The organism is Leuconostoc citreum (assembly GCF_007954785.1).
Taxonomy (GTDB): Bacteria; Bacillota; Bacilli; order Lactobacillales; family Lactobacillaceae; genus Leuconostoc; species Leuconostoc citreum.
On the sequence record NZ_CP042410.1, the window covers coordinates 57672 to 115342 of the forward strand.

The following is a 57671-nucleotide window of genomic DNA, read 5'->3' on the forward strand; positions in this document are numbered from 1 at the left end:
GCCCGTGGTACAGCAAACCTATTCTATGATAAATATAATGTGACGGTTATTTTCGGTAAGAATGCTAACTCTTATTTGCCTAGTGAATTTTATGGTTTAAAAGAAACCATTTCAACGTCAAATATAGCCGAACTAGAGCATGTCACTTATTATGATGGTGAGGGTCAGACTGAAAATATCGGGGAAACACCTGATGATAATCCTATGATTCGTGAGGCACAAGACTTTGCCAATGTCATCAATGATCCAGTAGGTAATCACGTGATATATAATCAGTGGTTCCAACTTGCAAAACAAGTCAACCAAACATTGTTTGATTTGCGTTCGTCTGCGGGGATTGAATTCCCAGCAGACCAGAAAGAATAATAAATTAATGGCTATTAGACCAGAGTTACAGGAAAAATTTAATCAAGTATTTGACAAACCGACACCAATCCAAGATGCAGTTTGGGAACGTTTAACAGATGGCGAAAGTGTTTTTGGATTGGCACCAACGGGTACTGGGAAAACATTGGCTTTTCTATTACCAATTTTGTCGCGTATAGATACAAACGCAAAACGCACACAAGTGTTGATTTTAGCACCCAGCCAAGAATTAGCTATGCAGACAACGTCTGTTGCGCGAGAGTGGGGCGCTACGATTGGGGTAACTGTTACGAGCCTGATTGGTGGTGCCAATGGCCGTCGACAGGCAGATAAATTGAAAAAAGATAAGCCACATGTTGTTATCGGTACGCTCGGTCGTGTATTGACGATGGCTGCGGGTGGTACGCTAAAATTGGGGATGGTTCAGACTGTTATCTTTGATGAAGCAGATGCCATGCTAAATGACGAACGGCATGATAGTTTGCAAGAATTAGCAACTCAATTGCCAGAAAAAGTACAACTAGGCCTCTTTTCGGCGACTTCTGGTGTTGATTTGAAATATGTTTCAGACACTTTTAATCAGATGGTCAAACCTATTTCAGTTGGTACAGATGCGCCAGCAGCAATAAGCCATGAGTTTCAATATGTTGATCAAAAGGCCAAAGCAAATATACTCATTCAATTAGCGCGACACAACCAACAGGCTCTGGTATTTTTTAATACAATTAGTGGTCTGGTGAATATGCAGGCAACACTGCGTCACGCACATGCCAGTGTGATGAGCATCGGTAGTAATGACAAACGACAGGTACAACGTGCAGATGCATTGCGTCTCTTTAAGAAAGGTGACGTTAAGTTATTACTCGTGACCGATGTTGCGGCCAGAGGTTTAGATATTGATGATTTACCACTGGTAGTTAATGCGCAACTACCACAACGAAAAAAGACTTATATCCACCGTGCTGGTCGGACTGGTAGAATGGGTAAGCCAGGGCGAGTACTGAATCTCGGCAATGATCATGATATTCGTAATCTCAAACACGAATTAGGAGACGATTTTGCCTTAGTGAAGGCAGTGAATGATTTTCCTGACAAGACGACAGAAAAGACATCGGTACAAGTTGGTAATGCAGCATCGCCATCTCGTGCAAAGTTAACCGCTAGAGATTCGAATGTCAAAAAGTCGGCATACGTTAAAGCACCTCAATCCGACATAAACCATGTTATTTCTGAAAAGCCAAAAAAGAAAAAGCGTGCTAAAGCATCAAAAGATAAAGGTAAGCCGAAATGGGCAGGGCCAAAAAAGTAAAAACGCAGATTGCGTTTTTTTATTGACATTTGCATCTTAAAATTATAAAATATCTCATATTAATAACATTTTTCTAATTGCATAGGGGACAGCAACATGGCAATGAAATATATTAAGCAATTGAAAAAGCAACTCAACCTACTCATTTCCTAATGAGTAGGCATTTTGAGCACTGTCTACGGTATCTGGTAAGTACGTAGACAGTTAGTTGATGGGAAAAGCATTCTAACTGATCAGCAGTTAGAATGCTTTTTTGTTAGGAGAAAAGATGATTGTAGATATTGATAAATTTATAAATACACGTAAACAGCTAAAAATATCACAAGTGGCCTTATCGGCAGGCATTTGTACCCAAGCAACCTTGTCGAAATTTGAGCATCAACAGCAGACACCTTCTCTAGAAATAACAAGTGCACTTTGTTCACGACTTAATCTGACCTTAGATGATATTTTTATTATTGAGAATTCGAACAAGCGCCAAGAAGAATATCTTTTACAACAAATTTTTAGAGCATTAAGTAGCCAAAATGATATGTTATTTGAAACAGTTGTTAGAACTTGTGATGTGAGACAGTTTTCTTTGGCGGGATATCAGTTACTTCAATTGTGTCGTTACTTTAAAGTGGTATTAGTGACAAAAAACACAAAACAGGCGAAAAAATTATTGAAAACAATCGTAGTTAGTAAGTTAACGACGGCGCAATGTTATTTTTTTTATGCGATTACGGCGTATTATTATCAATTAATTGGGCGCACAAAGGAAGCAGGACAAATAGTGTCCGACTTGTTAGAACGAAAAGATAGTATAATGTCTGGTGAGTATAGCATTGTGAAAATCATGACAATTTACACCATTGCTATGTCACAACGAGATATGCAACATACTCAAGCATCAGTCACTACGGCGGCAAAGGGTATTGCTTTATCAAATCAATATGATCAAACAGCATTTTTAGAAAATTTTTTTTGGTTAATAATAGATGCTAGTCCGACGTGGTCTAGTCAGCATTTCGTTGTAACCGAACTAACTAAAAATGCGTGTTGCTTGGCTAAAATGCATGGCAACCAGTGGATATTAGACAAAATAAATCAACAAAGTGGGGGAAAACAATGACAACATTACAAATTAAGAATTTACATGTGGCAGTCAGTGGCAAAGAAATACTAAAAGGCGTGAATTTAACAGTTCATACTGGCGAAATGCATGCCATTATGGGGCCAAACGGTACCGGAAAATCAACATTGTCTCAAGCTATCATGGGACATCCAGCTTACCAGGTAACATCGGGAAGCATTACTTTAGATGGACAAGATTTATCAGAAATGGCTGTTGATGAACGCGCACGGGCGGGTTTATTTCTGGCTATGCAATATCCATCAGAAATTCAGGGTGTCACTAATGCGGAATTCATGCGTGCAGCCATCAATGCGCGACGACCTGAATCCGATCAGATGAGTATTATGACATTTTTAAAGACCTTAGATCGTCAACGTGAGTTTTTATCGATGACATCGGAAATGGCAGAACGCTATCTCAATGAAGGTTTTTCAGGTGGTGAAAAGAAGCGAAATGAAATTTTACAAATGATGATGATTCAACCTAAAATTGCTATTTTAGATGAGATTGATTCAGGACTAGATATTGATGCCTTGAAAGTTGTGTCACGAGGTGTCAACCATATGCGCTCAGATAACTTTGGCACATTAATGATTACACATTATCAACGGTTATTAGATTACATTGTCCCAGATTTTGTCCATGTTATGATGGGTGGCAAAATTGTTAAAACGGGTACTGCAGATTTGGCAAAAAAGTTAGAGCTGGAGGGCTATGCTGGTTTACGTGATGAACTTGGACTGGATATTGTGTTAACTGACGAAGACGCTGATCGTCTTGTGGCGGTGAAGCATGAATGAAGAAAGTCTACCCTTGCCTGAATTTACCAAGGTGAAGTATCGTACTTGGCAGTTAGATCAAATGAACCCTTCTCAGGCACAGAGCGCAACGTCCCATTTTTTAACAGACGAATTAGGCATTGAAGTAAGTGGAACAGCAACGAGCTATTATTATTTACCAAAATATCTTGTTGCGCAAGGCGTGTTGCTGACCAACATCAATACTGCTCAATCACGTTATCCGCAACAATTGGATAAGCTGTTAGGACAAGTCATTGCCAATAACACTGATCGACTAACAGCGCAAAATGCCCAGAAATTTAACACAGGCATCCTACTTTATGTGCCTGACCATACAGTGATTAAAGACGTGATCCATCTTAATTTGAACCAATTATCGGTTGGCGGAAATGATTATATTGCGCGGGTATTAGTTTATGTTGGTCGTCAGTCATCAGTCACTATTTTACAATCAGCCCACACAATAGGCTCTGACACAACAAAAGCATCGCTTGTCGTTGAAGTGATTGCTGACGTTGGCGCTTCGGTTCACTATGCTAATCTAGACGCGTTCTCTGGCAAAACAACAGCTTACATTCATCGTGAAGCTGATATTCGTGACCATGCTACCTTAGATTGGTCAAATGTGGCTTTTAATGATGGCCAAGTGGTGACCAAATTAGTGAGTCACTTGAATGGTGAGGGGGCTGTTTCACATGCGAATATTATGGCGATGACCCACCATAAACAGACGCAGGGTTTTATGACGAACATGGTTAATCGTGGCCGTCATTCACTTGGTCATATTTATCAACGTGGTGTCATTTTGAATCATTCAACCTTGGTTTTTAACGGTATCGGACAAATCATTAAGGGTGCCAAGGGTTCTGATGCACAACAAGAATCACGTGTATTGATGCTATCACGTCGGGCACGTGGCGATGCAAACCCTTTGCTCCTCATTGATGAAAATGATGTCACTGCTGGGCATGCAGCATCAGTTGGTCGCGTTGATGAAAATCAAATGTATTACTTAATGAGTCGTGGTTTGAGTGAAAAATTGGCACGAGAACTAGTTATTCGCGGTTTTATGGGTAATGTTTTAGCAGAAATACCGACAAACAGAGCACAGCAAGCTGTTATTAATGCGATTGCGGAGAAACTAAAAAATGAAAATTAAACCATCAGATTTTCCTATTTTGGCACAACAGGTCAACCAACATCGACTAGTGTATTTGGATAGTGCAGCAACATCTCAGAAACCAGCAAGCGTACTGGCAGCTTTGAACCAATACTATACCCATGACAATGCAAATGTTCATCGTGGTATTTATGATTTATCACAACGAGCCACCACTGCTTACGAATTAGCACGAGATAAAGTACAACATTTTATCCATGCTAAGAGACGTGAAGAAATTCTTTTTACGCGTGGTACAACCGAAGCGATTAATTGGGTTGCGCAAACTTACGGTATGACGCATATCAATCCCGGTGATGAAATTGTTATTTCTTATATGGAGCACCATGCCAATATTGTGCCGTGGCAACAACTTGCTAAACAACGTGGTGCAACCCTAAAATATATTAGGTTAGCTGCCAATGGCACATTAGATATGCACGATGCAGACAAACAAATTACGGCACGTACTAAAATTGTTTCTATCACACAGGCGTCAAATGTGTTGGGTGTTGTTAACCCAATTAAACAAATCGCAGCTTTGGCTCATGCTCAACACGCAGTATTGTTGGTTGATGGTGCGCAATCTGTACCCCACATGCCAATTGATGTGCAACAATTAGATGCTGATTTTTTTGTTTTTTCAGGTCATAAAATGATGGGTCCAACAGGAATTGGCGTCTTATATGGCAAACGTGACCTTTTGGCACACATACCACCTGCGCAATTTGGTGGTGAAATGGTAACAACTGTTTCACAAAATGACGCTCATTTTCAACCATTGCCTTGGCGATTTGAGGCTGGGACACCTAATATTGCTGGAGCCATTGGTTTGGGTGCTGCAATTGATTATCTACTGACATTAGATATGGTGGAAGTTGCCAAATATGAGCAACAACTAATACAATACGCATTAGAGTCATTACATAAAATTGATGCTATTACGGTTTATGGTGCTGATGATGTCCACCAAACAGGGATTATTACTTTTAACATGGCAGGCGTACATGCACATGATTTAGCCACGGCATTAGATCAATTGGGTATTGCAGTACGTGCTGGGCATCACTGTGCGCAGCCACTAATGCGTTATTTAGGCGTAGCTGCAACGGTGCGCATGAGTTTCTATGTGTATAATACGCTTGACGATATTGATGACACTGTTGCTGCAATAAAGGAAATAAAGGATTACTTTAAAAAATGACTTTGCATAATTTAGATCAAATTTATCGACAAGCTGTACTTGATTATGCCCAACATCCCCACCACAAAGCACCAGTGACAAAAGCGGATAGTTGTCAAATTGAACAGTATAATCCAACTTGTGGGGATATTATTCGGTTAGCGCTGACAGTTGAACATCAAACAATAGTTGCTTGCCATTTCGATGGTGAGGGATGTGCTATTTCGACGGCTTCAGCATCAATAATGATGGACCTTATTATTGCGCAATCGTTAGTCACCACTAAAGAACAAATCAAATTATTTTCGCGTATGGTGACAGGAGATGATGGTGACTATAAAATGTTGGGGGATGCACAAATGTTAGCTGGCGTCACACAGTTTCCAGCACGTGTGAAGTGTGCCACGTTGCCATGGCACGCATTGTCGCTGTTAATACAACAAATTGAGGAGGAATAGTGTCATGGAAATTGACCGCCAAGAAGCATTGGAACACACAAAAATAGCAATTCAAACCAAAAAAATAGACGAATTAGGCCGTCAAGATGATTATCAGGCTGTTTTTTCAACTGGACGTGGGCTTAACGAATCAGTTATTCGCGCGATTTCTGCTGAGAAAAAAGAACCAGAGTGGATGCTTAACTATCGGTTACGTGCTTATCAATCTTATTTAGATATGCCGATGCAAACTTGGGGACCAGATTTAAGTGACATCGACTTTGATGCTATCTATTATTATAATAAACCAACACATGAAAAATATCGTGATTGGCAGGACGTACCAGATACTTTGAAACAAACCTTTGAAAGGTTGGGTGTGCCAGAAGCTGAGAGGCGTTGGCTAGCAGGCTCTTCAGCACAATACGAATCGGAAGTTGTTTACCATCGGATGAAAGCTGAATTTGAAAAAACAGGTATCGTATTCACGGATACAGATACAGCAGTACAAGAATATCCAGAGTTAGTGAAAACTTATTTTGGTTCGTTAGTAAAACCGACCAATAATAAATTAGCGGCCTTGAATGCGGCAGTATGGTCAGGTGGCACTTTTATCTATGTGCCAAAAGGTGTCCATGTCACTACGCCCATTCAATCTTATTTCAGAATTAATACAGCGAATGAAGGACAGTTTGAGCGCACACTAATTATTGTTGATGAGGGGGCACATGTTGACTATGTTGAAGGGTGTTCGGCACCAATGTATTCTGGTGATGCATTGCATGCGGCCGTAGTGGAAGTGATTGTTAAAAAAGACGGCTATTGCCGATATACAACCATTCAAAACTGGTCAAATAACGTTTATTCTTTAGAAACTAAGCGTGCTGCTGCACATGAAAATGCCACAATGGAGTGGGTGGATGGCAATTTTGGCTCAAAAACAACCATGAAGTATCCATCAGTTTATTTGGAAGGTGAAGGCGCGCGAGGAACCATGCTGTCCATTGCTGTTGCTGGACAAGGGGTGACACTAGATTCTGGTGCGCAAATGATTCATCATGCTAAAAACACCTCTTCGTCGATAGTGTCTAAATCAATAGCTCATGATGGCGGTGCAACGGATTATCGTGGCACGATTAAATTTGGCCGTGAATCTGATGGGTCTTTTGCCCATGTTGAATGTGATACGATTTTGATGGATGACCAGTCATCTGCTGATACGATTCCCTATAATACCATTTTGAATGGCAATGTATCGATGGAACATGAAGCTAAAGTATCACGTGTGTCTGAAGAACAGCTTTATTATCTTATGAGTCGTGGTATTTCTCCCGAAAAAGCCACAGAAATGATTGTTATGGGATTTGTGGAGCCCTTCACAAAAGAATTGCCAATGGAGTATGCTGTAGAATTAAATCGTCTCATGAAATTTGAAATGATTGGATCGGTGGGTTAAATGGCTACAATTGAAGAAGCTATTATGGCACAGTTGCGTATGGTTGTTGATCCTGAATTACAGATTGATATTGTCAATCTTGGTTTAATCAATCAGGTTACCTATGAAGAAGATGGACATGTCATCATTAATATGACGTTAACGACAATGGGATGTCCGTTAACATCAGTATTAGAAACGATGATTGACGATGCGCTTAAAATTTTACCAGAAGTTAATACGACAGAAATTGTATTGCAGTGGGAACCAGCATGGACCATAGATCGCATGTCACGTTACGCTAAAATGGCATTAGGCTTAAAATAATGCGTGATATTATATCCATTTGGCATATTTTGATATAATTGCTTGCCGTTGAGACATAAAATGATTATGATGAGTTTATTAAATGAAAAGGAAAAAAATCACATGATGAGTAGCATGACAACACAAATAAATAATAGTGCAGTGCGCCTTCTCAACTTGCTTAGAAACTCCTAACAAGTTGGGCTTTTAAGGCTGGTTTGTTGGGTTAAGTTAAACTCTAACGGCTGGCTGACGAGGACATGTGATAATCCCAAACAAGCCGTTTAACGGCAGGTTTGGGATTTTTTTATGACTAAGGGGGTCAAAATGACAAATCAAATCACTTTTTATGACACAACCATGCGTGATGGAGAACAAACCATAGGGGTAAATTTTACGATTGATGAAAAAATAAAATTAGCGCAAGCACTAGAAAAATATGGGGTGTCTGCTATTGAGGCTGGTTTTCCAGCAGCATCCGAGAAAGACTTTGATGCTGTGGTAGAAATTTCAAAGGTAGTACACACAGCTAAGGTTGTTGGTCTTGCGCGCCTTGTGCGTCAAGACATTGATGCCGTGGTTGCAGCCACACAGCAGGCAAAGCACCCCATGATCCATGTTTTTATTGCCACATCACCAGTGCATCGTACCTATAAGCTACATATGTCGCCTTCAGAAATTATTGAAAAAGTAATATCAGATATTCACTACACAAAAACAATGATGTCAGAAATAATTTTTTCACCAGAAGATGCCACGCGAACTGAACCAGAATTTTTAGCGCGCGTGATTCAAGCAGCCATTGAATCCGGCGCAACGATGATTAATATACCGGATACCGTAGGCTACGCCACACCATATGAATATGGTGAACTGTTTGAGTATTTACGCGAACATGTACGAGATTTTGATCAAGTGACTTGGGCCACACATACACACAATGATTTGGGAATGGCTAACGCCAATGCATTGGCAGGTATTATGCACGGGGCTACAGAAATTCAAGGCACAATTAACGGTATAGGTGAGCGTGCGGGGAATGTCGATATTATTGAGGCTGCTGCAGCTATTTATGTTCGACGACAAACTTTTGCGAAACAAACAGCAATTATTTTAGAGCAATCAAAGCACATTTCGGATATTGTTGCTCAGGCCACTCACATGCCGGTAGCTAAAAATAAACCCATCATGGGGCGTAACGCGTTTGCACATGAGTCAGGCATTCATCAAGATGGGTATCTTAAGAATCCTGAAACTTATGAAATCTTGAGACCGGAAATGGTCGGGACGCAAGCCTCATTACCACTAGGAAAACTATCCGGTTCGCATGCTGTCATGAATCAGTTGCTCTCTCTGGGATATCATATTTCTCGTCAAGATATGGTGACCATTCTACCTATTTTTAAGCGTATTGCTGAAAAAACATCAACGGTTTCCGATCAACAAATGCAAGATATGATGACCATGATTCAAACCAACAAGATGATGGGGGCCATTCATGAGTGACATCAAAAAAATAGCGATATTAAAAGGCGATTACATTGGACCGGAAATTATGGCTGCAGGGCTGGCAGTTTTAGAAGCTGCGACGGCGGGTTCTACTTTTAAATATGAGTTAATCGACCTGCCTTTTGGTGGGGATGGCATAGACCGTGTGGGCGATCCGCTACCTGAAAAAACGATTCAAGTAGCGAAACAATCGGATGCCGTCTTATTGAGCGCGATTGGTGGTCCTAAATGGGATGACGCAACGAAACGACCCGAAGAGGGATTACTTGGTATGCGATCGGCTTTAGGATTGTTCGCAAATATCCGACCAACGCATATCACAGCAGCACAAATTGCGCGTTCACCACTAAAACAATCGTACGTTGCAGACACCGACTTTGTGATTGTACGTGAATTAACGTCAGGCGCTTACTTTGGTGAACCCCGTGTGTTAGCAGCAGACTTTGCAAAAGATACTATGTATTACAGTACTTCTGAAATCACTCGAATCATGCAGACAGGCTTTCAACTTGCCGAAAAACGACGACAACATGTCACGATTGTGGATAAATCAAATGTGCTGGCAACGTCTAAATTGTGGCGTCAAATTGCAACAGAAGTGGCAAAATCCTACCCGGATATTTATGTTGATTATTATTATGTCGATGCTATGTCGATGGCTATTATTGCTAAACCTACAGCCTTTGATGTGATTATCACGCCGAATCTATTTGGTGATATTCTCAGTGATGAGGCAGCACAAATTACTGGGTCTATCGGACAAATACCTTCAATGTCAGTTGGTCAAGGCGGGCCGAATTTATATGAGCCAATTCACGGATCGGCGCCAGATATCGCCGGAAAAGGTATTGCGAATCCAATGTCAATGATTCATGCTGTAGCGATGATGCTTTCCGAAAGTTTTGGGGAAGTGAACTTGGCCAGGCAAATTACTGATGCTGTATCGGCTGCCATTAATGCTCAGGTTATGACGCCTGATATGGGTGGTCATGATACAACGCTCACAGTAACTAACTACGTGATTCAATCTATTCAACATGTGAGAGAGGGTAAGCAATGAAGCAAACACTATTTGATAAAATTTGGAATACGCATGTAGTGGCTGGTGAGCCGGGTGAGGCACAACTGATTTACGTCGATTTACATTTAATTCATGAGGTGACTTCACCACAACCGTTTGATGGTTTGCGTAGTACAAAGCGGCAATTACGACGACCAGATTTAACCTTTGCCACAATGGATCATAATGTACCAACAAAAGACATTTTTAATATTGAGGACCAAATGTCTCGTTTACAAATGGATACTTTGGTAAAAAATGCGCAAGAGTTTGGGGTGCCATTGGCTTCAATTGGTGATGATAAGCAAGGCATTGTCCATGTTGTTGGTCCAGAGCGCGGGCTAACACAACCGGGAAAAGTCATTGTTTGTGGGGATTCACATACAGCTACACACGGTGCATTTGGCGCCATTGCGTTTGGTATTGGTACATCTGAAGTTGAACATGTGATGGCTACGCAAACGATTTGGCAAGTTAAACCAAAAACGATGGGCATTAAAGTAACAGGTGAAATGCCAAAAAATACTTATGCTAAAGATATTATTATGGCTATTATTGCAGAACATGATGTCTCTTTTGGTACCGGTTATGCGATTGAATTTTATGGTGAAACGATTGAGGCGCTGTCTATGGCTGCACGGATGACACTATGTAATATGTCAATTGAAGCAGGATCAAAAACTGGGATGGTGAAGCCAGACCAGACCACATTTGATTATATAGCCGGTCGAGAGTTTGCACCAAAAAAATTTGACTCGGCTAAGGCTTATTGGTCGCAATTTTATACAGACGATGAAACGGCCTTCGATGAGATTATCACTTTTGATGTCAGTCACCTTAAGCCGATGGTAACATGGGGAACAAATCCGGGGATGGCAACTGCAGTAAATCAAATATTACCGGAAATAAGAGATGATAATGATCGCGCAGCATACGATTATATTGGTTTAGAGCCAGGAATACCAGTGACCGATATTCCACTAGACTATATTTTTATTGGCTCTTGCACAAATAGTCGCTACGAAGACTTGGCAATCGCTGCTGCCATGATGAAAGGGCAGCATTTGGCACCCAATATCACAGCATGGATTGTGCCAGGGAGTCGCGCCATTCGTAATCGTGCGATTGCAACCGGTATTGCTAAAATTTTTGAAGCGGCGGGTTGCGAATGGCGAGAACCTGGGTGTTCAGCATGTTTGGCGATGAATCCAGATAAAATACCAGCCGGCAAGCATGTGGCTTCCACGTCTAACCGTAATTTCATTGGGCGACAAGGGGCTGGCTCTCGTACACATTTGGCTTCACCAGCAATGGTTGCTGCTGCGGGTATTGCCGGACACTTTGTTGATATTACAGAAATCTGATTTAAGGGGGGCGTCTATGGAAGCATTTATTAAAGCAACAGGTCGTGCGGTGGTGATCCCAAACGACAGTATTAATACCGACATCATTTTACCAAAGCAGTTTTTGAAAAATATATTGAAAACGGGGTTTGGGCCACATTTATTTTATGATTGGCGCTATCTTGCAGATGGCAAAATAAACCCGAAATTTGAGCTCAATAAGCCAGAACATGCTGGTGCTACTGTACTGATTACTGGGGTTGATTTTGGTTCTGGTTCGTCGCGCGAACATGCGGTATGGGCACTTACTGATTATGGCTTTCGTGCGGTGATAGGTGGCAGCTTTTCAGATATTTTTTATATGAATGCCACTAAAAATGGGTTACTACCTATTGTGTTACCAGAAGCAGAACGACAAATTTTACGTGATATAAAACCTGATGAAACAATAACGATTGATTTGCCAAATCAAATAGTCACTTATAACAATAATCAATTTCACTTTGATATTAATCCGCAGTGGCAAGCAAAGTTTATTAATGGTGAAGATGATATCGATGTCACAATGAAATTTGAAGCAGCCATTACAGCGTTTGAAAAAAAACAACCAAACTTTGATTAGGAGGAAACCAGATGAATCGTGCAACTGTCTTGCAACAGAGCATGGACGCAACACTTGTCGCCATCTGGGGACCAGAAACGAAAAAATCTACAATGAACTAAAAGGAGTATTGAAAATGTCAGAAACAACTACAACTACAAAAACAATAACATGGAACGGTGGTGTTCAAGAAGAGGCCATCACGATTTTGAAAGCAGCAGGGGGCATGATTGTTAGTCCAACAAAGGTTGGTTACATTATTATGACTTCTGATAAGCAAGGATTAGAACGCAAATTTTCTGCAAAAAATCGTCGACGAAATAAACCTGGGGTTGTTTTATGTGGCTCAATGGCACAAGTCAAAGCATTGGCAGAAATGACGCCCGAAATTGAGCAAATGTACCAAAAACATTGGGATGACGATATTTTGCTTGGATGCATTTTGCCATGGAAAGCGGCCGGTAAGGCCATGATTCCAGCAGATGGCAGTCAAGAATTGATGATGGATCAACGTGAGACGAGTTGTTTTGTGATTAAGTTTGGTAAACCAAGCGAAAAAATTGCCAAGACAATGTGGGAAACTTACCATAAGTTTTCGTTTGCGAGTTCAGCAAACCCATCAGGCAAAGGGAACCGCGGACTTGTCACAGGTATTGGGGAACAGATTGAGCGGGCAGCAGACTTAATTATTGAAGCTAATGACTATGTTGCTAGCATTCAACCTGATAAAACAGTTGATACACGCTACGAACAAGGTGTTATGGTTTCAATGGTTGATGACAAAGGGCACCTTATTCCAGAACAGCATGGTCGTGTGGGCGTGCAACCAGCACCTATTGTTATTCGTAAGGGATTAGATGTTGATAAAATTATGAAACACATGAGTGATATTTTCACTACCTGGGATTACCGACATGGTTTCTATTATTAAGTGGGCAACAGAACAATTAGGAGAATAGTATGATAGAAAAACAGCACCGCACCACATTACAAACCGATATTCTACGGTATAGTAGCTTTATTTTACTCATTTTAGTAGCTGGTATTTTGCTACTAATGTCAGGTGTTGCAAAATATCCTGAAATCATAGGAATGGCTTATTTATCCTTTACATTTGGGTTGCGTCATGCCTTTGATGTTGATCACATTGCAGCGATTGATAATATGACACGTAAAATGCTGAACGATGGCAAAAATACACGTGGTGTGGGCTTTAGTTTTTCATTTGGACATTCAATGGTGGTTGTTTTAATGGCATTGTTGACGGTTTTATTTGTGGCGTGGGCGAAGCAATCCATGCCGATTTTTGAGCAAATTGGCGGTGTTTTTGGGACAATGATAGCTGCTGTTATGCTGTTATTATTGACGATTGTTAATACGTTTATTATGCGTGGTATTTGGCGAGAGTTTAGGCATATTGGGCGTGGTGGACAGCAACACACGACTGATGAACGATATCAGCAATCAGCAATCTATCGCTTTTTTTTAAAGTTGCTAAAATTAATTAAACACAACTGGCAAGTTGCAATTGTTGGCTTTTTGTTTGGTTTGGGTTTTGACACAGCGACGCAAATTGCCGTATTAGCGACATCAGCGACGGCTGCAAATGCAGGCATTGCCTGGTATACCACGCTTGCTTTCCCGCTGTTATTTACAGCTGGTATGTGTTTGATGGACACAGTGGATGGTTTTTTCATGAGTACCACCTATACTTGGATTGTGTCGTCATCGTATCGTAAGGTTTACTATAACTTGATTTTGACAGGTATTTCGATTATGGCTGCAGGCTTTATTAGTTTTGTTGATTTCATTCAGTCAATCAGTGTGATGCTTAATTGGCATAATAGTTTGACCGATTGGGCACAAGCTTTAGATTTCAATAAATTAGGGATTATTTTAGTGGCAATATTTGCCGTAACATGGATTATTGCCTTAACGTTGTGGCGTGTACTAAAGCTCTCTGAGAAAGATGTGTTATCTCACTAAACTGCAAAAGAATGTCTGTTACTAAGCAAGATTCTTTTCGTATAATAAATGCGTTAACCATTACAACGGTTGAATATGCTACTATTAATGGTAGGATATAAATTTATTGTGTCAGTTGTTTTTAATCTTCTATTAATCAGAAACAAGTACAATAAAAACAACATAACGCTACAATGGAGATGCAAAATGTCAAAGGCAATTAAAATTTTATTAATCGAAGATGATGCTAATCTCGCAGATAATATTGTGGGCTTTTTGCAAGATTTTGCGGATGTTAATGTTGTAACCAATGGATTAGATGGGGAATACGAGGGACAAGAATCCCCTTATGACTTAATTATTTGTGATTTAATGTTACCTGGCGAAAATGGGCTAGAGGTGATTAAGCACTTGAGAGACAATGATATTGAGACGCCTGTCTTAATTTTAACGGCTAAAAGTTCTTTGGATGATAAGATTGAAGGTTTCAATGTTGGTGCTGATGATTACTTGACAAAGCCTTTCTATCGTGAAGAGTTACTAGTACGTGTTAAGGCATTATTGCGCCGAGCAGGTGTCTATTCTGAAGATAACATGATAACTGTTGGTGATGTACTCATTAATTTGGAGAATCGCGGGGTACAAGTTCATGGTCAACCGGTTAAATTAGTGGGTAAGGAATTTGATATTTTAACTTATTTAGCTCAAAACAAGAACATTATTGTGACACGAGATCAAATTTTTGACCGTGTGTGGGGAATTGATTCAGATACGACGATTAATGTTGTCAATATTTATTTGAACAATCTTAGACGTAAATTAGAAGCTGTCGGGCAAAATGATTTGATAAAAACATTACGTAACATCGGTTTTATTTTAGAGGTTGATGATGCCTAATGTCATTAATAAACAACAACAAATTCGCGGATTTTTACTTTTGATTGCGAGTTTTTTTGTTATTTTCTCAGTTCTTGGTGGGGTGATTTATTGGTCGTACACACGGACAATTTTTCAGAATTCTGATTCTGCCATTACCCAACAAATCAAACAGTTTAATTTAGCAGGGGCATTAAGGGATTCGGAAGATACTAACCGTAAATCACCAATGCTGCTACAATCTAATACATTGGCGGATGTTTGGGTTTATGATAAAGACAAACATCTCTTGTTAGATGACCGTATACCAGAATCATTACAAGAGATCTACCGCAAGCAGTTCAAATATCGTGGTAATTTTATCTCGTCAAGACCCAAGACAGTACAAATAGAAGGTAATTACTATCGTGTCGCTAGCGTAGAATTTATTGACAATACCCGTAATAATAGTGGGCAACTTGTTAAGTATGGGATTATCACTGTCAATGTGAATGATACAATTTTTAACCTGAACCACTTCAAAAAAGTTATTTTGTGGTCGTTTGGTACTTTTGGTCTACTCGCATTGATGGTCTCATATTGGATTAGCCTTAAAAATATGAAACCAATCATTAAATCTTGGCAACAGCAACAAGATTTTGTTAATAACGCGGCACATGAATTACGAACACCGATGGCAGTCATTCAAGGTAAACTAGAAAATATGTTGACGCACCCAGAATCAACAGTCCGCGAGCAGTCGAATGCCATTATCTTGTCGCTATCAGAAGTACGACGTCTAACGTCCTTAACGAACAATATGCTCACATTAGCAAAGTCAGAATCCAATATGACGCGTATTGAAAAAGAACCGACTAATATCGCCGATTTCTTGTCTCGTATTTTAGCACCTTATCAAGAAATGGCAGAATTTGATGGCAAGCAGGTATTACTTTCTGCACATGTTAATCAGCCCATTTATATTGATCAAAAGCGCATTCATCAGTTAATTGTACTTTTAGTCGATAATGCTATGAAATATTCAGAAGCAGGTGCCACGGTAGCAATTGCTGCTAGCATTGAAAAACGTAAGTTTGTTTTGACAGTAGCTGATACGGGGCGCGGTATTAGCGATGAAGCCAAAAAGCATGTTTTTGACCGCTTTTATCGTGAAGATAAAACGGGCAGTCGCGAAACGGGTGGTACAGGTCTGGGACTATCTATTGCAGAATGGATTGTCAGGGCACACGGTGGTAAAATTACTGTAGCAGACAATCAGCCGAAAGGCACCGTTTTTAGAATTACCTTACCACTTTAATATTCAGTAAAACTTGTCACGCTATACTACTTTTATCTTAGGAGGGTCGTTATGAAACATAGTTTAATTGTCGTGGCTGCCGTTTCGGCAATTGTTGGTGGCGGAGTTGTTTATTCAGGCACGCAGCCAAACTCGTGGTTTCAAAGAGAACCAGCAATTGAGAAAAAAGCTAATGTCACAGGGCAAGCAACCATAGCTAAGACATCTTATAAAAGCCAAGACACAGCAACGACAGCCTACAATAAAGTTAAAGATGCTGTTGTTACAGTTCAGAATATGAAAAGAGAGACAGCGCAGCCAACAGATGGTTTTGCTGCATTATTCGGACAAAAACCTAAGCAAAATAACCCAAATGGGGCCGTTCAAACAGCATCAGAAGGGTCAGGTGTTGTTTATAAAATTGATAATGGTTATGTCTACATGATTACTAACAATCATGTCGTGGCTAATTCCGATGCATTACAAATCATCACGGCTAGTGGTGAAAAAATCAAAGCAACTATTGTAGGGACTGATCAACAAAAAGATTTGGCTCTCATTAAAGCCAAGACAGATGCAATTAAAACGGTTGCACCATTTGGCGATACGAAGAATATCCAATCGGGACAGCCGGTCTTAGCCATTGGTTCGCCGTTAGGTTCACAATATGCCACTTCAGTAACCAGTGGTATTATATCTGCTCCTCGCCGTGATTTAACAAGTCAACAGACTGGCGGTAATACAGAGCAAGTGATCCAAACAGATACTGCTATTAATCCTGGTAATTCAGGGGGCCCCTTGGTTGATTTAAATGGGCAAGTAATTGGAATTAATTCTTCAAAAGTAGCCGCTTCAGACAACGGGACAAGTGTAGAAGGCATGGGCTTTGCCATTCCTGCTGATGTCGTACAAAGCTTCATAAAAAACACTGAAAAATAATATGAGTTAAAAACACCATTGCGTCGATAATTATCGATGTAATGGTGTTTTTTGATACTTTTCAACGGATTTTCAAATATATTAGTAAAACATATGAAAGGGCTTTCATTAATAAGAGTGATGTGCTATCATTAAAACTTGTAAACGCTTACAAGTGATAACACTTGTTTCTACTAGAGGAGAAGTAGCATGATTAATACTGTTAGCAAAAGTGCTAAGCATCATCATGATTTTGGGCAATTAGCAGATGGATATCTGAAAAAGACACCAATTTTCCAATTTGTCGTTGTCTCACTTATGTTTCCGTTGTGGGGAACAGCAGCAAGTTTGAATGATATTTTAATTACGCAGTTCAAAACTGTTTTTGAATTAAATGATGCAGCGACAGCTTTTGTTCAGTCTGCATTTTATGGCGGTTATTTTCTGGTAGCAATTCCAGCGAGCTTTGTGATTCGCAAAGCGTCTTATAAAGTAACGATAATGACAGGGTTAGTCGCCTATATTTTGGGCGCAGGGTTATTTTTTCCGGCTTCACGTGTAGCAACTTACTCAATGTTTTTAGTGGCGATTTTTGCGATTGCGATTGGCTTGTCCTTTCTTGAGACAGCAAGTGATACATATAGTTCCATGATGGGTCCCAAAAAGTATGCTAACCTACGTTTGAATATTTCACAAATCTTGAACCCAATAGGTAGTATTACGGGTATTTTGTTGGGTAAGTATTTGATTTTTGGTTCTGTGGGCAATTTATCAGAGAAAATGTCTGGTATGCAAGGTGCAGAACGAATTGCATACGGTGAAAAAATGTTGCAGTTGACCTTGCAACCGTATAAATACATTTTGTTTGTCTTGATTGCGATGTTGATTGTCTTGGCCTTTACTAAAATGCCAAGTGCTAAGCCAATTGTGGATGAAACGAAACACGCTAAAGTGCGTTTTAGTGAGTCCATTGCTTATTTGTTTCATAATTATCGGTTTAAAAAAGGTATTTTAGCGCAATTTATCTATGTCGGCATGCAGACAGCAGTTTGGTCATTTACCATTCGTCTAGCTTTGGTGATGAATCACAGTATTTCTGATGCACAAGCGTCTAATTTTATGATTTACTCATATATTGTCTTTTTCCTTGGAAAGGTTGTAGCGACATGGCTATTTACTCAAATTAAGCCGACGCAAGTATTGACTGCTTATTCAATTTTAGGGACCTTATCACTACTGCTGGCAACATTTGCCCAGGGTATGATTGCTGTTTATGCAGCCGTTGGCGCCAGCTTCTTCTTTGGACCACAGTGGCCAACTATCTATGCGCATACCCTTGATAACGTCGCAGATAAGCGTCATACCGAGACAGCAGGTGCCATTTTGGTCATGGCTATTGTTGGTGGTGCTGTGGTACCAGCTATCCAAGGACTTGTATCGGATGCGGTGGGTTCGATGCAACTATCATTTATCGTCCCTACCGTAGCATTTGCTTTAGTCAGTTACTATTTTGCAACTGAAATCAAGCACGATATTGAATGATTGAACGAAATGGAGAAACTCATGGCAATCAATGACTATTTTACTGGGATACAACATGTTGGCATACCAACTCAGAATTTAGAGGCAACAATAGCCTTTTATGAAACAATTGGCTTCAAAAAATCCGGTTTATTTCGAAATAATGACAGTCGTTGTGCTTTCATGCAATTTAATAATCTCGTTATTGAGACATGGGAGGGCGATACAATAAATCATGCGGGGGCAATTAACCACATATCTTTGAATGCAACAGACATTGATAAAGCCTTTGCAGCTGTTAAAGCAGCTGGTTTGATGTTGGTGGATCAAGAGATACAAAGTATCCCTACTTTCTGGGAAAATGGCATACGTTACTTTAACATTTTGGGACCGAATCAAGAAACGATTGAGTTTTGTCAAATTTTATAACTAAAAAAAGACACATAGCCTATATGTGTCTTTTTAATTCAACGTCCTTTGGTACCAATCGAGAATTTGTTTTGGTGTGAGCCGCTCGCCGTGGCCAATGCGAGATATTTCTTTACCATTCTCAAACAAAACAAAAGATGGAATGCCACGTAAATTATATGCTGTTGCAACGTCCAGGTTATCATCACGATCAGCATCGAACCAGTTTGCTGTTTGGCTAACAGTGTCTTTAATATTTTGGATGAATGGTTTAATAGCACGGCAATCGCCACACCAATCCGCTGAAAGAAACATGACATTACGACCAGGCTTGTGAATATTTTCTGTCACAACAGCGTTGGTATTTTTGACAGGTTGATACATGGTTATTCTCCTTAGTGACATTATTTTTGAAAAGTATACCACAAATTCTAATGGATAATATTTTTTATGTTTGTGAGTTTAAAATGATAAAAATAAAAAAAAGATTTGAAAAATGTTTGACATCACACAAATATTGCGTTAAAGTATAAACAACATAAACGTTGATGAGATAAGTATACTATTTAATCTTAATGAGAGAGCCCGTATTTGGTGTAAGCGGGTAAGTGCGGATAGTCGAAAATGGTCTTGGAGTTTTTTATGGAGATGAGCCAGCGAGCACTCATATGTGTGACGTAGTAAGTTGAAATCGAGGGTGTTCGTTAACGCACGACGTATAACCAAAAGTATTCACAGATGTTCTCGACGAATACTTTGAGGCGTACGATTAAGGTGTTGTGCGGAAGCACAACATGAACACAGGGTGGTAACACGTGTATTGAACGTCCCGTAGTCTAGCAATCTAGACTACGGGATTTTTTTGTTAACAGCAGGACCAGGAGGGGTAAACAGTGAGTGTGACATTGCAAAATGGCTTATTACGTAGAAAAAAAATAATTGTGGGGGAATTTAATATTTTAGCACCGACGTTGAATATTTTGGTGGTTAATTTAATGCCAAATCGATTACAGACAGAAAAACAATTTGTGGCACATTTGGCATCACAACGTATTAATATCAGGCTGACTTTTGCAGTGCCAACTGCGCATAAAGTGAAGCATGAGAGTAATTTAATTAAAGGACATTATGTCACGCTAGATGATATTTGGCAAGAATACTTTGACGGTCTCATTGTAACTGGTGCGCCAGTTGATCAAGTTCCCTTTGAATCAATTGACTATTGGTCTGAATTTCAGAAGTTATTGTTTTGGCGTCAATCTCATGTGTCTGAAAGCTTATTTACTTGTTGGGCAGCCTATGGTGCTGGTTACGTTGAAAAAAATTTTCCGGTTGAATCAGTAGTACACAAAATTTTTGGTGTCTATCAAGCAAGTGTGGCAAGTGATAATCAACACCCAGAATTAGTGCAGAATATTGACCAGCTGATCATGCCACACTCTCGTTATTTTACAATTCCAGATGACAATGTGTCCAAGAACTTAAGGATTGCAGGGAACAATCAAGTAGGAACAGTGTTGTTAAGAGATGCATCGCGACATTCCACTTATACCACTGGGCATTTAGAATATGACACGAATACCCTGCAAACTGAATATTATAGGGATATTCAGCAAGGCGTTCTACCACAAAAACCAGAAAATTATGATAGTTTTGGTCAACCTAACAATACATGGCATGTAAGCGCTAAAAGTTTTTTCGGCAATTGGACTAAGCTATTGCTGATGCAGAAACATTTGCCTGAAACTGTTGATTACATCACTGCACTCGGATAAAAGGAGCCTTTGAATATGGGATTAAGTATTGATACTGTTTTAGCACAAGCAGGGAATGGTAGTGATGATGACAAAACTGGTGCGATTGTGACGCCATTATATTTTTCAACGGCTTATCGGCATCCTAGTTTGGGCGAATCAACTGGATTTGATTATGCACGTTTAACCACCCCGACACGAGCTGTACTTGAACAACAACTTGCATTATTAGAGAAAGGGGTGCAAGCTTTTGCAACTAGTTCGGGTATGTCAGCGATTGATTTAGTTTTTGAAACTTGTCTTAAAAGTGGCGACCATTTTTTGACGAGTGATGATTTATACGGTGGGACATATCGTTATTTTGATGCCATTGTATCTCAAAGTCAGATCACCTATGACACATTTGATACTGTTTCTCATCTGATGCAAAAGCTTCAGTCGAACACGCGATTGATTTGGCTTGAAACACCCTCTAATCCAATGATGAAAGTGATAGATATCGTAGAGTTATGTAGACAGGTACGTCGTGTCAGTCCAGATATTGTGATTGCTGTGGATAATACATTTTTAACACCAATTTTTCAACAGCCTTTAGCATTGGGGGCAGATATTGTTGTCCATTCTGCAACAAAATATTTAGGTGGACATAATGATTTATTAGCTGGCGCGGTCATTGCCGGTAACCAGTTGCTTGCCAAACAGTTGACGGATACACTCATAACACATGGACAAGTGTTGGATAATTTTAGTGCTTGGCTGCTGATTCGTAGTTTGAAAACTTTGCACCTGAGAATGGCACGGCACAATGAAAATGGCCAGTATCTAGCTAAGAAACTTCTGAATGTAGCTGGTATAACTAGTGTAAAGTACGCAGGAGTAGGCGGTATGATAAGCTTCTATTTGGCTAAAGGATATGATGTTAATCGCTTTTTAACACGATTACAACTTGCTTCGTTTGCTGAAAGTTTAGGCGGACCAGAGACGTTAATTACAATACCAGCAATACAAACACATCATGATATGACCATTGAAAAGCGCGAAGCATTAGGCATAACAGACCAGCTTGTCCGTGTTAGTGCCGGTTTGGAAAACAAATTAGATATATTTGAAGATATTGAACAAGCAGTGGTGGGGGCAAAACTATGAGTGATTGGACAGATATTATTCACGTTGCAACAACACATGACCCATTATCTGGCGCCATCAATACGCCAATACAGCTCAGCTCTACTTTTCATCAATCATCTTTTAATGATTTTGGTGAGTTTGATTATGCACGGTCTGGGAACCCAACACGTGCATCAGGCGAAATAGCAATTGCGACACTCGAACATGGCACGCATGGATTTCTTTTTAGTACGGGGATGGCAGCTATTAGTAGTGTCTTGTTTACCTTATCTGCTGGTGATCATATTGTTGTGAGCAAGCATGTTTATGGTGGTACTTTCCGTGTACTAGAAGATATCCTACCACGATGGGGAATTACACATGATTTTGTCGACTTTGCTGATGTGGCAGCTGTTACAAAAGCCATTAAGCCAAATACGAAAGCATTATATATTGAAACACCTTCAAATCCAACATTACAAGTTACCGATATTAAAGCTATTGTTGCTGTCGCAAAAAAGCATCATCTGCTAACAATTGCGGATAATACCTTTTTATCACCATTTTTGCAGCGACCATTGGATTTGGGTGTTGATATTGTTGTCCATTCTGCGACTAAGTTTCTAGCTGGTCATTCGGATATATTGGCTGGTGCTGTTGTCGTTAAACAGAAAGCATTAGCTGATCGCATTTATTTTATTCAAAATGCGGTTGGTGCTACCCTTGGTGTGTTTGATACATGGCTGCTGTTGCGTGGTATGAAGACGTTAGCCGTACGGATGACGCAATCCAGTCAGTCCGCTAAAAAAATTGCCACTTTTTTAGCTCAGCACGATAAAGTTAGCCGTATATTATATCCCGGCTTATCAACGCATCAAGGTTATGATATTCAGCTATCACAGGCTAAAAACGGTGGTGCAGTTCTCAGCTTTGATGTCGGTAGCCAGCATAATGCACAAACTGTTGTTGCTAATTTGAAAATACCTGTATTCTCGGTCAGTTTGGGTGGTGTCGAAAGTATCATTAGTTATCCGCCAAAAATGAGCCATGCAGAATTAACAACAACACAATTATTAGAAAACGGAATTTCTCCTGGTTTACTCAGATTATCCGTAGGATTAGAATCTGCCGATGATCTCATAAATGATTTAAATCAGGCATTAAACAAGATAAAAAAAGGAGCATGATAACTATGACACAGGCAGGAAAATTAAACTATCATTTCGATCAAGTGGGGTCATATTTACGACCTGAAAACTTAAAGATAGCGCGTGAACAATACGCAAATGGTGATATTTCAAAAGAAGATTTATTAACAGTACAACATGCTGAGATTAAAAAACTTGTCGCCCAGCAAGTGGCTGCCGGCTTAAAGGCTGTCACTGATGGCGAATTTAATCGGTCGTGGTGGCATCTCGATTTTCTAGGGAACTTGGGTGGTTTTGAATTTTACGATCAAGTAGATTCTTACAAATTTCATGGTGAAAAAACACGATCAACCAATATACGACTAAATGGCAAGGTTCATGCTAATTTAAAGCATCCGTTCTTTGAAGATTTTGACTATTTAAAACGCATTGTACCTGATGGTATTGAAGTTAAGCAAACCATACCGTCGCCAAGTTTGATTATCAACCGCGATCAACGGTCAGATGCATGGGCACAATACTATGACAACTGGTCTGATTTTCTCGATGACTTAGCGCAAGCTTACCATGATACACTGCAGCAATTTTATGACTTGGGTGCACGTTATATTCAGCTTGATGATACAACTTGGGCTTACTTGATTGCACAGCTCAACGCTTACCGTGATGATCCAGTTGGCCGTGCGCCATTTGAACAAATAGCAGCAGATGATGTGTATGTCATTAATAAAGCCATAGCAGGTTTGCCAGAAGATTTAAAGTTATCGACGCACATTTGTCGTGGAAATTTCAAATCCACTTACTTATTTGAGGGTGGTTATCAACCAGTAGCTCAATATCTTGGACAATTAAATTATGATGCTTTTTTCTTAGAATATGATAATGATCGTTCAGGTGACTTTGAACCACTGAAAGCGATTTACAATAACCGGCCAAATGTTGAAATTGTATTAGGTCTATTAACGTCTAAATCAGCTGATTTAGAATCCTCACAAGAGGTTATTGCGCGTATTGACGAGGCAGCAGCTATTATTCCAAGATCTCAGTTAGCGCTATCCACGCAATGTGGCTTCTCATCAACAGAAGAAGGCAACATTTTAACAATTGCTGATCAATGGCGTAAGTTAGCCTTGGTCAAAAGCATTGCTGATCAAGCTTTAGGGTAAAAATAATATCATTTGTTGTCGCTAACCGAGGCGCGTATACTTAGGTTAACGCATTATTAAAAGGAGAAAATTATGTCAGAAACAGTTGTTGAAAGTTTCACACTAGACCATACAAAGGTTAAAGCACCTTATGTTCGTGTCATCGAGACACAAAGTGGCCCAAATGGTGGAACCATTACTAATTACGATTTACGCTTAACCCAGCCTAATGAAACGGCTATCGAAACTGGGGGATTGCATACGCTAGAACATCTTTTTGCTGGCTTAGTGCGTGATGAAATTGATGGTATTATTGATATGTCGCCATTTGGCTGCCGTACTGGGTTTCATGTCATTTCTTGGGTAAATTATGATTCAGAAACTTTGGCCAAGGTCTTTAAGAAAGTCTTGGAAAAAATAGCCAGTGATGATATTACTGAGGTACCTGCTGCGGAAATTGAGAGTTGTGGTAACTATAAAGATCATAGCTTACATTCTGCTAAAGAATGGGCCAAACTAATTTTGGCTCAAGGCATTTCAAGTGATGCGTTCGAACGTCATGTTGTATAAGTATTAAAAATAGCCGAGATGAGTAATTGTGTCATACACTAAACAGAGAGTTCAAGTTGGCTGAAATTGAACAGGGTAGCACTATGAATATGGTCTCGGTATATTATTGGTTACTATTGTGAGCTGAATAAACAGTTAGCATTAGTCGGTGAGCGCGTTATTGCTTGGTTAATTGGAATGATCCGATTAACAATGAGATATACCTGTGTATATAAACGCTGGGTGGTAACACGATCACACGTCCCGCAGTCTAATAATTTAGACTGCGGTTTTTTATTAGTCAAATGAAACGGGTGGTAGATGATGAAGAAGCAAATAATCTATTATTTACATGCCAATCAAGTTGTCACTGCTATCTTTCTTTGTGGGGATGGCGCACAGGTTGACTGCTAAGCGTTAAAACACTATTTAAGCGGAAAAAATTAATATTTGAAAAAGGTAAAGTATATGACAAACAAGACTTTAAATAAAATTGGCTTTCAACATGTGGGATCATTTTTGAGGCCAGAACAACTTAAACAAGCGCGCGCAGACTATGAAGCGCATAAAATTACTGCAGCCGAATTAGACAAGGTAACGGATGAAAAAATCAAACAGTTAGTCGAAAAACAAGTGGCTGCTGGGTTAGACATAATTACAGATGGGGAATTTCGGCGCTCGTATTGGCACCTTGATAATTTTTGGGGTTTTGGTGGTGTTGAACGTTTCAAGTTTGGCGAAGGGTATCGTTTTGCCCATGAAGAAACACGTGATGACTCAGCACGTTTAACGGGGCGTTTAACTTTTGACGCTGAGGTGCATCCTTTTATTCAACAGTTTGTATTCTTAAAAAAATTGGCAGACCAGCATGGTGTGGCTGCTAAAATCACGCTACCTGCACCAGCGCAATTTTATGCTGAGCTTGTGCGTGGGGATAATGCAGCACGTATAGTAAAGTATTACGACAATTATGAGACATTATATGATGATATTAAGCGTGTCTATCATGAAGAAATGTTGGCATTATATGAGGCGGGGGCACGTACCATACAATTAGATGATTGTACTTGGGGCATGTTGGTGGATCCGAAATTCTGGTCTTTGATGGCTGGCGACGATTTTGATGCTCATACGATTAAGCAAGTTTATTTAGACTTAAACAACGGGGCGATCGCTGGTTTGCCAGATGATTTAGTGATTAACACACATATTTGTCGTGGTAATTACCATTCAGATTGGGCAGCAACAGGTGGGTACGATGCTGTTGCTGAACCATTATTTACGCAAGAAAATGTTGCTAATTATTTCTTGGAATATGATACAGCGCGATCAGGTAGTTTTGAACCATTAGCAAAAGTGTCAGGAAATAAGTGTGTTGTTTTGGGCTTGGTAACAACTAAAAGTGGTGAATTAGAGGATCGTCAAACTATTATTGACCGTATTCATGATGCGTCAAAGTATCTGCCACTCTCACGACTTTGGTTATCAACGCAATGTGGTTTTGCTTCAACCGAAGAAGGCAATGTGATTACGGAAGCACAACAATGGGCAAAATTGGTATATGTGAAATCGATTATTGATGAAGTATGGCAATAAATAATCAGGCGAGTTATCGCCATACATAAAGGATAATCATATGGAGAACCAAAGCAGTTTGAAATCATATGAATTGAATCACATCGCCACTCGCGCTATACTTTAATTATTTACTTTGAGAAAAATTGTGTGATAGGTTAAATTATTTAGGGAATAGGATAACAATATGAATCGAAAAAAACTGACGGGTATTGCCATTGTGGTTGTGCTAATAATAGGTAGTTATTTGTTTTTACAGCAAAAACCAAAAGAACAGCCAAAAAGCCAATTGCAAGTTGCCGTTCAAAACCCAATTACAACACTAGACCCAAATTTTGCTGATGATATTGGTTCTAACTGGGCTGAAACACAAACGTTGGAAGGCTTATATACATTGGATGATAAAGGTCAGGTGGTCGCTGGTATGGCGGAAAAAGTCGTTAAGCCAACGGTCAATAATACGGTTTATACGATTAAAATAAAGGCTAACCAAAAATGGTCGGATGGCACGCCTGTTACAGCTGATGACTTTGTCAATTCGGCTAAGAGACAAGTTAATCCCGCCTCAAAATCAACACGAGCGAATCATTTTAAAGATTTAGCTAACTATGACAGTATCCGCAAGCAAGGTGCAGATATCAATGAACTTGGTATTAGTGCACCGGATAAGGCAACAGTTAAAATTCAACTATCACATCCCGTGCCGTATTTTAATTTTATCTTAGCTAACCAACTTTACCCAATTAATATGGCAAAGGTGCAGGCATATGGTAAAAGGTATGGGCAAACAGCCGAGACGACGGTGTCTAATGGGGCTTATGCAATTAAAAATTGGAATCAATCAGCTACCACTTGGCAATTTGTTAAAAACCCATATTATTCTAACAAGCAACAGGTCCATTATCAAACAATTAATACAACTGTTGTCACGAATGCAACGTTAGCTAGTAAACAGTATTTGGCCGGTAAAGTGGATGAAGCCGAAATTACTGGAAGTGTCCTATCTGATTTAAAAAAGCAGCATAACAAAGATATTAAATCACAACAAAAAGGTCGTATGGTGTTTATTGTTTGGAACGCGCAAGACAAAATTGCCGGCAATACCAATTTTAAAAGAGCAGTGAGCTATGCAATTAATCGGGATGTTTTGGCACAACAAGCCTTGGGAGATGGTTCAACAGCAGCAAAATCTATCGTACCTAGTGGTGAAATCACAATAGATGGGCAAGACTTTAACCATGATTTATCGTTACCTTTTGACAAAACAAAAGCGCAAGCATATTTGAAAAAAGCACAGGATGAATTAGGGACCAAAAAAATTAGCCTCAATTTGAACTTGGCAGATACCGATGCTTATCGTTCGTTAAGTGTTTACCTGAAAGAGAGAATTGAAAGTGTATTACCTGATGTTACAATTAATATTAACCGAATGCCGTTAAATGCAGAAATTTCCGCATTTAATGCACGTAATTTTCAGGCAGGTACGTTGAGTTGGTCGACAGATTATAACGATCCAATTGATTTCTTGGACATGGCCTATTCAGATGGCGCAATTAATTTCACAAAATGGCAGCATCCGGATTATGACCAATTGATTCAACAAATTAATCAGCAAGGTGATGCAACAACAACACGCTTTAAATTAGAAAAAGACGCAGCTAAATTAAATAATGACTTAAATGGTGTCACACCACTCTACCAAATGGCCAATGTTCATTTATTACAATCACACGTACGTGGCTTAACTTATCCAGTAATTGGTTATCAAAATTATAAATATGCTAAGTAGCGCGAAAGAAGGACAGAACAATCATGAAGAAAATAGGCATTGCTGGTAATCACTTGATGCATGCTAATCCGAGGTTTGGCACGAATTATGTGAATTATATTCAGAAAAATTATGCGGCAGGTATCACTAATGGTGGGGCACTTCCGATTATTTTGCCAATTGGCGCCCCCGAATTAGCCTCAGATTACATCGCAACAATCGATGCGTTACTATTACCTGGTGGCCAAGATGTCTCACCAGATGACTATGGTGAAGAACCTATACCACAAATCGGTGAAATAGATCCGCAACGTGATGCTTTTGAAATAGCGTTAATTCAAGCCGCAATTGCCGCAGATAAGCCTATTTTTGGTATCTGCCGTGGCGCACAGATAATTAATGTTGCCTTGGGTGGTACACTATACCAAGATTTAACAACACAAGTACCGGCATTAGCGGTCAAACATGACCAGTATCCAACAAAATGGTCGACACCAACACATCACTTGGCTTGGCAAAGTAGTAACTGGCTAACAGCACATATGTCAAAGACGGCGTTAGTCAACTCTTTTCATCATCAAGCAGTCAAAACATTGGCGACAGGTTTGCAGTTAGATGCTACTAGCACTGATGGCGTCATCGAAGCCTTTTCAGATGAAAAACGGCGTATTTACGGTGTTCAATGGCATCCGGAAATGCTGCTGATGGCGGATAAAAATGCACAACTTGTTTTTGATGCGTTTATTAGTAGGGTTTAACTACTTGTTTGTCATAAAGTCGTCATATAGGACGGCTTTTTTTCATTGTTAAAATAGCGTACAATGTGATGAGTGATGAATAAAAAAGTTTTTGGGTGCGCAGGTGGGAAATAAAACACCGTCATCCTGGAGAAGAAAATGTTTCAATATATAAAAAAGATTTTGATTGGTAAGCCACTAAAAACACTAGATGAGGGCGGACAATCACTTTCTAAGAAAAAAGCGCTTGCACTATTGTCATCAGATGCGTTATCATCTGTTGCTTATGGTACAGAATCGATTACAACAACTTTGCTGGCTGCAGGCGCGGTTGCGTTATGGCTCCAGCTACCAATCGCTTTATTGGTTCTGATACTATTGGCAGCAATTGTTTTGAGTTACCGACAAATTATTCATGCTTACCCTTCAGGTGGCGGTGCGTATGCGGTAGCGAGTGAAAATTGGGGCGCTAAGGCCGGCTTGGTCGCTGGTGGCTCCTTACTTGTGGATTATATGTTGACGGTGGCAGTATCTGCCTCCGCTGCATCTGATGCAATCACGGCAGCTATCCCGATGTTCCAACCTTATGTTGTGCCACTATCGATTATTATTGTGGTGTTATTGACAGGGATGAATTTACGCGGATTACGTGAAAGTGCTAATTTTTTGATGTTCCCCGTTTATTTCTTCATCATGGCTTTAGGCGTAATGATACTATGGGGTGTTTATCAAGCAGCAACTGGGCAATTGCCTTACCATGCTGCTGCACGTGTTGGCACGAGTTTTTCCGGCTTGTCATTTGTGTTGTTTATGCGAGCCTTTTCTAGTGGTTCCTCATCATTGACAGGTGTTGAAGCAATTTCCAATGCTGTACCAAACTTTAAAGTACCAAAAGAGAAGCATGCAGCAACGACACTGAGTATGATGGCCTTAATTTTGGCCTTATTTTTTGGTGGTATTACTTTTCTAAGTTATTGGTACGGGGTTAAGCCAAATGCCCATTCGACCGTATTGTCTCAAATTGCGGCAACAACATTTGGCGGACATGGTGTTGGTTTTTATGTCATTCAGCTTGCGACGGCTTTGATTTTGGCAGTAGCGGCTAATACCGGTTTTTCTGCATTCCCAATGTTGGCACTTAATCTCGCTCGGGATAAGTACTTGCCACATCTTTATATGGATAAAGGTGATCGATTGGGTTATTCAAATGGTATTTTATCACTGGCATTTGGTGCGATTATTCTGTTATTGATTTTCCATGGTTCAACAGATGCTCTGATTCCTCTATATGCTGTCGGCGTTTTCGTACCATTTACACTATCGCAATCAGGTATGATTATCCATTGGTGGCGTAAAAAACCAGGTTATTGGTGGTTTAAAGCCCTGATTAATTTTATTGGCGCCGCGATATCGGTAATTCTAGTTATCACGCTATTTGCGACACGTATCGAGCACGTTTGGCCATATTTGTTGATTATGCCAATTGTGATGTTTATGTTCTTAAAGGTTAAGCATCATTATGTTAGCATTGCACGTCAGTTGCGTTTAGAATATGTTAAAAATGATCGTGCGGTTCGACATCACTATGATGGTGCCACGGTGATTGTATTAGTATCAAATATCACTAAGGTGACAACAGAGGCCATTGATTATGCATTATCAATTGGCGATTATGTTGTTGCGATGCACGTGAGTTTTGATGTTAATCCTAAAAAAGAATTAGAAACATCCAATGGCTTCAAAGAAGACTTTCCAGATGTGCGTTATGTTGATATCCATTCATCTTATCGGTCAATTGTGAAACCGGCATTAAGTTTCGTAGATGCCGTTGTGAAACAGGCTGAAAAGCGTAACCATTCTGTGACTGTTTTGTTGCCACAATTCGTACCGAAAAAGCCGTGGCAGAATATCCTACACAACCAAAATTCGTTAAGGTTACGTACAGCATTTGCTTCACGTAATGATATATCTGTGTCAACGTATTATTATCACTTATCAGAATAAATTGTGTACATCACACAAACAAGCGCAATAGCTAACCGTAATTTTACTTAAAAGAAAGGGCGACGCCATTATTCGACGTTAGAGGCTAAAATCTATGTCATTTGATACAAAATTAATTTTGTTTTTTATTTGGGTTGTGATCGCTATGACAATTTCAACAGTTGGCCTGATTCTTATTATGAGATGGTACCACCGCGAAGTTAAAAAAGTTAAAAGTGCACAACAAGAGAAGCAGGCACTAGACAATAAACGAATACCAAAAAAATAAGGGACAAAAAAAGCAGTCAGGCGTTTGACTGCTTTTTTAGAACGATTCGGTTGGCACAGTGTTAAGTTTACTTTGCCAATCGATGTCTGGATATTTACGTTGTAGTGTGGTAGCAAGCACTCTCTTTGCTAGATTACCATTTCGTGTAAAAATAGGTCCGTGGAAATAAGAACCATAGACATTTTTATAAATGACACCTTCAGAATGATCCATGCCGTTGTTACCGTTGCCGGAAATAACGGTACCAAGTGCACGTTCGCCTTGGCCAAGGAAAGTCCGTCCTTGGTGATTTTCAAAGCCGTGATATTCTTCACCATTGTCGTTGTTTTTGATGACAATATTGCCAGTTAAACGTTTACCCGACAAAACGGTTAAGCTTTTATCATACATATTTGTTGTAAAATGATCCATCACGCCAATACCGTCAACTTTTTTGCCATCGGCCATAACCATGTAATGTCCTAAAAGTTGAAAACCACCACAAACAGCTAAGAGCGGGCCATCATGTTCGATATATTGTTTTAAATCTGTTGCTTTTTGCTTGAGGTCTTCGGCGACGATAGTCTCTTCATAGTCTTGTCCACCACCAAAGAGAACAAAATCAAACGCTGAACTATCAAAACGATCCCCTAAAGAAACCAGATGGTAATTCATCGTTACACCTATTTTGGTAGCATAATATTTTAGGGCAATAATATTACCATAATCGCCATAGGTATTCATGAGGTCACCATAAAGATGTGCGACCGAAATGTCATATGTCGCCATTAAAAGCCTCCTTTAATGTAGCCAGCCGAGCCTAATTGTTCACGTAATTGTAGCATTGCCGTGTAAGTTGCGACAATGTATACCTTATCTGTTGGCATGGCTTTGATTGCTTCAACGATACGTGTAAGATCTTGATAAATAGCCTGATCTTCAAAGCCGGCCATTTTCAAACGAACGTGAATATCTTTATAACGCTGACCACCGGTGGCAACAGCTTGAATGTTGGTATCATGCAGTTTTTCAAACTCAGCATCCCAAATCCAACTTGTGTCAATACCATCGGCATAATTGGCATTGAGTAATGCGAGCATAGAAAAATCATCCTGTTCGGTAAGCATCATATCAATAACCGAATTGGTACCGACTGGGTTTTTAATGAGGACAATGGTGACATCCTTACCATCAACATGAATGGCTTCTTGGCGACCAAATATTTGTGCATTTGACTCAAAAGCTGTTTTTATCTGATCGGCTGAAACATTAAATTCGCGTCCGACAGCAAAGGCGGTGAGGGCGTTATAAATGTTGTACAAACCACCAATCTCAATGCGCAGTGGTGTATTATCAATTGAAAAAGTAGAGTATTTTGGTGTGAGCTCATCGACATGTGTGACTTGATAGCGTAAGTTGGGCCTAGCAAATTGATCAGTGGTGCTAAAATATTTACCAAGATTAGCATAAGTAATGAAATCATAGTGCAATACACTGTGGTCTGTTGGTGATAAAATACCGTCTGTATTAATTGGTGCTGCACCTGGCTGATATTCTGCAGGCTGTACATGATTAAATCCAAAATAACGTCGTTCATTCGGGAAATCGCCGCGTGTGAAAATTGGTGAATCGCCATTAGCTAAGACGACCGCTTCGGGGGCATGCTTGATACCCGCGATAATTTTATCGTAAGTGGTGTAAATTTCACCATAGCGGTCAAGTTGATCTCGAAAAATATTTGTCAAAACAAACATCTTAGGCTTAATTGCAGAAGCAATTTTTTCGACGTTAGCTTCATCTACTTCTAATACAGCAACGGGCTTCTTGCCATTCGCTGATGGCTTAATTTTACTAGTAACTAGCGTACCAGTGATACCTTGAATCATATTCGAGCCAGAATGGTTGGTAATGACTTCATAACCGCCAGCTTGTAAAACACGTGTGATTAAGGCAGTGGTTAACGTTTTACCATTTGTACCGGTAACAATAACTAAATCAAAATCTTGCTGAATAGACTTTAAAACATCAGGATCAATAGATACAGCTAATTTACCTGGTAAGCTAGTGCCACCACGATGGAGCACGTCATGTAGCAACCAATGAGCGCTTTTGGCTGTTGTACGTGCAAGTGTACTTTTAAGTGTCATAAATATCCCCACTTTCATGTTTATAATTTTACCACGGGAAGGCTTGTTTTGGCAGTTTTAGTTCATATTTGTCACATGCTTAGTCAAGTTGTTTCATTAGACGACTCGTCTAAGTAGTTAATCATTTTGCTTGAATTTTGATATAATGTTAAGGAGTGACAATTCTTTGTCAACGATGAAGAATTGGGAAAGGGTGTGTTGACGAATGAATTCGCCAGCACATATAAATTATGGCACAATTATTCTTTGAATATGGCGCAATGAGTTCAGGCAAGTCAATTGAAATCCTGAAAGTCGCGCATAATTATGAATCGCAAGGACGTAAGGTTCTGCTGATGACCCCTAATATTGATACACGAGCTGGTGTTGGCATCGTAGCGAGTCGTATTGGTTTATCGCGTGAAGCCGTCGCCGTCAAACCCGAAGACGATTTGTATGAGTTAATCAAGCAAATGAAAAATAACGATAATCTGGCTGTGGCGTTAGTTGATGAGGCACAATTTTTGACGACAAAACAGGTGGATCAGCTGGCCTATGCTGTTGATCATTTGAATATGCCAGTGATGACTTTTGGCCTTAAGCAAGATGCTTTTAATCAACTGTTCGAAGGTTCCAAACGTTTGATAGAAATGGCTGACAAGCTAGAAGAAATGAAAACAATTTGTTCGTTTTGTGGTAAGAAAGCCACCACACAATTACGTATTGTGAACGGCCAACCACAGCGAAAGGGCGCACAAGTATTTATTGGCGGTGATGAAGCTTATATTCCAACATGCCGACACCATTGGTATCATCCTGATTTAGACAAAATCACAGAGATGTTTCCTGCAAATTAACACTCACCTTATGGTGACGCGTACATATAAAATAAGACATGCTGCTAGCACATGTGTCATGGAGAAATAAAATGGACCCAATATTCCAATCGCTACAAACAGTAGTTGACCGTTATGATGAACTGAATGAACAGTTAGCTGACCCGGAAATAGCCGGAGATGGTCAAAAATATATGGCTTTATCAAAAGAAGCCGGTGAAATGCGTGAAACAGTGGAAACATACTTGCACTACCAACAGGTGATGCAAGATATTGCTGATGCTGAGGACTTACTAGATGATGCCGAAATGGCACCTTTAGCTAAAGAAGATTTAAATACATTAAAGCCGGAAAAAGAAGCATTAGAGTCACAATTAAAAATCTTGATGCTACCCAAAGATCCTAACGATGACAAGAACATCATTATGGAGATTCGCGGTGCCGCAGGCGGGGATGAATCATCCTTATTTGCTGCTGATTTGCTTGATATGTATCGCCGTTACGCAGAAAAGCAACGTTGGACGTTAAGTATTATTGATGAAACGCTGACAGAGGTTGGTGGATATAAAGAAGTTGCGGTGATGATTACAGGAGACAACGTTTACTCAAAATTGAAATTTGAGTCAGGCGCGCATCGTGTGCAACGCGTACCAGCCACAGAAACGCAGGGACGTGTGCACACATCAACGGCAACTGTTGGTGTGATGCCTGAATTTCAAGAAATCGATTTTGAATTAGCAGAGTCTGACTTGGAAGAGGAATTCTTTCGATCAGGTGGTGCTGGTGGGCAAAACGTCAATAAAGTCTCGACAGCTGTGCGTCTAGTGCATAAGCCAACCGGTATTATGATCAAAATGCAAGAGGAACGGACACAGATTAAAAATCGTGACAAGGCGCGTAAATTGTTAGCAAGTCGCGTGTATGATTTTTATGCCCAACAAAACGAAGCCGAATATGCTGAGAAACGTAAATCAGCTGTCGGGACAGGTGACCGTTCTGAGCGTATTAGAACATATAATTATCCGCAAAATCGCGTGACAGATCATCGTATTGGGTTAACACTCAATAAGTTAGACCGTGTCATGAATGGTGAGTTAGGTGAGGTGATTGACGCGCTAGTTATTGCCGATCAGACAGCCAAATTGGCCGAATTGAATAACGCATAAAATGACAGAAAAACACTTTGAAACACCAAAACAATTTAAATCTTTGGTGGCACAAAAGAAGCTAAAATCAGACCGACTAACGACACCTAAGTGGTATGACTGGGACGATATTAAGAAGCCGACACAACTTGATCATGTCAAAATGTCTTTATTAGAGGCTAGAAAATGGGCCATTAATGAGTTATTAGATGCTGGCATGCCCAAAGATGATGCAACCGACAATGTTGATTTTTTGTTGAGTGGCGCGCTAAATATTAACTATGCTTATTTACGCGCTAATATTACACGTACCATGCCAGCAAAGTTGGCGGCTGTTTGGCCAAAGTGGATTGCGATGCTTATACAACAACAACCACCACAATATATCTTAGGTCATGCGCCTTTTTATGGTCGTGAGTTTATCGTTGATGAGCGTGTCTTGATTCCACGTCCTGAGACTGAACAATTAGTTGCATGGATACTTGCAGATGCTAGTGGCACAACCGGCGAATCGGTATCTGTGCTAGATATTGGGACAGGTTCTGGTGCTATTATTGAAACGCTCATGTTAGAGAATCCACGTGTTCGAGGATTTGCAGCAGATATATCAAGCGATGCGTTAACTGTTGCGGCGTTAAATGCGCAGCAATTAAACATTAAACAACTTCGTTTTGTAGAAAGTGATGTCTTTTCAGGCTTGGCAGACCTTAGATTTGATTTAATCGTAAGCAATCCACCTTATATTGCTAGTTCAGACGAAGATGAAATGGATGCTAGTGTGTTGACTTATGAGCCGCATGACGCATTATTTGCTGATAATCAGGGATTAGCTATTTATCAAAAAATTGCTGAAGGGCTGGCCGCGCACTTAACACCTCAAGGTCGTGCTTATTTTGAAATAGGGTATAAGCAAGGGCAGCAAGTTGTTGACATCATGCAGAAGGCTTTACCCAAAGCCACAGTCACATTGAAACAAGATTTTGCTGGGCTAGATCGTATGGTCCGTGTAGTGAAAGGATAACAAGTTAGGCATGACTAACTAGATAATAAATGATGAATACAGAACGTTTAACAAATCAAGATATTCAGCGCGCTGGCGTCTTACTCAAAGCTGGTGAAGTTGTCGCATTTCCAACAGAAACAGTGTATGGTTTAGGTGCTGACGCAACACATGAAGAAGCAGTCCAAAAAGTATTTGTGGCTAAAGGGCGGCCGGCCGATAATCCGTTGATTATGACTGTGGCAGATGCTGAGCAGTTAACAAATTTTGTGAGCGTATCTGAAGCAGCGAAAGCATTAATAGATGCCTTTTGGCCAGGTTCCCTAACCATTATTCTACCCATTAAACCAGGACAAGTATCTATGATGGTGACTGGTGGGTTAGACACTGCTGCCTTTCGTTTGCCAGATAATGAAACGACACGTGCGATTATTCGCGAAGCAGGCGTACCAATTGTCGGCCCAAGTGCGAATACATCAGGCAAACCTTCGCCAACAACAGCACAGCATGTTTGGCACGATATGCAAGGTAAAATTGCGGCCATTGTTGATGATGGGCCAACACAAGTTGGCGTTGAGTCAACAGTGGTTGATATGGCGGCAGATGTGCCGACTATTCTAAGACCTGGTGCTGTCACACAGCAGCAACTAGAAGATGTCTTAGGTATTCATGTGCTTGATGCGACAAGTACGATGTCAGTTGCTGATGATGTCACACCAAAAGCGCCAGGTATGAAATATAGGCATTATGCGCCTGATAAGCAAGTGGTTATGTTTGATAGATTAGACGCGCTGGCTTTGAAAGTAAGTTTAGCACCGACTGACGTTGTGATGGCGCAAGAAGAAACGTTGCAACGCATGGCACTACCATTAGCACAAACTTGGTCATTAGGCACGACGTTAGAAAATGCAACAGAACAACTTTTTGCTGGTTTAAGATATTATGATGATGTGGCACATGTCAAGACTATCTATGTTGAAAAGATGCCACCAATTGGTCTGGGCAAAGCTTTCAATAATCGCTTAGGGAAAGCCTCGGGAAACCAAGAATATCAAGGCTAATCAAAAACGGCTTCGTGCTGTTTTTTTTATTTACAGAAAAAGGATGTTCTGTTTGTGTAAACGTTTACATTTAAAAGCCCGCCAGATAGGCATTTTCAGCTTAATTCCCTGATATATCAGGGATTAAGCCAACATTTTACTTGATATTTTGTAAGCGCTTTGATACACTAATAGCAGAAGCTGATTCACAGCTAAAAAGGAGAAATTAATCATGGCACAATCAAAAGACTTTCATATCATAGCAGAAACAGGAATTCATGCACGTCCAGCAACTTTGTTGGTACAAGCTGCCTCAAAGTTCACTTCAGATGTTACATTGTCATATCAAGGTAAGGATGTTAACTTGAAGTCAATCATGGGTGTGATGTCACTTGGTGTTGGTCAAGGTGCCGATGTTACTATCAAAACTGAAGGCGATGATGAAGAAGCTGCAATGGCTGCTATCGTTGAAGCAATGGGAACAGAAGGACTTGCAGAATAACAATGGCTAAGAACTTCAAAGGAATCGCGGCAAGTAATGGCGTAGCAATTGCTAAGGCCTATTTGTTAGTTGATCCAGATTTGTCTTTTACAAAGACAACAATTACTGATGTGACAGCTGAACAGGCTCGTGTCGACGATGCTTTGAAGGCTGCCAGTGCTGATGTTGAAATTATTAAGCGTAAAGCTGAAAAAAACTTAGGTGCTGATGAAGCACAAGTTTTTGAAGCACATTTGATGGTTTTGTCTGACCCTGAAATGTCAGGTGCGTTTAAGCAAAAGATTGCTGACGATAAGGTCAATGCTGAAGAAGCAGTTAAAGAAGTAACAGACATGTATATTAGCATGTTTGAAGCAATGACTGACAATGCTTATATGCAAGAACGTGCGGCAGATATTCGTGACGTCACGAAACGAATTCTGTCACATTTGTTGCAAGTAACATTACCAAATCCAGCGTTGATTGATGAAGAAGTTGTTTTGGTTTCTAAAGACCTGACACCATCTGATACAGCACAACTTGATCGACAATTTGTTAAGGGTATTTTAACGGATCTAGGTGGTCGTACTGCGCATGCTTCTATCATGGCACGTACGCTCGAAATTCCTGCTGTTGTTGGGTCAGATGTTGCAACGCAAGAAGTAACAGATGGCGTCACAGTAATCGTCGACGGCTTAACTGGTGATGTTATCGTTGATCCAGATGCTGATACTTTGGCAACTTACCAACAAAAGGCAGCAGACTATTCAGCACAACGTGCTGAATGGGCTTTGTTAAAAGATCAACAGTCGGTGAGTGCGGATGGCAAGACTTTCGTAGTTGGGGCCAATATTGGTTCACCAAAAGATATGGCTGCTGTTTTGGAAAATGGTTCAGAAGGCGTTGGTTTGTATCGTACTGAGTTCCTATATATGGAATCAGATCACTTACCAACCGAAGACGAACAATTTGAAGCTTATAAGGCTGTTGTCGAAAAAATGGCCGGTAAGCCTGTGACAGTGAGAACGATGGATATTGGTGGCGACAAGCACTTAAGTTACTGGAAGCTACCTGATGAAGAGAACCCATTCTTGGGTTACCGTGCTATCCGTATTTCTTTGGACCAGACTGAAATTTTCCGTACACAACTACGCGCGTTATTGCGAGCATCTGCCTATGGTAATTTGTGGATTATGTTCCCGATGATTGCCACATTGGCTGAATTCCGTGCTGCTAAGAAACTTTACTTAGAAGAACGTGCTAAGTTGGAAAATGACGGCGTTGCAATGGGCGAAGTCAAGTTGGGTATTATGATTGAAATACCAGCTGCTGCTGTTTTGGCTGACAAGTTTGCTAAAGAACTTGATTTCTTCTCAATTGGCACAAACGATTTGATCGGTTACACAATGGCTGCAGATCGTGGTAATGATAAGGTTGCTTATTTGTACCAACCCTACAACCCTTCAATTTTGCGCCTAATCAATAACGTGATTGAGGCAGCTCATAAAGAAGGCAAGTTCGTCGCTATGTGTGGCGAAATGGCTGGTGATCCAGTTGCCGTCCCAGTTTTGATGGGCATGGGCTTGGATGAATTCTCAATGAGTGCCCCTTCTGTTTTGCAGACACGTTCATTAATGAAAAAGTTAAATACAGCTGACATGAAATTATTGGCTGAAAAGGCTTTGGATGCTGAAACGAATGATGAAGTAATTGCATTAGTTGAAGCAGCAACAAAATAAATAGTTAAATTTTTTTTAAATGCAAGTATGACTCATATTGAGGAATACTTGTTTTTTTGTGTAACCATTTTGTTTTTGATTCGTTATATCTATAGAAAGGCGGGGGAGATGAAAATAGATTACTATGAACAGCTTTTACTTGACATAGCACATGAGCTCACCGGTTTTTTGATTAATCATCGGATTCAAAGACAAGATGCAGAAGACATTATACAAGATGTCTTTGTCAGGTTGATTCAAGCCGACATCATGTTACCGCCTGAGAAATTAAGACCGTGGCTATATCGTGTTGCTTTATCACGTTTTTACGATTTATATCGTCGGCAAAAAAAGTATCGCGATATTTTACTAGCACAGTATGCACAATATTCTGAAATTGCGCCAAGCATGACTAAAAATGAGCTTTTGCAACAGGCACTAGACAAGTTAGATGACTATCAAAAATCGTTGATATTACTTTATTATGACAGTCGCCACAGTATTCGTGATATTGCCACAATATATAATGCGAGTGATTCAAAAATAAAAGTTGATTTATATCGCACAAGACAGCAACTGAGGCAGACAATAGAAAGGGCACAAAATGAACGATAACCAAAATTTTGAGCGAATAATAAAAAAAGAAAAGCGTAAAAAACTACTCATAACAGCAGTTATTTCAAGCATCGTTACAGTAACTATTGGTTTTGTTGCGGTTATGGCAACAACCATTATTTTAGGAAAACAGATGGACGTTCAAGCTGAAAAGCAGATTAATCAATTTAATATTGCTGATCTTATTTATTCACCAAATATTAGGTCAACATCGCAACGTTATAGGCTTACGGCAATGACGCGTGCAACATTATCTAGTGATCGTCAAAAGAATATTGATGGTTATCGCGTTGCTTATCCTGAAAAAAAAGTGATACTCAATCTGAGTGGACCAGAGAGTAGCAGTGAAACATCCTCTAATATCTATAAGAACGATACCATTAAAAACATTAACATTATGGCAGCAAACCCTAAAACAGGGCAAAAAGAACCGATATTTTTCAATCGGGCCTACCCAAATTGGTATGGTAGCCAAAAGAACAAAGACAAGTTGATGTCACCGATTACACCGACACATGAAGCGAAAACCCTACAAGCATTACCCAACACACTAGGCGAAGTGGCTATCACGTTTGATAAGCGATACAGATACGAAGATATTTTAAAGATGATGCCACACAATATTATGATTAACTATTATTGGCTTGGTTTCCATTCTGCTGCACTTGATACGTCAAGTCATGTTGGTTGTTATGTTGGTTTGAATGCAAAAGATGACGGCAGCGGGAAATTGAACGATCAATTTGCTGGGCTACCTGATAAAACGAAATATAATGATTATCAAGGTCTGAAGAAGGCTTTAAAAAGTCAAATTAACAGAAAAAATGTTGATCATATTGATATTGCTAAAGATGCGGAAAAGCAACTTGCACCATCGCTTAAAACGGCTGAGTTTGCTGGGGTTATCGTCACTGGACGTACAGAAAATCTTGCGAAGTTAGACCAATTACCTTATACTTATGCAAGTAATGTCGGTATAACCACACCTATCATGCCATACCAGTCGCCAATTAAATAAATGGTGATTGTATTTGTTTGAAATCAGTATAACAGTTCAAGACCGTCGTTTGGCGGTTTTTTTGTGGTAGAATATAGATTATGAAGATTTTAGCATTTGATACAAGTAACCAACCACTAACCGTGAGTTTGGCGGAAGATAATCAGGTTATTCGTGTTTTTTCAACCAACGAAGCACGTAACCATTCTATTCAGCTACTACCAGCGATTCAGCAAACAATTGCAGAACAGGGTTGGACATTATCGACAATTGATCGAATCATTGTTGCACAAGGGCCTGGTTCTTTTACAGGATTACGTATTGGCGTGACTGTCGCTAAAGTATTAGCCGATACAATTAAGTGTGAGTTAATTGGGGTATCTAGCTTAGCTATTTTGGCTGAACAACAAACATTTGATGGGCTAACCATCCCATTATTCAACGCACGTAATGACAACGTGTTTACTGGGGTGTACGCGATGGGAAATAATGTATTGCCGGATGCGCACCGGCCAGTAAAAAGTTTATTTGATTGGTTGGCGTCTCGACCAGAACCATTGCTTTTTATTGGTGATACTGATGTGTTTGGCACAGCAATTGTTGAACACTTTGATTCTCGAGCGCAAATTTTGTCACCTGATGAGAGTTTGCCAGATGGGCAGGGTATTGTGTCGCTTGGAAACAGGACATTACCAGCTAAGAGGGTAGCGGATTTTAATCCAAATTATCTGCGTCGCACGCAAGCAGAATTAAATTGGTTAGCTGCCCACCCAAATGAGGATAAGCCTGAAAATTATGTTTTTGAAGTTTAATCGTCAAGGTAAATTACCTTTAACAATCCCACAATATCAAAAGCGTGCTATTGACAGTCAGGGTTATAGTTTTTTGATACGGCGTGCAACTGTTGAAGATATTGATACGCTAGTGAACATTGAAGAAGCTGTTTATGCTGGTCAGGCGCCTTGGTTATTGAGAGATTTTTTAAGTGAACTATCACGACCACATATCCGACTGTATTTAGTTATTGAGCGTCATAACCAGGTCATCGGTTTTGCTGGTGCGGCTTATCAACGTGAAATATATGACATGCATATTACAAATATTGCCGTCGTACCGGTCTGGCAAGGTAATGGGTTAGGACGCTTGCTGATTGAAGATATCGCTAACTTCTCTAAAAATATTGGTATACACACAGTATCCTTGGAGGCTAGATCATCAAATGTTAGAGCAATAGCCCTATATCAACGACTAGGATTTAAAAATGTTGGGATTAAAAAAGGCTACTATTTAGGTGATCATGAAGATGCGATTTCGATGGTAAGAGAGATTGATAATAAGACAAGCCAAAACTGAAGATGCACGGTTGATTTTTAATATTGCCGAAGCAGCATTTGTGCCGTCGCCTTGGCCGATGGCTGTTTTTGAGCATGAATTATCTAGCCCGCGAAGCAGGTATTTTATTGCAAATGCTGGATTTATTGGTGTGACGCAGATAATTGATGAAATCGAAATTGGCAGTTTGGCCGTTCATCCTGATTATCAACGGCGAGGTATAGCACAGCAGTTGTTAAATCAAATCCTTAAGCAGCCAAAAGTCAAACGATTTCTATTAGAAGTTGATGAAACCAATATTTCAGCCATTCAATTATACGAAAAAAATGGTTTTCAGGCTTATTTTCGCCGTGAAAAATATTATAAAAACGGCCATGCAGCAATCATGATGGAAAGGAACATCTAACCGTGACAAAAATTATAGCTTTTGAATCAAGTGCTGACGAAACTAGTGTAGCGATTGTTGAAGATGGTCATATTGTACTTAGTAATGCGGTAGCCACACAAATTAATTCCCATCAACGCTTCGGCGGGATTGTGCCAGAAGTTGCTAGTCGCCATCATATTGAATGGATTACGCGTGTCTTAGATGATGCACTAGATGCAGCACAAGTTAGGCCTGAAGATTTAGATGGTGTAGCTGTGACTTATGGCCCAGGATTGGTTGGCTCATTACTAGTTGGGCTGATGGGAGCCAAAACTTTCGCTCTGGCACATGATTTGCCAATCATACCGGTTAATCACTTGGCGGGTCATATTGCCGCTGCTAATTTCAATGTCCCAATTATTTATCCAGCGTTAGCATTGATGGTTTCCGGTGGCCATACTGAGCTTGTATTGATGACATCAGAAAATAATTTCGCTGTCTTAGGTGAGACTCGTGATGATGCGGCAGGTGAAAGTTTTGATAAAGTTGGTCGATTACTCAAACTCCCTTATCCAGCAGGTAAAACAATTGACGAAATGGCGCATAGGGGACAAGCAACCATTAAATTTCCAACTGCTATGGCACATGAAGATAACTATGATTTTAGTTTTTCCGGCTTAAAAAGTGCAGTTATTAACTATGTTCATCATGCTGAACAAAAGGGTGAAACAATCGATCATAACAATTTGGCGACAAGTTTTCAAAATGCTGTCGTTGATGCATTGATTGGTCGTACCAGAAAAGCCTTGAAGGATTATGACGTTAAAAGTTTTGTTTTGGCTGGCGGTGTAGCGGCCAATACGCAGCTACGTGATGAGTTAGACATATTATTATCACAATTCCCCAAGACAACCTTTATTCCAGTGCCACGAGAATACACAGGCGATAATGCGGCGATGATAGGTGCTGCTGGTTATTGGAACTTTAAACAACATATTTTTGCTGGATTAGATCTTAATACTAACCCTGGCTTAGATTTTGAATTATTAAATAAATAGTCACTTTGTGAATGAATCACTATCTTTTTTTGAAAAGCCTATTTATGTGATATAATAGTTATGCAAAAGTTCACAAGGTGAACATAGAGTGTGCTTTAATATTAAATAGAAAGTGACCACGTTCAGATGGTGACTTAAATGAATTGGAGAAACTATGACTCAACAACCAAAAATTCCACGTGCTACGGCAAAAAGATTGCCGATATACTTCCGTTACTTAACATTTTTACACGATGCGGGGACTGATCGCATTTCATCAGCAGAACTTAGTGATGCTATTAAATTTGATGCGGCAACAATACGTCGTGATTTTTCTTATTTTGGTGCACTTGGTAAGCGTGGTTATGGTTATGATGTGAAAGCACTATTAGATTTTTTTGCTAATGTTTTAGATCAAGACAGCTTAATTAATGTTGCTTTGATTGGCGCTGGTAATCTTGGACAAGCGCTCCTAAACTTTAACTTCCATCAATCTTCAAATATGCGTATTTCCGCTGCCTTTGACGTTGATGAAACTCGAGCTGGAACGATTATGGCTGGTGTGCCTATCTATGCCATGAGTGAGTTAACAGAACAGATTACAGCACAGCGCATTAATATTGCTATTTTAACTGTTCCACAAGGTGTCGCACAAGAGATTACTGATAAGCTTGTTGAAGCAGGGATTAAAGGTATTTTGAACTTTACACCACTGCGTGTGACTGTACCAAATAATGTGCGTGTGCAGAACGTTGATTTAACAAATGAATTGCAAACATTGGTTTATTTTATTGATAACTATGGTTCAATTACGACAGGGTTATAATTCAGATGGCTATTTTAGATTTAAATGATGCAGAGAAAGTTACCGCCTACCAAGAATTTGTTCGTCGTGATCCAAGAGGGCAGGTAACACAGGATCCGCTTTGGGGTGAATTAAAATCTAATTGGGGTCATGTCTACGTTTACCATGAGACTAATGGCCGTATTGATGCAGTTTTGTCAGTCTTAACGGTTGAAGCTGTTACTGGCAAGTTACTAGGCTATGCTGGTCGCGGGCCGATTGCGGACATCGACGATATTGATTTGATAAAGTCTATGATTGAGGAAGCTTTGACAGCTTTACCAGATAATGTATTTTTAATTCGGATGGACCCTGAAGTGCCTTACACACCAGCACGTAATACAGCTTATCAAAACGCAGGTTTTGTCACTCGTAATCGCGATATTACGCACATGCATGGCAATATACAACCACGAAAGAACGTTGTCTTATATTACGATGGTCGTGGTGAAGGCGCTAAACCAATTACCAATGAAGATGACCTGATGTTGCATTTTAAGCGTGATTATCGTAATCAAATTAGACGTGCAGCCAAGGATGGTGTGACAGTAACTTCTGGTGATAGCGAAGCCGATGTCCGGGCATTCTTTGAGACCTATGTGATGATGGCTACAGCTCAAAGTATTACACATCGTCCAATTGATTATTTCTTGCGTATGCAAAAACTATGGCAAGGGACAGGACTATTTAAGGTATTCTTAGCTCACTTTGAGGGCCATGTTGTTGCTAGTGGCATTGGCTTTAGTTATGGGGACGAAATTTGGTATATGTATGCTGGATCTGATCGTCGTTATGCCAAGCATTATGGGCCTTATGCAGTGCAGTGGCATATGTTACAATGGGGCTTGGCCCTGGGTAAAGTAGCCTACGATTTTGGTGGTGTGGGGGACTTTGTGCCAACAGATGGGCTATATAAATTTAAACATGGCTTTGCCTATCATGATCCGCATGCTGAATATATTGGTGAGCTTGATTGGGTTCTTGATGATAGTGCATATCAGATGTATCTTGAGCAATTTAGTTAAAAACCGCCAAAAGGCGGTTTTTAAAATTAATATGTTATAATTAATGAGTTATCTATGTTAAATTGAACAATACTGTATCACTACTTTCTGATACAATTTTGTTTGGCTTCGCATAGATTTTTATTCATTAACAAGTTTAATATGGCGTAATAGATTACGCATTAACATTTTTTAAAAGGTGGGAGACCAGTGAACATTAGGATGATTGCCTCTGATATGGATGGCACGTTTTTAACAGCTAATGACGAATATAGCCAAGGTCGTTTTGAGCGTATTTTGGATAATATGAAAGCGCGCGACATGCGTTTTGTCGCGGCTTCTGGGCGACAAGTTAAAAACTTACAAGAACTATTTGAACCAACAATTGGTAAAGGTTACGAAATTGACTTTGTTGGTTCAAATGGGGCTATGGTCGCGACGAGTCAAGAACAGCTATACGCTGTGCATTTATCACCAGCACAGCTATCAAAAGTGATTGCTTGGAATGCTAAAAACCCAGAATCAGCGGAAAATATTATTATTATGACTGGTGATCGGGCAACATATGTTTCTAATCATGCTACGGGGCCAGTAGCTGAGATGGTATTTCAATTTTATCCTAATGTTAAACAAGTTGAAAAGCTTATGGAGGTTGATGACCATATTTTAGAAATTACGTTTGTTTGGCCGAATGATGAAGTGCAACAACATGTTGCTGAATTACGAGAAATATTTGGTAGTGAACTTCATGCAACCGGTTCGGGATTTGGTTCGGTGGATGTGTTGGGTAAAGGTGTAGATAAGGCTGCCGGTTTGCAGGTGTTGCAGGATTATTATGATGTGTTAGACAGTGAAGTAATGACTTTTGGTGATAATGGGAACGATCTAGAGATGCTTCAAAAGTATCCTAATAGTTTTGTCATGCCAAATGCCAATTCATTCATGCTAACCGCAGTTCAAAACAAGGCTTTAAATACCAATGTCAATGATGGCGTATTGGAAACAATAGAACATTTTCTAGGTATATAATTAGTCAAAAAAAGTTAATGGTTAGCAAAAAAAATAAGGCGTCAAGCCTTATTTTTTTGGATCGGGGGACGCAAATCGATTAACAGCAATGGCTACAAAGACACCAATAAATGTATCAGCAATACGATCAATGACATAAAGCACAGTTGCCCCACTTGGAATGTTTAGTGAAATCATTAATAGTGCCGCTAGTGCACCAATGACACCGCTATTATAGTTAAAACCGTCTAAGAAAACAATGGCTACAACAACTAAAAAAGGTAAGAAAATCATTGACACCCATACTGCATGAGACGTAGACGTATGAACCATAAAATAGACTAAGGCTAGTAACCCGCCGACCATGTTTGAAATGAGACGGATCTTAGCAAAGCTTAATGTTTTATCCCAACTTTCTCTTAGCGCAAATACTGATGCCAATGCGGCAACAAATGGTGGGCGCTTGAAGAAATAGAAGGCGGTAATAATGAGCATAACGGCCATTGCTGTCTTTAGTGTGCGTAACCCGATACGGAATTTTCCGAATTGCATAGTCGCCTCCACTAATATTCTTATTATCTTATCATAAAAACATGGTAAAATCTATTTATTATAATAATGGAGGAATAATGATTATGTTCGCGCTCGAGCGTGTATACATAATTATATAAAAACAATGACAAATCCTGTAATTGATTTACTCAAGAATCATAAATCTATTCGTGCCTATACCGACAAGCCTATATCAGATGATATCGTTGAAACGATTTTCAGTGCGGCTATTGCTGGACCAAATATCAATAACTTTCAACCAGTGACTTTTATTGAAATTACCGATCAAGCATTCAAAGCAGAAATTACAACGCAGGTTGGCATGAAATATATTGAAAGTGCTGCGCGCTATTTTGTTGTGGCAATTGATTTTAATAAGGACTTAATTGGCTTGACGCCAGAGGTGCGTCAACTGGCAGAAGAACGGTTAGCCAGTTACCCTATGTTGGAGGGGGCAATTGTTTCAGCTGGTATTGCCTTAGGACGTGCTCAAGTTGCTGCTGAATCACTAGGTTTGGGAAGCGTGACCATGGCCGGTGCGTTGGGGTCTTTTGAATTATACGAAGCGCGCTTGAAATTACCAAAATTTGTTAAGGCTGTTATGGGATTTTCCTTAGGCTATCCAGATCAAGAACCTGGCATTAAACCAAAGCTTCCTCTGTCAGGTGTACTTATGAAAGACGGTTATGATCAAGCCACTTTAGAAAAAACAGTTATGGCTTATGACAACACAATGAAGGCCTATTATGCTGATCGTGGGGTTGATAGCTCGTGGTTTAAAAATAACACGAAATTATTGACTAGGGACCGAGATATGGAACCTTTATCAAATTATCCAACGCGTAAAGGTTTTAAATTATAGTAACTAAAAAAGTATGTGTGTTTTTAATTTACTCACATACTTTTTTGATTGGTGTTAATAAACGTTCCACTAAGTGCGTCAATGGACCTAAACCAAAGGTATTAATAAAATTGAAGCGGTTGTCCCAACGCCACTTTTGTGATGTCAAATCAGCAAAATAAAAATCTAAGAGTAATTGGATTGCATCTATATGTGCCCTTTTTTCAATTGTTACTTTCGTAAAATAATTGCGGTGATAGTTTGATGAAGAAAGTTGATGCAAAAGGTGTGCTATTTCATGTGCAACACGAAAATCATAACTAAAGTGCGTTTCATAATTGCAATTAATAATAATCACACGCTTATTTAAATTCACCACATCAGGATCATAGGCTGAACCGTGAAGGTGAAGTATAGTTAATTTATTTTGGTAAATAATACGCTCAAAATATTCTTGAATCGCATCACTTTTAAATGAAGGTCGCTGCTCAGTCTTTTTTAGCATCAGGTAATGTTTTTAAAATAGATAGAATAGCTTGTCGATATTCTGGTGATAGCTCTTTACCTTCAAAAGATAATAGCAGTTTATCGTTATCAAGTTGTTCACCTAAGTCAATTGTGTAACGATCAGTTTTATCATTTTCATGGGTAGTGATACCTGCTATATCTAAAATTTCGTTCTCAGAAATTCTTAGACCTTTAGCAATTTTATAGAGTGTTTCAACCTTAGGTATATTTTTATTACCATTCTCAATTTGAGATAGGTAGGCAGGTGATATGTGCCCTTGGAGTGCTGTTTGACGAACAGTAAAATGCTTTTGCTCGCGTATTCTTTTAATTTCTAAACCGAAAATTTCTTTAGATATCATATTATCAATTGTTTTCCTTGTTGGAATGTATTATGTACAACTATAAAGCAAACAATAAACAAATGTAAAACAAATAACTGAAAAAACGTTTGACGATGTGATACAGCGACTGTATAATAACAACATAGTAATAATTAAAAAAGGGGTAATATTGTGGCATTAACATTGAAATTTAAAAATCCGGAACAGGTCAAAGAAAAGATAGCCATGCAAGGTGAGACAATTGCTGGATTTTCAAAACGAATAAGCGTTAATTACTCGCTGATGGTTGAATATCTAAATACCAAAAAATTTCCATCACCACCAACAGCCAAAAAGATAGCGGATGGGCTAGAAATGGCTATCGGGGATATTTTTTCGATTTAATGTTTACTAAAGTAATACAAAAGCGGTTAACCGCTTTTTTTATTTGAAAAAAATACGATTATTCGTATAACCGTATAACAAGATACCATGTTTTAAAGGAACACATTGTGACGTGATAATGTTTAAAAAATAGAAATCCCTTTTTTTGATATTAATGGCTAAAAAATACAATGATTTGAAAAAATTAAGATGGTAATATAAACGCTAGCTATGATTAAAGGGGGATATTAAAAGCTTATACATGAAAAAATTATTTGATAGTAATCTATAAATATTCAGTAGGTACATTAATGTCATGACACTTCGTGGGGGAAAAATGGAAAATAAAAAAGAACATTATAAATTATACAAATCAGGGAAAATTTGGGTAACAGCATCAATTGTTGCTGCTGTTATGGGAGCAACTACTGTTTCTGTCTCCGCTAGCACGGATAATACCGTGGCAGATAAACAAAGTATTGAAAGCTCACCAAAATCTAAGACTCTGGATAAATCAGTATCAAGTGCCGATCTTGATCAAAGTATAAAAGATGCTAAAAAGGCCAATGTTGATGTTCGAGAAAATAGTAAAGCATCAAATATCACAAGTATTCAAGGGACTAACTCTGCTGATAGTAGTTTACAATTACAATCTACCCAAGATTCAGATACTGAAGATTATAAAAAGCAAGTTGGTAATTTAAATAATGCACAACAGGATGAACAAGCATACCAGAAAGCCTTAGATACCAATAAAAAAAGCAATAAAGATGGGAAAACACAAATTGCAACCTCGGGGAATAAACAGGCCTTAACGTTAGATACAAGTAGAACAAAGCAAGATAATAGTCAACCAGATGCTAAGACAGCACAGAAAACTAAATTAGAGCCAACTAAGGTTTATATTTTGGCAGATAAAAAAACATGGGATGTTGACAATAAAACTGGGCAACCCATTATAAATGATATGCAACCAACTACGGGTGACAGTATCACACCACAAAGTGATACTGTTTGGAAATACACCGGTTCTCAATTAATTGGATCTACCATTACTAAAAGTTGGACGAATGCTGCTACACTTAGTATTGCAGACGGCCAAGATGGTTTAGGTAATATAAAAACAAAACAAATTAATGTAGATTTTCATCAGTCTTTTCACGATTTTCAACTTCAAAATGGAAACTTTAATGATGAAACCGATTACAAGAAACCGGGTTTGCCATCAGTGGAAATATCTAGCAATCTGATTCAGAATGTTCGTATGAACAATTTGAATTGGGCTACAACATTTTGGATGACGTATTCAGGAACGGAGGAAATTGTACCAATTTCAAAAATGACTGGTAAAAATGGTGAACCAAAAGTATATTTCTTGAGTGGTTCATTAAGTTCTACGAATTATGATGGTCCAGCCAAGTTAAATCCAGCAGAACCATGGGATAATTGGTCAATTAATCGTAAAGAATATGCTCAAACGTATGATGCACAAACTGCTGTTATTTCCGCGGGTTCTACTATAGGTTTGACTAATATTAGCTCTACTGGTTCTAAGACTAATGTAAAAAATGGGTTAGCTTACGCTAATACTAGTTCTGAATTTCAATCGCCTAGCGGTGAAGATGATGATCCTGAAATTTATGCTATACAAGAAGGTGTATCATTTACTGATTTCACATCTGATAGACCTACATTATATTTTGGTTCTGTAGCTATGCGTAACGATGCACGTTGGTGGCACGATATTCATATTCTTAATTCTGATAAACTAGCTTTTGTTCAGAAACCCACAGTTGCTTATCATAAAAATACCATTTCATATACACAAATACCCATAAAATCAATCAACGAAAGAATAAACTATGTAGATACCTCGGGAAATAAGTTGGCTGATAGTTACGAAACTAATGATAGTAATAATAAAAAGTTTATTACTTTAACACGAGTTAGAGAAGATGGAACCGACTATGTTGAACATTGGACGACAACTGGTGAGATTGGAACTGATAAAGTGGGCAATCCTACTGTTGTCAAGAAAGTAACTAAAGATATTAATGGTAAAGATGTTATTAGTGAAACCATAACTGGCACAAATGGTTGGAAACAGTTGGATAGCAACAGTTTTCCTGCTATCAAGAATAAAAAAATATCTGGATATAAAGTAGTAGGAACAACAGATAAGCAATCAACTAATGAAAATTTCAACACAACAAAACAAATAGTTACTGCAACTGAACCTAATCAATTACGTGAGATTACCGTGGCTTACGAACCCCAGATTAAGAAAGCTAATGTACACTATGTATTGAAAAATATTAATGGTGTTGAGTTGTTACCTTCAACAAAATTGACTGGAAAATCTGGACAATCTTTTTATGATAAAAATGGAAACTTTATTAGCTACAATTCAAAGAACGAGTCTACAATTTACAATATACCGCAAACATTAGACCAAGCGGTTGGAAATATAAAAGACTCTAATGATCAGAAGCTACATTATTTAGGTACGTCTGATGCTTCTGGGGGGTGTTTCGTAAAAAATTCAGACGGTGAACAGAATATCTGGGTAATTTATACTTATGTTACAGACGGTAAGGACGGTCAAGACGGTAAGAATGGCTTAGACGGTAAGGACGGTCAAGACGGCAAGAACGGCCAAGACGGTAAGAACGGTGAAGCTGGCAAGAATGGCCAAGACGGCAAGAATGGCTTAGACGGTAAGGACGGCGAAGCTGGTAAGAACGGCTTAGACGGTAAGGACGGCGAAGCTGGTAAGAACGGCTTAGACGGTAAGGACGGCGAAGCTGGTAAGAACGGCTTAGACGGTAAGGACGGTCAAGACGGCAAGGACGGCGAAGCTGGTAAGAACGGCTTAGACGGTAAGGACGGTCAAGACGGCAAGAATGGCTTAGACGGCAAGAATGGTGAAGCTGGCAAGAATGGCCAAGACGGCAAGAATGGCCAAGACGGCAAGAATGGCTTAGACGGTAAGGACGGTCAAGACGGTAAGGACGGCGAAGCTGGTAAGAACGGCTTAGACGGTAAGGACGGTGAAGCTGGCAAGAATGGCTTAGACGGTAAGAACGGTCAAGACGGCAAGAATGGCTTAGACGGCAAGAATGGTGAAGCTGGCAAGAATGGCCAAGACGGCAAGAATGGCCAAGACGGCAAGAATGGCTTAGACGGTAAGGACGGTCAAGACGGCAAGAATGGTGAAGCTGGTAAGAACGGCTTAGACGGTAAGAACGGTGAAGCTGGTAAGAACGGCCAAGACGGCAAGAATGGTGAAGCTGGCAAGAACGGCGAAGCTGGCAAGAATGGCCAAGACGGCAAGAATGGCGAAGCTGGTAAGAACGGCTTAGACGGTAAGGACGGCCAAGACGGCAAGAACGGCTTAGCTGGCAAGAACGGTCAAGACGGTGCTACCAGCGAACAAAGTGCAACTAGAGTAACAGAAACGAATCAAAATGAAACTGATAGAAAATCCAAAAATAACAAATTACCTCATACGGCAACATCAGATCGCTATTCTGGTGTACTAAGTCATGGGGTCATGGCTCTTGGGTTAGTATCGTTATTATCAGTGTTCAAGGGTAAGCGTCGTAAAGATTAGTATCACAACATTAAAGGGATTGTTTTTAAATAATTTTGAAACAATCTTTTTTGTTGTGTTAGAATGAAAGCGCATACATATATCGTTAAAATGTCTACTAATATCACGGTTCACTAAGGAGAAAAACAATGACTGTATTGATTTTAAAACCAGCGCTTCATGATAAAATTTGGGGCGGGACACGATTAAAACAATTTAAATATGATTTGAAATCCGACCATGTTGGTGAAGCTTGGGTAATTGCTGCGCACAAAAATGGTGTTTCGACTATCGTTAATGGAGATTATGCTGGGCAGACGTTAAAAGAACTCTGGGATAATCAACCAGATTTATTCGGTGGGCACCATGTCAATGAAACGTTTCCGTTATTAGTCAAAATATTAGACGCGCAAGATAACTTATCCATTCAAGTACATCCAAATGACAAACAATCTTCTGAAAATTTTGGTAAAACAGAAAGTTGGTACATTTTAGATGCAGAGTCAAATGCTAAATTATTCTATGGGCATCATGCAAAAACAATGCCAGAACTGAAGCAATTTGTCGACAATAAAGCGTGGGATGCGTTATTGCGGACAATACCTGTGAAAAAGGGTGATTTTTTTTATGTACCTGCTGGCACATTCCATGCCCTAGGGGCTGGCGTTTTAGCACTTGAAATACAACAAAGTGCGGATACGACTTATCGTTTTTATGATTTTGATCGTGTGGATCATACTACACACAAAAAAAGACCATTGCAGATTACTGAAGCTTTGTCTGTGACAAAAGTGCCACACGTTGACCCTATTTTAAATCAACGTGTACGTATTCAAGATAGTACGGTTGTTACTCGCCTATTGACCTCTCCAAAATTTACAATTGATAAATTGTCTGTGCGAGGGACTAGTCAATTTAACCAACACCATCAATATGAACTATTCAATGTAATATCGGGGCAAATTACGTTACAGGATTCAGAAGGAACTTATCAATTCGAAAAAGGCGATAATTTCATTATGTTTAAAGATACACAGCAATACACATTAGATGGTTCTGGCGAGGTTGTGGTGAGTTTTGTCACGCCAAATAGCTACCAATCACAAGAGTTAGCATACTTAGATAATTAATTTAATGTAAAGTTTCCAGAAAATAAATGTAAATTTTTTGATAACAGTTTGCAAAAGGTAATGAAAGCGTTTACTTTGATGGCAGGTTAGCGTATAATATCAAATGTAAACAATAGATGATAAAATTTATTGTGAAAGCGTTTACATTACACTGTAATTCGATTATAATCGTATAGTAAACAATTTATTGAGAAGGAGATTATCAATGGTTAATCTTATTGTTGCCAGTCATGGTGACTTTGCAAAGGGCATTTTGATGTCAGGATCAATGATTTTCGGAGAACAAGAAAACGTTGAAGTCGTGACTTTTCAGCCTACCGAAGGACCAGATGACTTAGATAAGCATTATCAAGAAGCATTAGCAAAGTTTGATAATGATGATGACACCTTATTCCTAGTTGATTTGTGGGGTGGTTCGCCGTTCAACCGTGCGAGTTTGATTCAGCAGCAAGATCCTGAGCATAAGGCTATTATTGCTGGATTGAATTTACCTATGTTGATCGAGGCGTATGGTGGTCGCTTAGGTATGAATACTGCGGCTGACTTAGCTAAATACTTAGTGCCGGTCGCTAAAGATGGTGTTAAGTCTGTCCCTGAAGCTGAAGAGGCGACACCAGCAGATGCCAAGTCAGACGCACCAATTGCTGGTTTGAAAGAAGGGCACATCAACATCAAGCTTGTGCGCTTGGACACACGTTTGTTGCACGGACAAGTGGCAACAGCTTGGACACCGGATTCAAAAGCAAATCGCATTATCGTTGTCTCAGATGCTGTTGCTGGTGATGAACTGCGTAAGAATTTAATCCAGCAAGCTGCGCCAAATGGAGTTAAGGCAAACATTGTACCAATTAGTAAAATGGTAGAAGTTGCCAAAGACGATCGTTTTGGCGGTGTGGATGCGTTCTTATTGTTTGAAACGGTTGAAGATGTGTTACGTGCCGTTGAGGGCGGTGTGCCAATTAAAACATTGAACGTTGGTTCAATGGCACACTCAGAAGGTAAGACGATGGTCAACAAAGTATTGTCGATGAACAAAACAGATGTTGCAGCATTTGAAAAGTTGCGTGATTTAGGTGTTTCGTTCGACGTCCGTAAAGTGCCAAGCGACAGCCAGGCTAACTTGTTTGACTTAATTAAAAAAGCTAACGTTCAATAAATGAATGTTTATTAGGAAAGGTGTTTAAACTATGTCTATTATCGCAATGATTTTAGTCGTAATCATTGCCTTCTTTGCAGGTATGGAAGGTATTTTAGATGAATTTCAGATTCATCAACCATTGGTTTCGGCAACTTTAATTGGATTAGTAACCGGTCACTTGACAGCAGGTATTGTGCTGGGTGGTTCGCTACAAATGATTGCCCTTGGTTGGGCCAACATTGGTGCCGCTGTGGCACCTGATATTGCGCTAGCATCAGTTGCTTCAGCCATTATCATGGTTAAGGGTAATAACTTCTCAACATCAGGAATTGGTGTTGCCGTAGCATCAGCCATTCCGTTGGCGGTTGCTGGGCTGTTCCTAACAATGATTGTACGTACAATCTCTGTTGGTTTGACACACGGTGCCGATGCGGCGGCTAAAGAAGGTAAGTATCAGACAATCGAACGTTTGCATTTGGTTGGTATTTTACTACAAGGGTTGCGTATTGCAATTCCCGCCGCTTTACTAATTGCAGTTCCTGCTTCAGCAGTTCAAAATGCGTTGGGCGCTATGCCTGATTGGTTGACAGGTGGTATGACTATCGGTGGTGGTATGGTTGTTGCCGTAGGTTATGCTCTGGTTATCAACATGATGGCAACACGCGAAGTATGGCCATTCTTTGCTATCGGTTTCGCATTAGCTGCCGTTAGCCAATTAACATTGATTGCCCTTGGTGCAATCGGTGTTGCTCTGGCTTTGATTTACCTTAACCTATCAAAGATGGGTGGTAATGGTGGCGGTGGTTCAAATGGTGGTGGCTCGGGTGACCCAGTCGGCGACATTTTGAACCAGTACTAGGAAGGAGCAACATGATGGCTGAAAAAATCGAATTAACACGTAGCGATCGCATGTCTGTTGCATGGCGTTCACAATTCTTGCAGGGCTCATGGAACTACGAGCGTATGCAAAACGTGGGTTGGGCATATGCCTTAATCCCAGCAATTAAAAAATTATACACGACAAAAGAAGACCGTACAGCTGCCCTAAAGCGTCACTTGGAATTCTTTAACACACATCCCTATGTTGCTTCGCCAATTATTGGTGTAACATTGGCGCTGGAAGAAGAGCGCGCTAATGGTGCACCAATCGATGATACAGCGATTCAAGGTGTTAAGATTGGTATGATGGGTCCTTTGGCCGGAATCGGTGACCCAGTGTTCTGGTTCACTGTGCGACCAATCTTAGGTGCGCTTGGTGCGTCATTAGCATTAGGAGGCAACATATTAGGCCCAATTTTGTTCTTCGTTTTGTGGAACGTTATCCGTATGTCTTTCATATGGTATACACAGGAATTTGGTTATAAGGCTGGTTCAGCAATTACCCAAGATTTATCTGGTGGTTTGTTAAAGGATATTACCAAGGGTGCATCAATTCTTGGTATGTTCATTCTAGCTGTGTTGGTTGAGCGATGGGTATCGATTAAGTTTGCCGTTGAATTGCCAGCTAAGAAGTTAGCTGAAGGCGCTTATATCAAGTTCCCTAACGGTGCAGTCAGTGGTGGTAAGTTGCAAGAAATCTTGTCACAACAAGCATCTGGCTTGTCACTAACTAAAATGGCACCTAATACATTGCAAGGTAACTTAGACAGCTTGATTCCTGGGTTAATGGGCTTGTTGTTGACATTCCTAGCTATGTGGTTACTTAAGAAGAAAGTATCACCGATTGTTATGATTATTGGTATCTTTATCTTTGGAATCCTCATGCGTGTACTTCACATTATGTAATTATCATAACTTATAAAGTGCGCTCGTCTTCTGCGACGAGCGCCTTTGTACATATAAATGACACAAACCATTGTGAACGTATTCAATTTAATGATACGATAAATAGAGTTAATTATCACAAGTTTTCTGATGGAGGAAAAGCATGGTACAATCACTGAATTCAAAAGCCGAATTAACAACGAAAGGTATTTCCTATTTGGGTATCGGTGCGCAATACGGCAAATTTTTAATTGGCGATCGCGCTTT

Annotated in this window: 59 protein-coding genes (2 of these 59 cut by a window edge); 53 read left to right on the forward strand and 6 right to left on the reverse strand. The window is 39.7% G+C overall.

Features of this window, described 5'->3' with window-relative positions:
- From FGL72_RS00330 to FGL72_RS00425, 20 genes are all read left to right on the forward strand, one after another.
- Positions 1 to 366, forward strand: the 3' portion of a protein-coding gene (locus FGL72_RS00330) for a Gfo/Idh/MocA family protein (RefSeq protein ID WP_085699544.1). Its footprint begins 633 nt before the window's first position; the window shows 366 of its 999 coding nt (coding positions 634-999); its start codon lies off the left edge, out of view; the stop codon is at positions 364 to 366.
- Between the two features lie 7 nt (positions 367 to 373).
- A complete protein-coding gene (locus FGL72_RS00335; protein ID WP_085699546.1) occupies positions 374 to 1675 on the forward strand; it encodes a DEAD/DEAH box helicase in 1302 nt (433 codons plus the stop codon).
- Between the two features lie 268 nt (positions 1676 to 1943).
- Positions 1944 to 2789, forward strand: a complete 846-nt coding sequence (locus FGL72_RS00340; RefSeq protein WP_085699548.1) for a helix-turn-helix domain-containing protein — start codon at positions 1944 to 1946, stop codon at positions 2787 to 2789.
- Entirely contained in the window at positions 2786 to 3592 is an 807-nt protein-coding gene (sufC, locus tag FGL72_RS00345) for a Fe-S cluster assembly ATPase SufC (protein ID WP_004904397.1), read from the forward strand. Before FGL72_RS00340 ends, sufC begins: the two co-directional genes overlap by 4 nt.
- Positions 3585 to 4751 carry a Fe-S cluster assembly protein SufD gene (gene sufD / locus FGL72_RS00350; protein ID WP_004899173.1) on the forward strand — a complete coding sequence of 389 codons (1167 nt, stop codon included), beginning with the start codon at positions 3585 to 3587 and terminating at the stop codon, positions 4749 to 4751. Before sufC ends, sufD begins: the two co-directional genes overlap by 8 nt.
- Positions 4741 to 5955 (forward strand): cysteine desulfurase, encoded by a 1215-nt coding sequence (locus tag FGL72_RS00355; RefSeq protein WP_085699550.1) that lies wholly within the window; start codon positions 4741 to 4743, stop codon positions 5953 to 5955. Before sufD ends, FGL72_RS00355 begins: the two co-directional genes overlap by 11 nt.
- Positions 5952 to 6392 (forward strand): Fe-S cluster assembly sulfur transfer protein SufU, encoded by a 441-nt coding sequence (gene sufU, locus FGL72_RS00360; RefSeq protein ID WP_004899158.1) that lies wholly within the window; start codon positions 5952 to 5954, stop codon positions 6390 to 6392. Before FGL72_RS00355 ends, sufU begins: the two co-directional genes overlap by 4 nt.
- Positions 6393 to 6396: 4 nt before the next feature.
- The gene (gene sufB, locus FGL72_RS00365; RefSeq protein ID WP_085699552.1) at positions 6397 to 7827 is read left to right on the forward strand and encodes a Fe-S cluster assembly protein SufB; all 1431 of its coding nucleotides are present in this window, start codon (positions 6397 to 6399) and stop codon (positions 7825 to 7827) included.
- Positions 7828 to 8133 (forward strand): metal-sulfur cluster assembly factor, encoded by a 306-nt coding sequence (locus FGL72_RS00370; RefSeq protein ID WP_004899151.1) that lies wholly within the window; start codon positions 7828 to 7830, stop codon positions 8131 to 8133.
- 306 nt (positions 8134 to 8439) lie between these two features.
- Entirely contained in the window at positions 8440 to 9618 is a 1179-nt protein-coding gene (locus tag FGL72_RS00375; RefSeq protein WP_085699554.1) for a 2-isopropylmalate synthase, read from the forward strand.
- The gene (gene leuB, locus FGL72_RS00380) at positions 9611 to 10681 is read left to right on the forward strand and encodes a 3-isopropylmalate dehydrogenase (RefSeq protein ID WP_085699556.1); all 1071 of its coding nucleotides are present in this window, start codon (positions 9611 to 9613) and stop codon (positions 10679 to 10681) included. Before FGL72_RS00375 ends, leuB begins: the two co-directional genes overlap by 8 nt.
- Complete coding sequence (leuC, locus tag FGL72_RS00385; RefSeq protein WP_085699558.1) at positions 10678 to 12045, forward strand: 3-isopropylmalate dehydratase large subunit; 1368 nt, start codon at positions 10678 to 10680, stop codon at positions 12043 to 12045. The genes leuB and leuC overlap by 4 nt, the downstream gene beginning before the upstream one ends.
- A gap of 16 nt (positions 12046 to 12061) precedes the next feature.
- Positions 12062 to 12646 carry a 3-isopropylmalate dehydratase small subunit gene (leuD, locus tag FGL72_RS00390; protein WP_085699560.1) on the forward strand — a complete coding sequence of 195 codons (585 nt, stop codon included), beginning with the start codon at positions 12062 to 12064 and terminating at the stop codon, positions 12644 to 12646.
- 115 nt (positions 12647 to 12761) lie between these two features.
- Positions 12762 to 13556, forward strand: a complete 795-nt coding sequence (locus FGL72_RS00395) for an L-threonylcarbamoyladenylate synthase (RefSeq protein WP_133286002.1) — start codon at positions 12762 to 12764, stop codon at positions 13554 to 13556.
- Positions 13557 to 13585: 29 nt separating this feature from the next.
- Positions 13586 to 14611, forward strand: a complete 1026-nt coding sequence (locus FGL72_RS00400; RefSeq protein ID WP_085699562.1) for a HoxN/HupN/NixA family nickel/cobalt transporter — start codon at positions 13586 to 13588, stop codon at positions 14609 to 14611.
- A 186-nt stretch (positions 14612 to 14797) separates the two neighbouring features.
- Entirely contained in the window at positions 14798 to 15487 is a 690-nt protein-coding gene (locus tag FGL72_RS00405; protein WP_004899129.1) for a response regulator transcription factor, read from the forward strand.
- Positions 15480 to 16763: a sensor histidine kinase gene (locus tag FGL72_RS00410; protein WP_004899127.1), complete on the forward strand. Its 1284-nt coding sequence runs from the start codon at positions 15480 to 15482 to the stop codon at positions 16761 to 16763. Before FGL72_RS00405 ends, FGL72_RS00410 begins: the two co-directional genes overlap by 8 nt.
- A gap of 51 nt (positions 16764 to 16814) precedes the next feature.
- On the forward strand, positions 16815 to 17681 hold the full coding sequence (locus tag FGL72_RS00415) for a S1C family serine protease (RefSeq protein ID WP_004899126.1): 867 nt from the start codon (positions 16815 to 16817) through the stop codon (positions 17679 to 17681).
- A gap of 189 nt (positions 17682 to 17870) precedes the next feature.
- Entirely contained in the window at positions 17871 to 19202 is a 1332-nt protein-coding gene (fucP, locus tag FGL72_RS00420; RefSeq protein WP_004905471.1) for an L-fucose:H+ symporter permease, read from the forward strand.
- 21 nt (positions 19203 to 19223) lie between these two features.
- The gene (locus tag FGL72_RS00425) at positions 19224 to 19610 is read left to right on the forward strand and encodes a VOC family protein (protein ID WP_085699564.1); all 387 of its coding nucleotides are present in this window, start codon (positions 19224 to 19226) and stop codon (positions 19608 to 19610) included.
- 33 nt (positions 19611 to 19643) lie between these two features.
- On the opposite strand, the gene FGL72_RS00430 is transcribed toward FGL72_RS00425, so the two are convergent.
- On the reverse strand, positions 19644 to 19973 hold the full coding sequence (locus FGL72_RS00430; RefSeq protein ID WP_004905475.1) for a thioredoxin family protein: 330 nt from the start codon (positions 19971 to 19973) through the stop codon (positions 19644 to 19646).
- 509 nt (positions 19974 to 20482) lie between these two features.
- Between FGL72_RS00430 and FGL72_RS00435 the strand changes: the two genes are divergently transcribed.
- The 10 genes from FGL72_RS00435 (at position 20483) to FGL72_RS09690 (ending at position 31644) form a co-directional block, all read left to right on the forward strand.
- Positions 20483 to 21364 carry a homoserine O-acetyltransferase/O-succinyltransferase family protein gene (locus FGL72_RS00435; RefSeq protein ID WP_004905477.1) on the forward strand — a complete coding sequence of 294 codons (882 nt, stop codon included), beginning with the start codon at positions 20483 to 20485 and terminating at the stop codon, positions 21362 to 21364.
- Positions 21365 to 21379: 15 nt separating this feature from the next.
- Positions 21380 to 22489, forward strand: a complete 1110-nt coding sequence (locus FGL72_RS00440; protein WP_085699567.1) for a trans-sulfuration enzyme family protein — start codon at positions 21380 to 21382, stop codon at positions 22487 to 22489.
- A complete protein-coding gene (locus tag FGL72_RS00445; protein ID WP_004905483.1) occupies positions 22486 to 23637 on the forward strand; it encodes a trans-sulfuration enzyme family protein in 1152 nt (383 codons plus the stop codon). Before FGL72_RS00440 ends, FGL72_RS00445 begins: the two co-directional genes overlap by 4 nt.
- Positions 23638 to 23642: 5 nt before the next feature.
- A complete protein-coding gene (locus FGL72_RS00450) occupies positions 23643 to 24764 on the forward strand; it encodes a vitamin B12 independent methionine synthase (RefSeq protein WP_012305419.1) in 1122 nt (373 codons plus the stop codon).
- 72 nt (positions 24765 to 24836) lie between these two features.
- Entirely contained in the window at positions 24837 to 25313 is a 477-nt protein-coding gene (locus FGL72_RS00455; RefSeq protein WP_004899110.1) for an S-ribosylhomocysteine lyase, read from the forward strand.
- Positions 25314 to 25760: 447 nt separating this feature from the next.
- Positions 25761 to 26888, forward strand: a complete 1128-nt coding sequence (locus tag FGL72_RS00460; RefSeq protein WP_085699569.1) for a 5-methyltetrahydropteroyltriglutamate--homocysteine S-methyltransferase — start codon at positions 25761 to 25763, stop codon at positions 26886 to 26888.
- 166 nt (positions 26889 to 27054) lie between these two features.
- Entirely contained in the window at positions 27055 to 28656 is a 1602-nt protein-coding gene (locus FGL72_RS00465) for a peptide ABC transporter substrate-binding protein (protein WP_085699571.1), read from the forward strand.
- A gap of 23 nt (positions 28657 to 28679) precedes the next feature.
- On the forward strand, positions 28680 to 29393 hold the full coding sequence (locus FGL72_RS00470) for a gamma-glutamyl-gamma-aminobutyrate hydrolase family protein (protein ID WP_040177411.1): 714 nt from the start codon (positions 28680 to 28682) through the stop codon (positions 29391 to 29393).
- Positions 29394 to 29531: 138 nt separating this feature from the next.
- Positions 29532 to 31376 (forward strand): APC family permease, encoded by a 1845-nt coding sequence (locus FGL72_RS00475; RefSeq protein ID WP_085699572.1) that lies wholly within the window; start codon positions 29532 to 29534, stop codon positions 31374 to 31376.
- Between the two features lie 94 nt (positions 31377 to 31470).
- Entirely contained in the window at positions 31471 to 31644 is a 174-nt protein-coding gene (locus FGL72_RS09690) for a hypothetical protein (protein ID WP_004899099.1), read from the forward strand.
- A gap of 36 nt (positions 31645 to 31680) precedes the next feature.
- Here FGL72_RS09690 and FGL72_RS00480 read toward each other — a convergent pair whose 3' ends face one another.
- Both FGL72_RS00480 and FGL72_RS00485 read right to left on the reverse strand, forming a co-directional pair.
- A complete protein-coding gene (locus tag FGL72_RS00480; protein ID WP_085699574.1) occupies positions 31681 to 32412 on the reverse strand; it encodes a type 1 glutamine amidotransferase in 732 nt (243 codons plus the stop codon).
- The gene (locus FGL72_RS00485) at positions 32412 to 33770 is read right to left on the reverse strand and encodes a Mur ligase family protein (protein ID WP_004905517.1); all 1359 of its coding nucleotides are present in this window, start codon (positions 33768 to 33770) and stop codon (positions 32412 to 32414) included. The genes FGL72_RS00480 and FGL72_RS00485 overlap by 1 nt, the downstream gene beginning before the upstream one ends.
- Positions 33771 to 34000: 230 nt before the next feature.
- On the opposite strand from FGL72_RS00485, the gene FGL72_RS00490 reads away from it, so the two are divergent.
- The 15 genes from FGL72_RS00490 to FGL72_RS00560 all read left to right on the forward strand — a co-directional run bounded on the left by FGL72_RS00490 (position 34001) and on the right by FGL72_RS00560 (position 47194).
- Entirely contained in the window at positions 34001 to 34606 is a 606-nt protein-coding gene (locus tag FGL72_RS00490) for a thymidine kinase (protein ID WP_004899095.1), read from the forward strand.
- A 71-nt stretch (positions 34607 to 34677) separates the two neighbouring features.
- Entirely contained in the window at positions 34678 to 35751 is a 1074-nt protein-coding gene (gene prfA, locus FGL72_RS00495) for a peptide chain release factor 1 (RefSeq protein ID WP_085699576.1), read from the forward strand.
- A gap of 1 nt (position 35752) precedes the next feature.
- The gene (gene prmC / locus FGL72_RS00500; RefSeq protein ID WP_004906788.1) at positions 35753 to 36751 is read left to right on the forward strand and encodes a peptide chain release factor N(5)-glutamine methyltransferase; all 999 of its coding nucleotides are present in this window, start codon (positions 35753 to 35755) and stop codon (positions 36749 to 36751) included.
- Positions 36752 to 36780: 29 nt separating this feature from the next.
- Complete coding sequence (locus tag FGL72_RS00505; protein WP_004906784.1) at positions 36781 to 37791, forward strand: L-threonylcarbamoyladenylate synthase; 1011 nt, start codon at positions 36781 to 36783, stop codon at positions 37789 to 37791.
- A 211-nt stretch (positions 37792 to 38002) separates the two neighbouring features.
- On the forward strand, positions 38003 to 38272 hold the full coding sequence (locus FGL72_RS00510; RefSeq protein ID WP_004899089.1) for a phosphocarrier protein HPr: 270 nt from the start codon (positions 38003 to 38005) through the stop codon (positions 38270 to 38272).
- Positions 38273 to 38274: 2 nt separating this feature from the next.
- On the forward strand, positions 38275 to 39990 hold the full coding sequence (ptsP, locus tag FGL72_RS00515) for a phosphoenolpyruvate--protein phosphotransferase (RefSeq protein ID WP_004899085.1): 1716 nt from the start codon (positions 38275 to 38277) through the stop codon (positions 39988 to 39990).
- A gap of 108 nt (positions 39991 to 40098) precedes the next feature.
- Positions 40099 to 40584 carry an RNA polymerase sigma factor gene (locus FGL72_RS00520; RefSeq protein ID WP_004899084.1) on the forward strand — a complete coding sequence of 162 codons (486 nt, stop codon included), beginning with the start codon at positions 40099 to 40101 and terminating at the stop codon, positions 40582 to 40584.
- Complete coding sequence (locus FGL72_RS00525; RefSeq protein ID WP_004899082.1) at positions 40574 to 41602, forward strand: anti sigma factor C-terminal domain-containing protein; 1029 nt, start codon at positions 40574 to 40576, stop codon at positions 41600 to 41602. The genes FGL72_RS00520 and FGL72_RS00525 overlap by 11 nt, the downstream gene beginning before the upstream one ends.
- An 80-nt stretch (positions 41603 to 41682) precedes the next feature.
- Positions 41683 to 42393 carry a tRNA (adenosine(37)-N6)-threonylcarbamoyltransferase complex dimerization subunit type 1 TsaB gene (gene tsaB, locus FGL72_RS00530; protein ID WP_085699578.1) on the forward strand — a complete coding sequence of 237 codons (711 nt, stop codon included), beginning with the start codon at positions 41683 to 41685 and terminating at the stop codon, positions 42391 to 42393.
- Positions 42377 to 42934, forward strand: coding sequence for a ribosomal protein S18-alanine N-acetyltransferase (gene rimI, locus FGL72_RS00535; protein ID WP_004899074.1), 558 nt, complete (start codon positions 42377 to 42379; stop codon positions 42932 to 42934). The genes tsaB and rimI (FGL72_RS00535) overlap by 17 nt, the downstream gene beginning before the upstream one ends.
- Entirely contained in the window at positions 42909 to 43319 is a 411-nt protein-coding gene (gene rimI / locus FGL72_RS00540) for a ribosomal protein S18-alanine N-acetyltransferase (RefSeq protein ID WP_024047330.1), read from the forward strand. Before rimI (FGL72_RS00535) ends, rimI (FGL72_RS00540) begins: the two co-directional genes overlap by 26 nt.
- 2 nt (positions 43320 to 43321) lie before the next feature.
- Positions 43322 to 44338, forward strand: a complete 1017-nt coding sequence (gene tsaD, locus FGL72_RS00545) for a tRNA (adenosine(37)-N6)-threonylcarbamoyltransferase complex transferase subunit TsaD (protein WP_085699580.1) — start codon at positions 43322 to 43324, stop codon at positions 44336 to 44338.
- A 154-nt stretch (positions 44339 to 44492) separates the two neighbouring features.
- Positions 44493 to 45143 carry a redox-sensing transcriptional repressor Rex gene (locus FGL72_RS00550; protein ID WP_004899069.1) on the forward strand — a complete coding sequence of 217 codons (651 nt, stop codon included), beginning with the start codon at positions 44493 to 44495 and terminating at the stop codon, positions 45141 to 45143.
- A 5-nt stretch (positions 45144 to 45148) separates the two neighbouring features.
- Positions 45149 to 46186: a lipid II:glycine glycyltransferase FemX gene (locus FGL72_RS00555; protein WP_004905568.1), complete on the forward strand. Its 1038-nt coding sequence runs from the start codon at positions 45149 to 45151 to the stop codon at positions 46184 to 46186.
- A 189-nt stretch (positions 46187 to 46375) separates the two neighbouring features.
- On the forward strand, positions 46376 to 47194 hold the full coding sequence (locus tag FGL72_RS00560; RefSeq protein ID WP_036058290.1) for an HAD-IIB family hydrolase: 819 nt from the start codon (positions 46376 to 46378) through the stop codon (positions 47192 to 47194).
- Positions 47195 to 47242: 48 nt separating this feature from the next.
- Here the strand turns inward: FGL72_RS00560 and FGL72_RS00565 are convergent, their stop codons facing one another.
- Positions 47243 to 47725, reverse strand: a complete 483-nt coding sequence (locus FGL72_RS00565) for an FUSC family protein (RefSeq protein ID WP_004899061.1) — start codon at positions 47723 to 47725, stop codon at positions 47243 to 47245.
- Positions 47726 to 47849: 124 nt separating this feature from the next.
- Between FGL72_RS00565 and FGL72_RS00570 the strand changes: the two genes are divergently transcribed.
- Positions 47850 to 48587, forward strand: a complete 738-nt coding sequence (locus tag FGL72_RS00570) for a nitroreductase family protein (protein ID WP_085699582.1) — start codon at positions 47850 to 47852, stop codon at positions 48585 to 48587.
- Positions 48588 to 48615: 28 nt separating this feature from the next.
- Here the strand turns inward: FGL72_RS00570 and FGL72_RS00575 are convergent, their stop codons facing one another.
- Complete coding sequence (locus FGL72_RS00575) at positions 48616 to 49071, reverse strand: ImmA/IrrE family metallo-endopeptidase (RefSeq protein WP_133286005.1); 456 nt, start codon at positions 49069 to 49071, stop codon at positions 48616 to 48618.
- On the reverse strand, positions 49055 to 49435 hold the full coding sequence (locus FGL72_RS00580) for a helix-turn-helix domain-containing protein (RefSeq protein ID WP_004899048.1): 381 nt from the start codon (positions 49433 to 49435) through the stop codon (positions 49055 to 49057). Before FGL72_RS00580 ends, FGL72_RS00575 begins: the two co-directional genes overlap by 17 nt.
- 153 nt (positions 49436 to 49588) lie before the next feature.
- Between FGL72_RS00580 and FGL72_RS00585 the strand changes: the two genes are divergently transcribed.
- From FGL72_RS00585 to FGL72_RS00615, 7 genes are all read left to right on the forward strand, one after another.
- Positions 49589 to 49801, forward strand: a complete 213-nt coding sequence (locus FGL72_RS00585) for a helix-turn-helix domain-containing protein (RefSeq protein ID WP_085699586.1) — start codon at positions 49589 to 49591, stop codon at positions 49799 to 49801.
- Between the two features lie 316 nt (positions 49802 to 50117).
- The gene (locus tag FGL72_RS00590) at positions 50118 to 53393 is read left to right on the forward strand and encodes a KxYKxGKxW signal peptide domain-containing protein (RefSeq protein WP_186727980.1); all 3276 of its coding nucleotides are present in this window, start codon (positions 50118 to 50120) and stop codon (positions 53391 to 53393) included.
- 128 nt (positions 53394 to 53521) lie between these two features.
- A complete protein-coding gene (locus tag FGL72_RS00595) occupies positions 53522 to 54502 on the forward strand; it encodes a type I phosphomannose isomerase catalytic subunit (RefSeq protein WP_085699592.1) in 981 nt (326 codons plus the stop codon).
- 205 nt (positions 54503 to 54707) lie between these two features.
- Complete coding sequence (locus FGL72_RS00600; protein WP_004901562.1) at positions 54708 to 55658, forward strand: mannose/fructose/sorbose PTS transporter subunit IIA; 951 nt, start codon at positions 54708 to 54710, stop codon at positions 55656 to 55658.
- A gap of 31 nt (positions 55659 to 55689) precedes the next feature.
- Positions 55690 to 56499 (forward strand): PTS mannose/fructose/sorbose transporter subunit IIC, encoded by an 810-nt coding sequence (locus FGL72_RS00605; RefSeq protein ID WP_004901559.1) that lies wholly within the window; start codon positions 55690 to 55692, stop codon positions 56497 to 56499.
- 14 nt (positions 56500 to 56513) lie between these two features.
- A complete protein-coding gene (locus FGL72_RS00610; protein WP_036058395.1) occupies positions 56514 to 57425 on the forward strand; it encodes a PTS system mannose/fructose/sorbose family transporter subunit IID in 912 nt (303 codons plus the stop codon).
- A gap of 142 nt (positions 57426 to 57567) precedes the next feature.
- Positions 57568 to 57671, forward strand: partial view of a DUF956 family protein gene (locus tag FGL72_RS00615; protein ID WP_004901554.1) — the beginning only. 274 nt of this gene lie beyond the right edge of the window; only the first 104 of its 378 coding nucleotides appear in the window; the start codon lies at positions 57568 to 57570; the stop codon falls past the right edge of the window.

Bases quoted from the DNA above. Each gene is read 5' to 3' on its own strand.
- sufC (WP_004904397.1), top strand. From the start codon at position 2,786: ATGACAACATTACAAATTAAGAATTTACATGTGGCAGTCAGTGGCAAA.
- sufU (WP_004899158.1), top strand. From the start codon at position 5,952: ATGACTTTGCATAATTTAGATCAAATTTATCGACAAGCTGTACTTGAT.
- FGL72_RS00510 (WP_004899089.1), top strand. From the start codon at position 38,003: ATGGCACAATCAAAAGACTTTCATATCATAGCAGAAACAGGAATTCAT.
- FGL72_RS00480 (WP_085699574.1), bottom strand. From the start codon at position 32,412: ATGGCGACATATGACATTTCGGTCGCACATCTTTATGGTGACCTCATG.
- leuC (WP_085699558.1), top strand. From the start codon at position 10,678: ATGAAGCAAACACTATTTGATAAAATTTGGAATACGCATGTAGTGGCT.
- FGL72_RS00575 (WP_133286005.1), bottom strand. From the start codon at position 49,071: ATGCTAAAAAAGACTGAGCAGCGACCTTCATTTAAAAGTGATGCGATT.
- FGL72_RS00440 (WP_085699567.1), top strand. From the start codon at position 21,380: ATGGGATTAAGTATTGATACTGTTTTAGCACAAGCAGGGAATGGTAGT.
- FGL72_RS00555 (WP_004905568.1), top strand. From the start codon at position 45,149: ATGGCTATTTTAGATTTAAATGATGCAGAGAAAGTTACCGCCTACCAA.
- sufD (WP_004899173.1), top strand. From the start codon at position 3,585: ATGAATGAAGAAAGTCTACCCTTGCCTGAATTTACCAAGGTGAAGTAT.
- FGL72_RS00405 (WP_004899129.1), top strand. From the start codon at position 14,798: ATGTCAAAGGCAATTAAAATTTTATTAATCGAAGATGATGCTAATCTC.
- FGL72_RS00410 (WP_004899127.1), top strand. From the start codon at position 15,480: ATGCCTAATGTCATTAATAAACAACAACAAATTCGCGGATTTTTACTT.
- ptsP (WP_004899085.1), top strand. From the start codon at position 38,275: ATGGCTAAGAACTTCAAAGGAATCGCGGCAAGTAATGGCGTAGCAATT.
- FGL72_RS00395 (WP_133286002.1), top strand. From the start codon at position 12,762: ATGTCAGAAACAACTACAACTACAAAAACAATAACATGGAACGGTGGT.
- FGL72_RS00355 (WP_085699550.1), top strand. From the start codon at position 4,741: ATGAAAATTAAACCATCAGATTTTCCTATTTTGGCACAACAGGTCAAC.
- FGL72_RS00425 (WP_085699564.1), top strand. From the start codon at position 19,224: ATGGCAATCAATGACTATTTTACTGGGATACAACATGTTGGCATACCA.
- FGL72_RS00370 (WP_004899151.1), top strand. From the start codon at position 7,828: ATGGCTACAATTGAAGAAGCTATTATGGCACAGTTGCGTATGGTTGTT.
- FGL72_RS00470 (WP_040177411.1), top strand. From the start codon at position 28,680: ATGAAGAAAATAGGCATTGCTGGTAATCACTTGATGCATGCTAATCCG.
- leuD (WP_085699560.1), top strand. From the start codon at position 12,062: ATGGAAGCATTTATTAAAGCAACAGGTCGTGCGGTGGTGATCCCAAAC.
- FGL72_RS00590 (WP_186727980.1), top strand. From the start codon at position 50,118: ATGGAAAATAAAAAAGAACATTATAAATTATACAAATCAGGGAAAATT.
- fucP (WP_004905471.1), top strand. From the start codon at position 17,871: ATGATTAATACTGTTAGCAAAAGTGCTAAGCATCATCATGATTTTGGG.
- FGL72_RS00375 (WP_085699554.1), top strand. From the start codon at position 8,440: ATGACAAATCAAATCACTTTTTATGACACAACCATGCGTGATGGAGAA.
- FGL72_RS00520 (WP_004899084.1), top strand. From the start codon at position 40,099: ATGAAAATAGATTACTATGAACAGCTTTTACTTGACATAGCACATGAG.
- prfA (WP_085699576.1), top strand. From the start codon at position 34,678: ATGGACCCAATATTCCAATCGCTACAAACAGTAGTTGACCGTTATGAT.
- FGL72_RS00485 (WP_004905517.1), bottom strand. From the start codon at position 33,770: ATGACACTTAAAAGTACACTTGCACGTACAACAGCCAAAAGCGCTCAT.
- tsaB (WP_085699578.1), top strand. From the start codon at position 41,683: ATGAAGATTTTAGCATTTGATACAAGTAACCAACCACTAACCGTGAGT.
- FGL72_RS00445 (WP_004905483.1), top strand. From the start codon at position 22,486: ATGAGTGATTGGACAGATATTATTCACGTTGCAACAACACATGACCCA.
- FGL72_RS00570 (WP_085699582.1), top strand. From the start codon at position 47,850: ATGACAAATCCTGTAATTGATTTACTCAAGAATCATAAATCTATTCGT.
- FGL72_RS00610 (WP_036058395.1), top strand. From the start codon at position 56,514: ATGGCTGAAAAAATCGAATTAACACGTAGCGATCGCATGTCTGTTGCA.
- sufB (WP_085699552.1), top strand. From the start codon at position 6,397: ATGGAAATTGACCGCCAAGAAGCATTGGAACACACAAAAATAGCAATT.
- FGL72_RS00565 (WP_004899061.1), bottom strand. From the start codon at position 47,725: ATGCAATTCGGAAAATTCCGTATCGGGTTACGCACACTAAAGACAGCA.
- FGL72_RS09690 (WP_004899099.1), top strand. From the start codon at position 31,471: ATGTCATTTGATACAAAATTAATTTTGTTTTTTATTTGGGTTGTGATC.
- FGL72_RS00335 (WP_085699546.1), top strand. From the start codon at position 374: ATGGCTATTAGACCAGAGTTACAGGAAAAATTTAATCAAGTATTTGAC.
- FGL72_RS00550 (WP_004899069.1), top strand. From the start codon at position 44,493: ATGACTCAACAACCAAAAATTCCACGTGCTACGGCAAAAAGATTGCCG.
- FGL72_RS00460 (WP_085699569.1), top strand. From the start codon at position 25,761: ATGACAAACAAGACTTTAAATAAAATTGGCTTTCAACATGTGGGATCA.
- FGL72_RS00430 (WP_004905475.1), bottom strand. From the start codon at position 19,973: ATGTATCAACCTGTCAAAAATACCAACGCTGTTGTGACAGAAAATATT.
- FGL72_RS00525 (WP_004899082.1), top strand. From the start codon at position 40,574: ATGAACGATAACCAAAATTTTGAGCGAATAATAAAAAAAGAAAAGCGT.
- FGL72_RS00450 (WP_012305419.1), top strand. From the start codon at position 23,643: ATGACACAGGCAGGAAAATTAAACTATCATTTCGATCAAGTGGGGTCA.
- FGL72_RS00475 (WP_085699572.1), top strand. From the start codon at position 29,532: ATGTTTCAATATATAAAAAAGATTTTGATTGGTAAGCCACTAAAAACA.
- FGL72_RS00490 (WP_004899095.1), top strand. From the start codon at position 34,001: ATGGCACAATTATTCTTTGAATATGGCGCAATGAGTTCAGGCAAGTCA.
- FGL72_RS00340 (WP_085699548.1), top strand. From the start codon at position 1,944: ATGATTGTAGATATTGATAAATTTATAAATACACGTAAACAGCTAAAA.
- FGL72_RS00465 (WP_085699571.1), top strand. From the start codon at position 27,055: ATGAATCGAAAAAAACTGACGGGTATTGCCATTGTGGTTGTGCTAATA.
- FGL72_RS00605 (WP_004901559.1), top strand. From the start codon at position 55,690: ATGTCTATTATCGCAATGATTTTAGTCGTAATCATTGCCTTCTTTGCA.
- leuB (WP_085699556.1), top strand. From the start codon at position 9,611: ATGAGTGACATCAAAAAAATAGCGATATTAAAAGGCGATTACATTGGA.
- rimI (WP_004899074.1), top strand. From the start codon at position 42,377: ATGTTTTTGAAGTTTAATCGTCAAGGTAAATTACCTTTAACAATCCCA.
- FGL72_RS00580 (WP_004899048.1), bottom strand. From the start codon at position 49,435: ATGATATCTAAAGAAATTTTCGGTTTAGAAATTAAAAGAATACGCGAG.
- FGL72_RS00415 (WP_004899126.1), top strand. From the start codon at position 16,815: ATGAAACATAGTTTAATTGTCGTGGCTGCCGTTTCGGCAATTGTTGGT.
- FGL72_RS00455 (WP_004899110.1), top strand. From the start codon at position 24,837: ATGTCAGAAACAGTTGTTGAAAGTTTCACACTAGACCATACAAAGGTT.
- FGL72_RS00600 (WP_004901562.1), top strand. From the start codon at position 54,708: ATGGTTAATCTTATTGTTGCCAGTCATGGTGACTTTGCAAAGGGCATT.
- FGL72_RS00505 (WP_004906784.1), top strand. From the start codon at position 36,781: ATGATGAATACAGAACGTTTAACAAATCAAGATATTCAGCGCGCTGGC.
- prmC (WP_004906788.1), top strand. From the start codon at position 35,753: ATGACAGAAAAACACTTTGAAACACCAAAACAATTTAAATCTTTGGTG.
- FGL72_RS00595 (WP_085699592.1), top strand. From the start codon at position 53,522: ATGACTGTATTGATTTTAAAACCAGCGCTTCATGATAAAATTTGGGGC.
- FGL72_RS00400 (WP_085699562.1), top strand. From the start codon at position 13,586: ATGATAGAAAAACAGCACCGCACCACATTACAAACCGATATTCTACGG.